The sequence below is a fragment of the Maritimimonas sp. 2205BS37-2 genome, assembly GCF_056591755.1.
This window is the reverse complement of sequence record NZ_JBWQOI010000001.1, coordinates 922742-980412: the sequence shown is the minus strand read 5'-3', so window position 1 is coordinate 980412 and position 57671 is coordinate 922742. Positions and strand designations below refer to the sequence as shown.

Annotated in this window: 52 protein-coding genes (1 of these 52 cut by a window edge); 41 read left to right on the top strand and 11 right to left on the bottom strand. The window is 33.3% G+C overall.

What is annotated here, in order from left to right:
* Nucleotides 1–99 precede the first annotated feature (99 nt).
* From AC1EUU_RS04665 to AC1EUU_RS04560, 22 genes are all read left to right on the top strand, one after another.
* On the top strand, nucleotides 100–846 hold the full coding sequence (locus AC1EUU_RS04665; RefSeq protein WP_480200216.1) for a glutamine amidotransferase: 747 nt from the start codon (nucleotides 100–102) through the stop codon (nucleotides 844–846).
* A 55-nt stretch (nucleotides 847–901) separates the two neighbouring features.
* Nucleotides 902–1828, top strand: a complete 927-nt coding sequence (gene rbsK / locus AC1EUU_RS04660) for a ribokinase (protein ID WP_480200215.1) — start codon at nucleotides 902–904, stop codon at nucleotides 1826–1828.
* Between the two features lie 41 nt (nucleotides 1829–1869).
* A complete protein-coding gene (locus AC1EUU_RS04655) occupies nucleotides 1870–2925 on the top strand; it encodes an esterase-like activity of phytase family protein (RefSeq protein WP_480200214.1) in 1056 nt (351 codons plus the stop codon).
* A 3-nt stretch (nucleotides 2926–2928) separates the two neighbouring features.
* Nucleotides 2929–4293, top strand: a complete 1365-nt coding sequence (locus AC1EUU_RS04650) for an amidohydrolase family protein (RefSeq protein WP_480200213.1) — start codon at nucleotides 2929–2931, stop codon at nucleotides 4291–4293.
* On the top strand, nucleotides 4290–5243 hold the full coding sequence (locus AC1EUU_RS04645; RefSeq protein ID WP_480200212.1) for a nucleoside hydrolase: 954 nt from the start codon (nucleotides 4290–4292) through the stop codon (nucleotides 5241–5243). Before AC1EUU_RS04650 ends, AC1EUU_RS04645 begins: the two co-directional genes overlap by 4 nt.
* Nucleotides 5244–5252: 9 nt before the next feature.
* Nucleotides 5253–6491, top strand: a complete 1239-nt coding sequence (locus AC1EUU_RS04640) for a nucleoside permease (protein ID WP_480200211.1) — start codon at nucleotides 5253–5255, stop codon at nucleotides 6489–6491.
* A gap of 499 nt (nucleotides 6492–6990) precedes the next feature.
* A complete protein-coding gene (locus AC1EUU_RS04635; protein ID WP_480200210.1) occupies nucleotides 6991–7428 on the top strand; it encodes a MarR family winged helix-turn-helix transcriptional regulator in 438 nt (145 codons plus the stop codon).
* On the top strand, nucleotides 7425–8426 hold the full coding sequence (locus AC1EUU_RS04630) for a serine hydrolase domain-containing protein (RefSeq protein ID WP_480200209.1): 1002 nt from the start codon (nucleotides 7425–7427) through the stop codon (nucleotides 8424–8426). The genes AC1EUU_RS04635 and AC1EUU_RS04630 overlap by 4 nt, the downstream gene beginning before the upstream one ends.
* Before the next feature lie 132 nt (nucleotides 8427–8558).
* Nucleotides 8559–9284 (top strand): hypothetical protein, encoded by a 726-nt coding sequence (locus AC1EUU_RS04625; protein ID WP_480200208.1) that lies wholly within the window; start codon nucleotides 8559–8561, stop codon nucleotides 9282–9284.
* 63 nt (nucleotides 9285–9347) lie between these two features.
* Nucleotides 9348–9941, top strand: a complete 594-nt coding sequence (locus AC1EUU_RS04620; protein ID WP_480200207.1) for a hypothetical protein — start codon at nucleotides 9348–9350, stop codon at nucleotides 9939–9941.
* Nucleotides 9925–10425, top strand: coding sequence for a hypothetical protein (locus AC1EUU_RS04615; protein ID WP_480200206.1), 501 nt, complete (start codon nucleotides 9925–9927; stop codon nucleotides 10423–10425). The genes AC1EUU_RS04620 and AC1EUU_RS04615 overlap by 17 nt, the downstream gene beginning before the upstream one ends.
* Before the next feature lie 177 nt (nucleotides 10426–10602).
* A complete protein-coding gene (locus AC1EUU_RS04610; RefSeq protein ID WP_480200205.1) occupies nucleotides 10603–11907 on the top strand; it encodes a WG repeat-containing protein in 1305 nt (434 codons plus the stop codon).
* Nucleotides 11908–11937: 30 nt separating this feature from the next.
* Nucleotides 11938–12948 (top strand): hypothetical protein, encoded by a 1011-nt coding sequence (locus tag AC1EUU_RS04605; protein ID WP_480200204.1) that lies wholly within the window; start codon nucleotides 11938–11940, stop codon nucleotides 12946–12948.
* Between the two features lie 75 nt (nucleotides 12949–13023).
* Complete coding sequence (locus tag AC1EUU_RS04600) at nucleotides 13024–14067, top strand: hypothetical protein (RefSeq protein ID WP_480200203.1); 1044 nt, start codon at nucleotides 13024–13026, stop codon at nucleotides 14065–14067.
* A 533-nt stretch (nucleotides 14068–14600) separates the two neighbouring features.
* Nucleotides 14601–15173: a TMEM175 family protein gene (locus AC1EUU_RS04595; RefSeq protein WP_480200202.1), complete on the top strand. Its 573-nt coding sequence runs from the start codon at nucleotides 14601–14603 to the stop codon at nucleotides 15171–15173.
* The gene (locus AC1EUU_RS04590; RefSeq protein WP_480200201.1) at nucleotides 15174–16052 is read left to right on the top strand and encodes a helix-turn-helix domain-containing protein; all 879 of its coding nucleotides are present in this window, start codon (nucleotides 15174–15176) and stop codon (nucleotides 16050–16052) included. It abuts the gene before it with no gap.
* 102 nt (nucleotides 16053–16154) lie between these two features.
* Nucleotides 16155–17024 (top strand): SPL family radical SAM protein, encoded by an 870-nt coding sequence (locus tag AC1EUU_RS04585; protein WP_480200200.1) that lies wholly within the window; start codon nucleotides 16155–16157, stop codon nucleotides 17022–17024.
* Entirely contained in the window at nucleotides 17021–17485 is a 465-nt protein-coding gene (locus AC1EUU_RS04580; RefSeq protein ID WP_480200199.1) for a hypothetical protein, read from the top strand. The genes AC1EUU_RS04585 and AC1EUU_RS04580 overlap by 4 nt, the downstream gene beginning before the upstream one ends.
* An 8-nt stretch (nucleotides 17486–17493) precedes the next feature.
* Nucleotides 17494–17841 carry a DUF1622 domain-containing protein gene (locus AC1EUU_RS04575; RefSeq protein WP_480200198.1) on the top strand — a complete coding sequence of 116 codons (348 nt, stop codon included), beginning with the start codon at nucleotides 17494–17496 and terminating at the stop codon, nucleotides 17839–17841.
* A gap of 24 nt (nucleotides 17842–17865) precedes the next feature.
* A complete protein-coding gene (locus AC1EUU_RS04570; RefSeq protein ID WP_480200197.1) occupies nucleotides 17866–18633 on the top strand; it encodes a nuclear transport factor 2 family protein in 768 nt (255 codons plus the stop codon).
* Between the two features lie 11 nt (nucleotides 18634–18644).
* Nucleotides 18645–19427, top strand: a complete 783-nt coding sequence (locus AC1EUU_RS04565) for a nuclear transport factor 2 family protein (RefSeq protein WP_480200196.1) — start codon at nucleotides 18645–18647, stop codon at nucleotides 19425–19427.
* An 83-nt stretch (nucleotides 19428–19510) separates the two neighbouring features.
* On the top strand, nucleotides 19511–19669 hold the full coding sequence (locus tag AC1EUU_RS04560; RefSeq protein ID WP_480200195.1) for a hypothetical protein: 159 nt from the start codon (nucleotides 19511–19513) through the stop codon (nucleotides 19667–19669).
* 344 nt (nucleotides 19670–20013) lie between these two features.
* On the opposite strand, the gene AC1EUU_RS04555 is transcribed toward AC1EUU_RS04560, so the two are convergent.
* Nucleotides 20014–22404: a TonB-dependent receptor domain-containing protein gene (locus tag AC1EUU_RS04555; RefSeq protein WP_480200194.1), complete on the bottom strand. Its 2391-nt coding sequence runs from the start codon at nucleotides 22402–22404 to the stop codon at nucleotides 20014–20016.
* Nucleotides 22405–22593: 189 nt separating this feature from the next.
* Between AC1EUU_RS04555 and AC1EUU_RS04550 the strand changes: the two genes are divergently transcribed.
* The 15 genes from AC1EUU_RS04550 (at nucleotide 22594) to AC1EUU_RS04480 (ending at nucleotide 42019) form a co-directional block, all read left to right on the top strand.
* Complete coding sequence (locus tag AC1EUU_RS04550) at nucleotides 22594–23604, top strand: sensor histidine kinase (protein WP_480200193.1); 1011 nt, start codon at nucleotides 22594–22596, stop codon at nucleotides 23602–23604.
* On the top strand, nucleotides 23601–24305 hold the full coding sequence (locus tag AC1EUU_RS04545; RefSeq protein WP_480200192.1) for a LytR/AlgR family response regulator transcription factor: 705 nt from the start codon (nucleotides 23601–23603) through the stop codon (nucleotides 24303–24305). The genes AC1EUU_RS04550 and AC1EUU_RS04545 overlap by 4 nt, the downstream gene beginning before the upstream one ends.
* Before the next feature lie 4 nt (nucleotides 24306–24309).
* On the top strand, nucleotides 24310–25191 hold the full coding sequence (locus tag AC1EUU_RS04540; RefSeq protein ID WP_480200191.1) for a dienelactone hydrolase family protein: 882 nt from the start codon (nucleotides 24310–24312) through the stop codon (nucleotides 25189–25191).
* A gap of 610 nt (nucleotides 25192–25801) precedes the next feature.
* Nucleotides 25802–27850 (top strand): polysaccharide lyase family 7 protein, encoded by a 2049-nt coding sequence (locus tag AC1EUU_RS04535; RefSeq protein ID WP_480200190.1) that lies wholly within the window; start codon nucleotides 25802–25804, stop codon nucleotides 27848–27850.
* A gap of 48 nt (nucleotides 27851–27898) precedes the next feature.
* Nucleotides 27899–28249: a cupin domain-containing protein gene (locus tag AC1EUU_RS04530; RefSeq protein ID WP_480200189.1), complete on the top strand. Its 351-nt coding sequence runs from the start codon at nucleotides 27899–27901 to the stop codon at nucleotides 28247–28249.
* Nucleotides 28250–28583: 334 nt separating this feature from the next.
* Complete coding sequence (locus AC1EUU_RS04525) at nucleotides 28584–31742, top strand: SusC/RagA family TonB-linked outer membrane protein (protein WP_480200188.1); 3159 nt, start codon at nucleotides 28584–28586, stop codon at nucleotides 31740–31742.
* Nucleotides 31743–31752: 10 nt separating this feature from the next.
* Entirely contained in the window at nucleotides 31753–33054 is a 1302-nt protein-coding gene (locus AC1EUU_RS04520) for a RagB/SusD family nutrient uptake outer membrane protein (protein ID WP_480200187.1), read from the top strand.
* A gap of 232 nt (nucleotides 33055–33286) precedes the next feature.
* Nucleotides 33287–33991, top strand: coding sequence for a FadR/GntR family transcriptional regulator (locus AC1EUU_RS04515; RefSeq protein ID WP_480200186.1), 705 nt, complete (start codon nucleotides 33287–33289; stop codon nucleotides 33989–33991).
* A gap of 179 nt (nucleotides 33992–34170) precedes the next feature.
* Nucleotides 34171–35445, top strand: coding sequence for an MFS transporter (locus tag AC1EUU_RS04510; protein WP_480200185.1), 1275 nt, complete (start codon nucleotides 34171–34173; stop codon nucleotides 35443–35445).
* 9 nt (nucleotides 35446–35454) lie between these two features.
* Nucleotides 35455–36219, top strand: a complete 765-nt coding sequence (locus tag AC1EUU_RS04505) for an SDR family NAD(P)-dependent oxidoreductase (protein WP_480200184.1) — start codon at nucleotides 35455–35457, stop codon at nucleotides 36217–36219.
* Nucleotides 36220–36262: 43 nt separating this feature from the next.
* Nucleotides 36263–37018, top strand: a complete 756-nt coding sequence (locus AC1EUU_RS04500; RefSeq protein WP_480200183.1) for an SDR family NAD(P)-dependent oxidoreductase — start codon at nucleotides 36263–36265, stop codon at nucleotides 37016–37018.
* An 18-nt stretch (nucleotides 37019–37036) separates the two neighbouring features.
* Nucleotides 37037–38059: a PfkB family carbohydrate kinase gene (locus AC1EUU_RS04495; protein ID WP_480200182.1), complete on the top strand. Its 1023-nt coding sequence runs from the start codon at nucleotides 37037–37039 to the stop codon at nucleotides 38057–38059.
* 12 nt (nucleotides 38060–38071) lie between these two features.
* Entirely contained in the window at nucleotides 38072–38737 is a 666-nt protein-coding gene (locus AC1EUU_RS04490) for a bifunctional 4-hydroxy-2-oxoglutarate aldolase/2-dehydro-3-deoxy-phosphogluconate aldolase (protein ID WP_480200181.1), read from the top strand.
* Nucleotides 38738–38824: 87 nt separating this feature from the next.
* Complete coding sequence (gene gndA, locus AC1EUU_RS04485; protein WP_480200180.1) at nucleotides 38825–40735, top strand: NADP-dependent phosphogluconate dehydrogenase; 1911 nt, start codon at nucleotides 38825–38827, stop codon at nucleotides 40733–40735.
* A 15-nt stretch (nucleotides 40736–40750) separates the two neighbouring features.
* Nucleotides 40751–42019 carry an Nramp family divalent metal transporter gene (locus tag AC1EUU_RS04480; RefSeq protein WP_480200179.1) on the top strand — a complete coding sequence of 423 codons (1269 nt, stop codon included), beginning with the start codon at nucleotides 40751–40753 and terminating at the stop codon, nucleotides 42017–42019.
* Between the two features lie 282 nt (nucleotides 42020–42301).
* Here AC1EUU_RS04480 and AC1EUU_RS04475 read toward each other — a convergent pair whose 3' ends face one another.
* The 10 genes from AC1EUU_RS04475 to AC1EUU_RS04430 all read right to left on the bottom strand — a co-directional run bounded on the left by AC1EUU_RS04475 (nucleotide 42302) and on the right by AC1EUU_RS04430 (nucleotide 50583).
* Nucleotides 42302–42928, bottom strand: coding sequence for a succinate dehydrogenase/fumarate reductase transmembrane subunit (locus tag AC1EUU_RS04475; protein WP_480200178.1), 627 nt, complete (start codon nucleotides 42926–42928; stop codon nucleotides 42302–42304).
* An 11-nt stretch (nucleotides 42929–42939) separates the two neighbouring features.
* Entirely contained in the window at nucleotides 42940–44094 is a 1155-nt protein-coding gene (locus AC1EUU_RS04470; RefSeq protein WP_480200177.1) for an FAD-dependent monooxygenase, read from the bottom strand.
* A gap of 4 nt (nucleotides 44095–44098) precedes the next feature.
* The gene (locus tag AC1EUU_RS04465; protein ID WP_480200176.1) at nucleotides 44099–44824 is read right to left on the bottom strand and encodes a DJ-1/PfpI family protein; all 726 of its coding nucleotides are present in this window, start codon (nucleotides 44822–44824) and stop codon (nucleotides 44099–44101) included.
* 47 nt (nucleotides 44825–44871) lie between these two features.
* Complete coding sequence (locus AC1EUU_RS04460) at nucleotides 44872–45267, bottom strand: hypothetical protein (RefSeq protein ID WP_480200175.1); 396 nt, start codon at nucleotides 45265–45267, stop codon at nucleotides 44872–44874.
* A 33-nt stretch (nucleotides 45268–45300) separates the two neighbouring features.
* Nucleotides 45301–45468 carry a hypothetical protein gene (locus AC1EUU_RS04455; protein WP_480200174.1) on the bottom strand — a complete coding sequence of 56 codons (168 nt, stop codon included), beginning with the start codon at nucleotides 45466–45468 and terminating at the stop codon, nucleotides 45301–45303.
* Nucleotides 45469–45558: 90 nt separating this feature from the next.
* The gene (locus tag AC1EUU_RS04450; RefSeq protein WP_480200173.1) at nucleotides 45559–46473 is read right to left on the bottom strand and encodes a Kelch repeat-containing protein; all 915 of its coding nucleotides are present in this window, start codon (nucleotides 46471–46473) and stop codon (nucleotides 45559–45561) included.
* Nucleotides 46474–46518: 45 nt separating this feature from the next.
* Nucleotides 46519–47430: a DUF5050 domain-containing protein gene (locus tag AC1EUU_RS04445; RefSeq protein WP_480200172.1), complete on the bottom strand. Its 912-nt coding sequence runs from the start codon at nucleotides 47428–47430 to the stop codon at nucleotides 46519–46521.
* Between the two features lie 31 nt (nucleotides 47431–47461).
* Nucleotides 47462–47947, bottom strand: coding sequence for a hypothetical protein (locus AC1EUU_RS04440; protein WP_480200171.1), 486 nt, complete (start codon nucleotides 47945–47947; stop codon nucleotides 47462–47464).
* Nucleotides 47948–48389: 442 nt separating this feature from the next.
* Nucleotides 48390–48938, bottom strand: coding sequence for a TetR/AcrR family transcriptional regulator (locus AC1EUU_RS04435; protein WP_480200170.1), 549 nt, complete (start codon nucleotides 48936–48938; stop codon nucleotides 48390–48392).
* A 403-nt stretch (nucleotides 48939–49341) separates the two neighbouring features.
* On the bottom strand, nucleotides 49342–50583 hold the full coding sequence (locus tag AC1EUU_RS04430; protein ID WP_480200169.1) for a helix-turn-helix transcriptional regulator: 1242 nt from the start codon (nucleotides 50581–50583) through the stop codon (nucleotides 49342–49344).
* A 239-nt stretch (nucleotides 50584–50822) separates the two neighbouring features.
* Between AC1EUU_RS04430 and AC1EUU_RS04425 the strand changes: the two genes are divergently transcribed.
* From AC1EUU_RS04425 to AC1EUU_RS04410, 4 genes are all read left to right on the top strand, one after another.
* Nucleotides 50823–53903, top strand: coding sequence for a SusC/RagA family TonB-linked outer membrane protein (locus AC1EUU_RS04425; RefSeq protein WP_480200168.1), 3081 nt, complete (start codon nucleotides 50823–50825; stop codon nucleotides 53901–53903).
* A gap of 13 nt (nucleotides 53904–53916) precedes the next feature.
* Nucleotides 53917–55488, top strand: coding sequence for a SusD/RagB family nutrient-binding outer membrane lipoprotein (locus AC1EUU_RS04420; protein WP_480200167.1), 1572 nt, complete (start codon nucleotides 53917–53919; stop codon nucleotides 55486–55488).
* An 18-nt stretch (nucleotides 55489–55506) separates the two neighbouring features.
* Nucleotides 55507–56667, top strand: a complete 1161-nt coding sequence (locus tag AC1EUU_RS04415; protein WP_480200166.1) for a hypothetical protein — start codon at nucleotides 55507–55509, stop codon at nucleotides 56665–56667.
* A 76-nt stretch (nucleotides 56668–56743) separates the two neighbouring features.
* Nucleotides 56744–57671, top strand: the 5' portion of a protein-coding gene (locus AC1EUU_RS04410) for an IPT/TIG domain-containing protein (RefSeq protein WP_480200165.1). The gene runs 287 nt beyond the window's last position; the window shows 928 of its 1215 coding nt (coding positions 1–928); the start codon lies at nucleotides 56744–56746; the stop codon falls past the right edge of the window.

The following is a 57671-nucleotide window of genomic DNA, read 5'->3' as shown; positions in this document are numbered from 1 at the left end:
CAGATCGCTTTAGCGATCTGTCACAAATTAACTATAAGAATTCAATCGAGTGTGTTTCTTGAAAGAGATAAATACATTAAAAATCTGTTACAAATTCTTATGAAGAAAATATTATTTATTGGTGAATCATGGTTCACTTACTCTGTACATCAAAAAGGTTTTGATGTATTCCACACAGCTGAATATGTTGAAGGTGGAACAAATTTTATAAATCGTCTTAAAAAACAAGGTGCCGAAGTAGATTATGTACCGGCTCATAAAATAGAAAGCGATGTTCCAGACAATGTTAAAGATTATAAGCAATACGATGTTGTAATTATAAGTGATGTAGGAGCAAATAGTTTTTTATTGGGAAGAAAAACATTTAATCAATCTAAAATAGTACCTAATAAATTAGAGTCAATTACAACTTATGTGAATGAAGGCGGAAGTTTATTGATGGTTGGAGGTTACATGTCCTTTACAGGAATTGATGCAAAAGCGAGATATGGGAAATCACCATTGAAAGACTGTCTGCCTGTAATTATGCCAGATTATGATGATAGGGTAGAACTCCCTGAAGGAATTACTCCGCTCAAAACACAAGAACATACAATTACAAATAATTTACCTAAAGAATGGCCACAATTATTGGGGTATAACCAGTTTTCGGCAAAAGAAAATACAGAAACGTTGGCAATTGTTGGTAATGATCCGTTGTTGGTGATTGGATATTATGGTAAAGGACGTACTGCTGCTTTTGCCTCTGATTTAGCTCCACATTGGGCTCCACCTGAGTTTGTAGACTGGAAAGAATATCCTAGATTATGGAAACAATTGATTGATTGGCTAATTGATGATAATTAATAGGTTTCTTTAAAGTAGCATATAGTATGCGTTGAATTAATTAAATTACAGACAAATGTCAAAAATTGTAGTTATTGGTAGTTCAAATACTGATATGGTGATAAAAACAAATCATATACCAGTTCCTGGAGAGACTGTTTTAGGAGGTAAATTTTTTATGAATTCTGGTGGAAAAGGAGCCAACCAAGCCGTTGCCGTTGCAAGACTGGGTGGTGATGTTATTTTTATTACAAAAATTGGTCGCGATGTATTTGGTGTTGAATCTTTAAAGAAATTTGAAGAGGAAGGCATAAATACCGATTATGCTGTGGTTCATAAATCAAAACCTTCGGGTGTTGCGCTCATTACTTTAGGAGATAATGCTGAAAATTCTATAGTAGTAGCACCAGGAGCTAATAATACTTTAAAGAAGAAAAATATTAATAAAGCATTACACGAAATTGAAAATGCCAGTATTATCTTAATTCAGCTTGAAATTCCAATGAAGATTGTTAAGCATGTCATTGAGATTGGTCGAAAGCTTAATAAAAGAGTAATATTAAACCCTGCTCCTGCAAGAGAGCTAAATAATAATATTTTAAAAGACCTATTCGCTATTACACCTAATGAAACTGAAGCTGAAGTAATTACTGGTGTAAAGGTATATGATACCGAAACTGCAAAAAAAGCCTCAATGATATTAAGAGAAAAAGGAGTAAAGAATATAATTATTACAATGGGAGTAAAGGGCGCATATTTACATACTGAAAATTTTTCAGGAATTATTCCAGGATATCAGGTTGAAGCAAAAGATACTACGGCTGCAGGAGATACATTCAATGGCGCACTAGCTTTAAGTATTAGCCAAGGGAAAAGCATACATGAAGCTGTAAAATTTGCAAATAAAGTAGCGTCCTTAACAGTAACGAAATTAGGAGCTCAATCATCAATACCTTATTTAGAGGATATTGAAATGTCTAAAATTGAACATTCAAAAACCTAAATGAAAAAATATTGCTTTTCAAGATATTAAAATATAATTGTTTGTGGAAGGTTATGCTCATTGGGCTATCTTTAAACAGTTTAAGCTGTGCACCTTCCAACAGAATAGTTATTTCTTATTTAGATAGTCATGAGATTCCAGAAAATTTAATTGTTAGAAACAGCCTTTTCGGAGGAATATCTGGGATAGATTATAATAGTAGAGATAATAGTTATTATTTTATTAGTGACGATAGATCAGAGCATAGTTCCGCAAGATTTTACAGAGCAAAAATTGAGATAAATAAAAAAAAGATTGATACAATTCTTTTTGAGAATTTAGTAACTATATTAAAAAAAGATAAGACACCATACAAAGAAGAAACAATTGATCTAGAAAGTATAAGGTATAACAATAATGAGAATTTATTAATTGTTGGTAGTGAAGGAGGCGAAAACGGAAATCCTCAAATAATGGTCTTAGATGTTGAAGGAAATCATATTAGGAATGTCAAACTTGATTCCAGCTATATTTCACATTTAAGGAAAAATAAATCCTTTGAGAGTATTAGCTTTTCTAGAGACCGTGCTTCATTATTTTATGCTACAGAAGCACCTACTATAAATGATGGCAATATTTCAACTGATATTTCAAAAGGATTAATTCGAATTTTTGAAAGTAATCTTAAAAATGATGAGGTAATAGGAGAGTACTTATACTGGTTAGAAAAAGTACCACAAAGAGCAAAAATCTTACCGCCTTGGGGTGGCACTGGAAATGATAACGGATTAGCAGAGATTCTTCAAATTAAAAAAAATGAATTCTTGACATTAGAAAGATCTGGCGCCTACATGGGTGATGATTCATTTAAATATATCTGTAAATTATTTCATGTTAATGCTAGTAAGAGAAAAAAGGATAGCAACAAAATCACATATAAAACAAAAAAGCAAGAGATTTTTGATTTTTCAAAATTAGGTGATGGTGGGCATAATGTAGAAGGAATGACTTTAGGACCAAAAATAAATGGAGAACAGTTAATTGTGTTTGTTTCAGATAACAACTTTAAAGATTCATTACCAACAATGGTTTATTTATTAAGAATTACCAATGAATAAATTATGAGCAAGATCCAAGTAGATATTATTATTAAGAATGGTCAAATACTTACCATAGATGATAAGATGCAAGTTATTGATGATGGTGTAGTTGTTATAAGTGGTAAAAAAATATTAGATGTTGGTAATCAAGATTTAATAGAGAAATACCAAGCAAATAAAGTAATTGACGCAAAAAAAGGTATAGTAATACCGGGTATGATAAACACTCATTGTCATTTACCCATGATAGCTTTTAGAGGTTTGGGGGAAGAAGGAATAGAGGACAGATTAATGGGGTATTTCTTCCCATTGGAAAAAGAAATGCTTAGTCGAAAACTTATCTATGATGCAACTATTCATGGCGCTATAGATATGGCTATGTCAGGAGTCACTACTTATGCAGATATGTACTACCATGTAGATGAAATGGCTAAGGCTACCAAAAAAATAGGATTAAGAGCGGTTTTAGGGCAGACAATTGTTGGTTTTCCTGTAGTCGACGCTGCAGAACCTTACGGCGGATTAGAATATGCAAAGCAACATATAGACGTTTTTAAAAAAGATGAGTTAGTGTCTCTTGCTTTAGCTCCGCATGCACCTTATACTGTTTCCAAAGATAAGCTACTGGAAGTAAAAGAAGTAGGGGATGAACATGGACTTTTAATTCATATTCATGTGGCTGAATTTGAAGACGAAAAGAATCAAATAAAAGAAAATCTAGAAGGTGTTTCAGTAGTTAAATATTTAGATAAGATAGGGTTTTTAGATAGCAATGTACTATTGGCTCATTGCAACTATGTAGATGATGAAGATTTTAAGCTTATAGAGGCCAGAGGAGCGAGGATAGTTCATAATCCAATGGCTAATGCTAAAGGAGCAACTGGTACTGCAAGAATTGTTGAGGCGATGAAATATAATATACCTATTGGAATTGGTACAGATGGACCTATGGGCTCAAACGTTGTTGACCTTTTTAAAGTAATGACGTATACATCTACGATACAGCGAATTAGAAAAATGAATCGAACACTTATGACCCCGGATGTAGTAGTAAAGATGGCAACACTAGGTGGGGCTGAAGCCTTGGGGATTGAAAATAGTGTTGGCTCTTTGGAAAAAGGGAAATTAGCTGATATTATAATAATAGAAACACAATCAATGAATATGATACCCAATTATGATCCATACGCTACTCTGGTTTTTCAAGCGAACCCCCATAATGTTGAAACTACAATTGTCAATGGAAAAATAATTGTTGAAGAAAGACAATTATGTACTTACGATGTAAATGAAAATGCTATCCAAATAAAAAAATGGATTAATGAAATAAAACCCTTCGCTAAAAAGCTAGCAGAAGAAGCAAAAAATAGTAACAAGAATACATGAGGAAAACGCTTTTGATAGATACCGATACAGCTTCTGATGATGCTGTTGCTCTTATTATGGCTGTCAACAATCCTAAAATTGATGTTGAAGCGATAACTGTTGTGGCTGGAAATGTATCTCTTGAGCAAGGAGTACAAAATGCGATGTATACGTTAGCACTTTGTGGTAAAACCTTACCTGTTTATCCAGGAATGAATCGGCCTTTGGTTCGAGAGCCAAAAACGGCTGATCATGTTCATGGAAAAGATGGAATGAGTGATATCGGTTTAAAACTTAATGGATTTACTCCGGAAAAAGAACATGCTGTAAATATTATTATTAAAAAAATCAATCAAAATCCTGGCCAAATTACATTGGTCTGTCTGGCTCCTTTAACTAATATAGCAACTGCGATTTTAATGGATAGTTCTATTGTTAATAAGGTTAAAGAATGTGTAATTATGGGTGGAGTTGGAGTTGGAAGAGGTAATGTTACACCAATTTCCGAATATAATTTTTGGGCTGATCCAGAAGCCGCCAAAATTGTTTTTGAATCAGAAATGCCTATAAAAATGGTAGGTTGGGATATTTCTAGAGAATATGCAGTATTCGATGAAGAGGAAGTTAGAAGACTGAAAGAGATAGGAACACCGCTAGCGAATTTTTCTGTAGACATTCAAAAAACTTTGGTTGAGTATGCACGGAATTCGTCACACCTAAAGGGGTATGATCTCCCAGACCCAATAGCCATGGCTATAGCCATCGATGGAACTGTAGCTACGAAAAGTCAAAAAGCGTTCGTTTCCATTTTGATTAATAATGATTATTCAAGAGGGCAAACAGCTATTGACTTCATTGGCTCAACAAACATTGAGCCCAATGCAGAAGTAGTATTAAAAGCTGATAATAAGAAATTCATAGATATGTTACATCAATCTTTATCATATCAAACAACGGAAATAACTAATTAAGGAAATGGAATGAGTATCAAAAATCGCCTCATAATTTTAAACTTTCTTGAATTCTTTATCTGGGGAACTTGGTTAATATCGGCCGGAGCATATATGACGGCCACTTTAAATTTTAGTGGAGTTCAAGTAGGGTCTGTGTATGCTACCATGGGGTTTATTTCATTAGTAATTCCTACAGTCGTTGGCATTTTAGCAGATCGTTGGATAAATGCTGAGAAGCTTTTAGGAGTGAGTCAGTTTATTTTAGTTGGTCTTTTTATTCTATTGACGCAGGTAACAGAATTTACCTCTTTTTATGCGATTATGTTTTTGGTTTCTTTGTTCTATATGCCAACCTTGGCATTGAATAATTCAGTTTCTTTTCATCTTCTTGATAAGGGTAATTATGATATTGTTAAAACATTTCCTTCAATTCGTGTTTGGGGAACGATTGGTTTTATTCTGGCAGCTTGGAGTGTAGATTTTTTACAATGGAAAGTAAGTGAAAAGCAATTTTATTTAAGCGCCTTAGCTGCTTTAATATTAGGGATATACTCATTCTTTTTACCTAAAGTGCTCCCGTTGAAATTATCGAATCAGACTTTATTGCAGCGTTTCGGGTTAGATGCTTTTGTCCTTTTTAAAAAAAGAAAAATTATCATCTTTTTCTTTTTTTCAATCCTACTAGGTGCAACTTTGCAAATAACAAACATTTGGGGTGTACCATTCTTAAGTGATTTTGAATTAAACTATAAAAATTCTTTTGCAGTTAAACACTCTGTTTTTTTAATGAGCTTATCTCAAATTTCTGAAGTTTGCTTTATTTTAGCTATACCATTTTTCCTAAAAAAGTTTGGTATTAAAAAGGTTGTTTTGATAAGCATGATAGCATGGATGTTGAGGTTTGGTTTATTTGGTATTGGGAATCCAGAAGGTGTTGGCTTATTATTCTTAATCCTTTCAATGATTGTATATGGATTAGCTTTCGATTTCTTTTTTATTTCAGGATCATTATTCATTGATGAAGTTGCTGATAACAAAATAAGGTCAAGTGCTCAAGGCTTATTTATGATGATGACAGGAGGCTTTGGACCTATCTTAGGTGGATATGGAAGCGGAATGATCGTTGACCACTTTACCGAAAATCATATAAGGGACTGGCCGAGCATCTGGTTTTCATTTGCATTATATGCTCTAATTATTGCTGTTTTGTTCGCTATATTATTTAAACATCAACATGTTCCTAACGAGAAAGATTTAGTAGATTAAACTCATGTAATATTGAGCAAAACCAATTTTACATACTAAATATTTTTTAGTTGAAAGTTGACATTAACAAACATGAGCCGAAATCGAGTAATCCCGATGCCTACCCGCCGCCTGGCCTATTCACTAAAAAGGTACACTGTACCTTTTTTTAACGCTCTGCCCCCTCTTTCTCCGCTAAAACGGCACAAATGCCCACAAATTAAATATTTGTAGGCTTTTTCATTTTATTTAGTTTCGTTTAAAATCAAATATTATTGAAAAAAGATGGTCAATACAAGTTATAAGCCTTATTGTCAATATGTTGATTTAGTATCTATTAGACTTCAAATCAAAAGATCAACGTTTATCTATTGGTAACGAAGATATTGATCATTTTAATTGTTAAAAATTGAATATAAAGGCTTTACAATTTATTTTCTGTAGGTAAAAGTAAAAAAAGTCGAATAGATAGTATTTTAATTGATATATCAATTATATTTGTATCAATAAAATAAAATTAATGAAACTTAAAAACCCTTCTGAAACCATTTTCTATCAAATAGAAAAGGCTATAAAAACGTACCGTGGAATGGCACAAGAAAATTTAAATGAACTTGGGCATAATATAACTATAAACCAGATTCTCTTAATGATTGAGATCGACCAAAGTCAAGATATAAGCCAAGTAGCACTTGCCGAGCTTTTGTTTAAGGATGTCGCTTCCATAACAAGAATGATAGAACTTTTAGTTAAAGAAGATTTAATCATAAGAGAAGAGAATAACGAAGATCGCAGAAAAAAGGTTTTAAAAATCACGAAGAAAGGAAAGGAAGTGTTGGATTCAGCAATTCCTGTTATAGCAAAAAACAGAGAAATTGCCCAAAAAAACATAAGTAGAGAAGAAAGAGATACACTTTTTAAAATATTGAATAAATTAATTTTAAATACATCAAAATGAAACAACTTGCAGTTTTAATAGTAGCTTTATTGGTGTTCAGTTGCAACAACCAAAAAAGTAAGCCAAAAAATCAAAAAGAATATAAGAGCCAAATAAATATTACGGAAATAAAGAATTTCTTAGAAAATCAATCTATGAAAGATAGCTTACATGGTGCTATTCTCATTGCAGATGGAGATCATATTTTACTGAAAAAATCCTATGGATTTAAAGATCTTAATCATTCCGAAAGGCATGCCGTCGAAGGTCAAATTGGATTAGCGTCTATGCCAAAAATGTTCACAGCACTTTCTATTATGATGCTTGAATCTCAAGGCAAGTTAGACATTGATACTCCTGTTGGAAATTACCTGTTAAATATTGAGAATGGTTTTTTGAAAGATAGTGTTACCATTAGACAACTATTAAGTCACACGGGTGGATTAGGAAGTTATTGGGACTATACTTCTGAAGCAGAACAAGATAATCTGGACTCACTATATCAACTTATAATAAAAAACGATTCTTTAAAAAGCTATGGTAATTTTCGATATAGTAATTCGGGTTTTATTGTATTAGGCAAGGTTATTGAATCTGTTAGTGGAATGGCATATGAAAAATTCGTTAAGAGTAATATTTTAAATCCTTTAGAAATGAGCAATACAGAATCTGTTTTACCAGATGGCGGAACAGATTCTACGCTCGATGACCTATTGAAGTTTTCAGATGCCTTGAGAAATAATAAGCTCATTAATCAAAAGGTCATAACTGAAATGAGAACTAAACAATCGGAAGTTGACTACGGGCTTGGATTTCAACTTAATTTTATAGAAGACAGTAAGATCTATGGGCATCCTGGTGGTTATTTTGAAGAGAACTCAACTCTTGGCGTTGCCTCTGCTCTAGATATTATCGATGATAAATATACAGTCATCGTTTTAACAAATAGAAATCCAATGATGGGTGGTGTTAAAGCACGTAATTTTATTCTGAAATTTTTGGCAAGTAAAAAGAAATAATAAACTAGTTTTAGTAACACATTTATGACCTATTAGTATAATAGCATAATGATTCATAAGAAATATTATGCATGTAATATTGCATAAAACCCATAACGAAACTTAGAATATTAAATTAACATAAACATCTAGATGAAATATTTTTTAGTACTTGTTCTACTTTTAAGTCAAAATTTGATTTTCTCCCAAACTGATGTTCAGTTTTTTTTAGAAAATGTAGAACTCAATAAAGAAAAGAAATCGATTCGTTTTGAATTATATGCGCTCAATAGTTCTGACAGTGTTTACTCAGTAATCAAACCTCTTAATTTTATGTTTAGAGAGAGTACGTTGAACCGAAGGAATAACTATTTAGGTTTTGACGATCTACCTTATAAAATTGAAATTGGAAAAACAGATGCGAAACCACAAATATTTGAAGCCGTTGATAGAGGTAATAGCGGTAAAAGGCTACTTCCGTCATTAACTACCATTGAGCGTCAATATTTGATCAAATTAACTCCTGGTCGAAAGATTAAATTGGGAGATGTTGGTTTTTATTTATATGACTCAGATATTTTGCTCGGATATAAATCTTCTGATGCTATTGAGTTGAAAGTAATATATAATCCGAAATTTAAATATGACTGCATTGACGCTAAAGTTGTTTCCAAAATTGAAAAGAGATTAATAAAGTACAAAAGGGCAGAGGCCGATTTGAATACTGTAATAAAAGAAACGGAGTTGCCAGAGTTCAAGGTCGATTATACATCAAGGTTTGAAAAAAGGTTGAACTTCTATAAGAAGTACCCTGAACTACTGAAATCAATACCAACTAAAAAAATTGAATCTAATCTAGAAAGAGTAAATTTTCAATGATTACATTAAAATTAAACTTTTCCTAGAATGTGTAACGAGTTGATTATAAAGAAATCTAGATAAATGATAAAAACTTTTTTAGCAACACTCTTTATTATTACCCTAATTGGGTGCGCATCATTTTCTAAAAAAGAATTTAGAAAAGAGTATACTAAGCTCAAAGATGGAAATTTATCAAGATTGAATGGAATTTATAGTTTTTACCCATCAAAGAGGTTTGGAAAAGATTATGTTAATATCCCTTCTGACTCCTTAAGATATCCCAACTTATATCAAAATATTGTTAATGAACATTGGAAACGAAAAATGAAGTTTGATTCTTTGCGTTCAAATAGTAATGATTATAGTGTTAGACTAAATCTGAACAAGCGCAAAGAATTGATAATAAAAGTTTATGAAAATTCTAAAATCATTAGGGATACACTTATCACGGGCAAAGTCAAGAATGGCATGTTCTATTTGGATAATAAAAATTTAGAAATTGAAGGAATTCCTTTTCTTTTTGGAAACTATCGGAGTGACAAAAGACGTTTAGGAATTTCTGGTAAGAACAATTTAATAGTGAACAATGTACTTGCTGACGAGGGTGCTATATTAGTTGTCTTTGGAACCGGTTTTAAATATAATTCATCTTACGAGTATGAAAGGATTGAATAAAATTCCGATGGCTAATAAACTCAAAATGCTTGTCATAATTTCAAGTTGTTTTGTATTAATGGGATGTCCACCTGGTCATTTTCATAAGTATAAATTTATAGGGGAAGAGCTGCCACTTGATGGGCTTTCTTATACTCGAATTAGATTCAATGAGAAAACAGATTTATATATTAAAGCAGGTTATTACTACGAATTCATTAATAAAAAAGAAAATGGATTGGCCGTTGCTATTCAGGCGAATCCAGAGTTTGATCTAGATAAAAACAAAATAGTCAAAAGCATCAAGTCATCTATTTTTGGAGAACTAAATAAAAGTAATAGCTTACCCTCTACCGCTCGTGTTTTTAATACTGAAAATACAGTTTTATATAATTTACCTTTTAAAAAACGTAATGAAAGAAAGGCTCTTGAAAAAATAGAAAAAGATACAATAACAATCGAGTTAATGAACGGAAATGAGCTACTTTTTATTAGAAATAAATAAAAGAGTAATAATAGATGTATAAAATTAATTAAAACCTTACATCAATACTAAATAAACCATTTTATGAGGATGAATATGTTTAAATCAATAATATCAATTACACCCTTTTTAAAATACAATAACCTAGAACCACGGCTAAAAATATTTATTGTTTTTTTAATTTGTGTTTCAACTAATATGTATTCACAAGACTTTTACAGTTTTACTAAAGATTCCAAAAAAGGCTTAGTTGATAACAATATGAATGTTATAATTAAACCTAAATATGAACAAATCAGTACTGTTGACATGGTTAGCAAGAGATTTGAAAATAAAGGCCATTTAATTTTTAAATTGAATAATAAATATGGAATAATGAATCTGAGAGAGAAAGTAATTCTCTCGCCAATATATGACAGACTGTATCCTACAGATCTCAAAAATACATTTTCATTTAAACTCGGAGACATAGGTGGTTTAGTCAATTTAAATGGGAAAAAGTTATTCGCTGAAAGCTATTCTAGTTTTAGTGTAGCCAACAATAATAAATCTATTATCAAAAGCCAAAAACTGCAAGGCCATAGACAATGGAGTATTTTGAATAGGGATGGAAGTCTTATAAGAAAATTTGGCAAAGACACTTTAATCTTTCGTAGTAATTATTATGATTTTTCAGCAAATATTTTCATCTATAGAGCAGGACAAAAGTATGGTTATGTTGATTCCGAAGGTATTATAAAAACAAAAGCAATATTTGATAACGCTTCTCAGTTCTATAAAAAATATGCGATTGTTCAATATAAGGAAAAAGATTCTGACTTTTTTTTGACATCTAGAATAATTAATAAAAAAGGAGAATTTGTTAATGGCTTAAAATACCAATCAGTTAAGTTTAAAAGCAGTATTACCGCCTATGGTGGTCAGGAGGCAGATGAGAGTTTTTTTTATTTTAGGATTGATGACAAAGTTGGTTTGCTAGATGAAGATTTAAATGTAATAGTGGAACCTAAATATTCTCAAATAGGTAAATTTAGTGAAGGGCGTGCTTTTGTAGCCAATGAAAACGGTAAGTATGGTTTCATAAATAGTAAGGGCAAAGAAATAATTCCATTAATATACGATAATGCTGATTTTTTTTCTGAGAATCTCGCTCCTGTTGTGAAAAATGGTAAATGGGGATTTATAGATAAAGATAATAATGTTGTAATTGACTTCAAATATACCGGAAACATGAAACCCTTTTCAAATGGAGTAGCCCTATTCAGAAAAAATGAAAAAACATCTAAGACAAATTCCAATATGGATAAATGCGGTTTTATCAATAAAAAAGGTGAATTTATAATAGAACCTATCTTTTATAATGCTGAAGACTTTAAAAATGGAGTAGCCCTCGTTGCACATAACGGATTTTATTATTTAATCGATAAAAAAGGGAACCGCTTTAAATTATATCAAGATGAATTCTATCATAAAGAAGAACCAACTGTAGAAAAAGAAAACTAACGCTAGTAAGATAATTGAGTATTATTAGAAATGGGAGAATGGAATACATTACATATTTACAATGAAATAGATAAGGGTAAGCCTATAGATACAATAAAAAATACAGAAGAAGTAAAATTTTATCTAGGCAAATACACCGAAAGGTATTTAAAGGATAAATGTTTTTTTGACGAAAATATTGTAATAAAAACTCTCAAGAAAGATTTACACCATTACGAGAATTTATTTGAATTGGGCATTCTATTGGATGACTATAAAATTTCAAGGGATTTGTCCAGTTGTCAAGAACACCATTATAAATCATTTGTTGAATATTTCATTTTTCAAAAAAATTCGAATTACTACCCTTATTTTAAATTAGGGAAAAGAAGTTTTTCGCAAGCTGTCAATTATGTAAATAAAAACACAATTGCTGAAGAAATTATTAATAGTTTATTATTCTCTTGGAGTTCTTTTACTATTGATGGTGGTGGAATAAGAAAGGTTCTTTCACCTAAGGATTTGATTCTTTTAGAATCAGATTTAGAAGAAATAGGGGCAAATGGTTTTAGTCATGAGCAAATAATTAATGATTTCAAACACTTTATAAAGTATCTAAAAGAAAATAATTTAGGACTTATTTCTGGTGTTAATTTAGAAGCACGAAGGCTGGAAAGCCAAAATCTTAAATCAATCAAGATAAATCTAGAAAATTTAGTGTATAAAACCGAGCGCAAAGAGATTAAACATTTGGTTAATAAATCAAATTCTGAGCCCATAAATGCCCAAATAGATAGTCCAAATTTTAAAAATAAAATATCACATGAAATTAATGGAACTATTGATGAGAAATATTTATCAGACCTAATGTATTTCTATCAAATTGCATCTGGTCAAACATTTTTTAAAAATAGATTGTTGACTCTTATTACTTATTTAGAGCAAAAGTCAATAACAATAATTCAGAGCGACTTTGAAGGAATTATAACTTCAAAGGAGGGACTAGAGGAAATTCTGAGAAAAATGGATAACACCTTTAAAATGGAGGACCATATAAATTAATCGATGTAGACAAACCGTTGGTATTCATTTGATCTATGTGACAAAGCATTTTATAACTTAATTATATAAAAATACATGTTAGTTTTAACAGAAGAAATTCCTAACACAAAAACAGATGAACGTTGTGAAGTATTATTACAAGATAATATATTGGTTTATCGCACCAACCAAAAAGAAATTTCATTAAATACAAATATTAATCGAGCATTCAATTTAAGAAACGATACTTTCTTGGTATTAGATGGATTAAATAAGCCCACCATAGTTAAAGGAGAACATGTTAGTACGAACTACAAAGATACTTTTCGTGTAAGTGAAGTTTTCGAAACCCTTTTTATTTATTATAAAAAAACAAACCCAAGAGTTAATGGTATTTTCGATTTTAACTCAGAAAAAGCATTACTTGAAACAGAGCATTGGATAGGTCGCAATATTTTTGACAACCTTATTATCGGTGAGTTAAATAAAGTCATAACTGCTAGAAAAATTGATAACCCAGAGCCCTTGTGGAAGTACGATTTGTCAATTTTTGGCACAACTAAGAAACTTTTTGGAAAGGAAGAATCAGTTAACTTAAATAATTTTGTTGGAGTATGGAATAATCAACTCATTGCTTTGTTGAATAACGGTGAATTTATTGGTTTAAATATTGACAATGGTAAATTATTATGGCAAAAGAAAGAAGTTGATGAAAATAAGACTCAGTTAAAAAACACTTATGATTTTGGATTACCATATAATCCTATTCTTAATAAAGAACTTGGGTTAATTTATATATTACAAGGTAGGGACTTCATAGAATATAATTTAAAGACACAACAAGCTTCTTATTTATGGGATAGTCAAGAGAAGGGAACAGAAAAATCCATTTTTATTAAACAAACAAAATTACTCAAAGAAAATATTTACTTCACCGCGTCAGTATTTCCAGATTTAGGAACTACTAATACTGTTGGTATTTTCAATATTGAAAAAAGAGAAATAATTTGGCAGTATTCTTTTAATTTTAAAAGAGGAGTGTTTATTCCAAATATTAAGAATTGTATTCAGGTTAGTAAAAATAGTATGTGCATATTAGATTCAACCGAAACACTTCACATTTTTGATAGGATCGAATAAAATAAATCATAAACAAACGTATTGTTAAATTAATACAACCTATGTCAAATAAAAGGTGCGTAATTCGGTGAGTAGGAGAGAAGTGTGTTTTTAACTATTTAAATATCAGCGCCATACAAGCAAGGTTCTGTTCCCTCTTTCTCCGCTGAAAATGCTAACAAATAGCAACAAAACCCATCAAATAAAATGAATTGATGGGTTTTTCATTTTATTTGGTTTCATTTAAAACCAAATATTATTGCAAAAAGGTGACCTATTCGGGTACCTTTTTTATTTTTTAACAAGGTCCCCTAATTTCAATTAATGTTTAAGAAATCCAAAAGATAAAATAAGTTTTATATAGAAGGGAAGCATGTTGTCTAGGATTTACCATTATTCACCTATTTTTTAAGGAAATTCACCTTTCATTGCAAATAAATTAATCCAAGTTTTGTACGAGATAAAATGTACCTACAGTTAAAAAAATCAAAGTAGTATCTTAGATTAAGTTTAAGTGATTTAATTAAAATTGTCAATTAATTGAAATAAAAAATATGAAAACCAATCGACTAGAAGCATTTAGTGATGGAGTTCTAGCCATTATTATTACGATTATGGTGTTAGAACTTGAAGCTCCAGAAGGCACATCTATTGAAGCATTAATTCCTAAAGTACCAATATTTATTAGTTATGTTTTGAGTTTTATTTATGTCGGCATTTATTGGAACAATCACCATCATTTATTTCAAATAACCGAAAAGGTGAATGGCAAGGTGCTTTGGGCCAATTTACACTTATTGTTTTGGTTATCGGTTATACCTTTTACTACCTCATGGTTAGGAGAAAATCATTTGGATTCAGGCCCGTTAGCACTTTATGGTTTTTCATTATTAATGGCAGGAATAGCATATAATATTCTACAAAGAGTTATTATTAAAGAGCACGATGACAACTTTCCGCTTAAAAAAATTCTTGGAAAGAGAACTAAAGAAAAAATATCATTGATAATCTATATTATCGGAATTGTATCTTCGTATTTAGTACCATGGTTGGCCGTATCTTGTTATATTATTGTAGCTTTAATATGGCTTATTCCAAATAAAAAAATAGAAAATATTTTAGGTTAAATGGCTAATAAAGAACTTCCTCAATTACTTTTTAAGGAAGACCTAGAATTGATAGGATTTGAAATTCTAACAATGAAGGGTTTTTATGAGAAGTATGATGCTTCATTATTAGCACCTCCTAAAATTTTAAAGTTTTATGAAATTCTTTTTATAGAAGATGGAGAAGGAGAACATTATGTTGACTTTGAAACCTATAATTTCAAAAAAGGGAGCATTTTATTTTTAGGTAAAAACCAAGTACATTCTTGGCAAAAACACAGAAGTATTGATGGTTATATAATTTTGTTTACTGAAAATTTCTTGTATAAAAATCAACTACAATTTAATGAATTATCATATAGTTATCCTTATAATACTGCATTATATAGTCCGATAACAAATATTAATAACAAGAGTCATTTTAATACTTTTTTAGCTTTAATTGAACTCATTCATAAGGAATATGAAAGTGTTGAATATCAATTAAGACAAGAAGTACTACAAACATTACTGCGTACTTTAATTTTAAAAGTGAAATCTCAACTGCTTCCTGTAGATTCTTCAGACGACGAAAAAAAGACTTTATTTATTGAATTTCAAAAGGCATTAGATCAACATATATTTCACACAAGAAATGCTGTTGATTATATAAATATGTTGGGTTGCTCTAGTCACCAACTTAATAAGGCAGTTAGGACATTTACCAATAAATCAGTGAAAGCTTTTATTGACTCAATGCTCATACTACACGCAAAACGACTTCTTGCTCAGATTCATAACAATGTTAGTGAAGTGTCTTACCTTCTCGGTTTTGATGAAACTACAAACTTCGCTAAGTATTTTAAAAAACATACTAATAAAACGCCAAGTCAATTTAAAACAATGATTACTAAGCAATAAATTGTTTTGAGATTTACCATTATTTGAGATTTTTCGAAATAATTAACCTTTCACACTAGTTAGATCAACTTTAATTTTGTGGTATAAATTAATATAAAGTTTATGCCATTTAAAATCAATGAAATAGAGGCGAAATCAATTATAGGAACAACTCAAGTTCCTAGTGCAGATTATGTAATTAATCCATATGCAGGCTGTCAATTTGCATGTATGTATTGTTTTGCAAGTTTTATGGGACGTTTTGTTGGAGAGACTAATAATAATTGGGGAAATTATGTGTATGTAAAAACAAATGCAATAGAATTAATGGAAAAGGATATTCAACGATTAATGAAGAAAAATCCACATCCAAAAATCGCAATGAGCACTGTTACTGACCCTTATCAAGGGGTTGAAAAAAAGTATCGATTAACCAGAGGCATTTTAGAAGTATTTGCAAAAAATAATTACCAAGGTAGAGTTGGTATTTTAACTAAATCGCCAATGATATTAGATGATTTAGAATTGCTAAAGAAAATTCCAAACCTAGAAGTTGGAATGTCCATTACAACTACAGATGATAAATTAAGTCGGTTTTTAGAAGTAAAAGCACCATTAGCAAGTGCGAGATTAAGAACATTAAAAAAGTTAAATGATGCCGGAATTAAAACCTATGTTTTTATTGGACCTTTTTTACCTCATATGAAATTAAAACCAGAATTGATTGATAAGTTATTTTCTGAAATAAAAGCAGCTGGAACAAATGATGTAAAAATTGAATATCTAAATCTTCCGAAGTATGTTCGTCCAAAGATGAATAAACTTTTAAAAGAAGAAACTCAAGAAATTCAAGACGTATATACAACATCTCAACTTAAAAAATACAGAGAACAAATAGAACCAATTTTAAGAGAAAATCTTTTAAAACATGATTTAAAATTAAAGTTTGATGAAATTATTCATCATGTAACCGATCAAAATTTAGTAGAATGAAACATTTAAAAACAATTGCAGTATTCATTGTAACAATAGCTAGCATAAACCTTACTACGGCACAAGATAAACCAACAGAATCTTCTTTGGAACAAGTAAAAAGAGAAGCTGAAGCAAAAAAACCTGAACAATTATTGAATGGAACATCCATGAACTATTATTATCAAAATGGAGGAGGAATACATATTGAATTTTATGATGGGATGCTTAAATACAAATGGATTGTAGGTCCAAGAAAAGGGAATGGTAATAAAGATTTGTCATATAGCTCTCGTAAGATTGGAAACAAAATGTATATCGTAAGTTGGTTAGAAGCCTCACATCCAGACTACACGACTTTAATTTTCAATTTCAATAATAATGTGATGTATTCTTCTGGCATATTTCGCTTCGGAACAAAAGACCAATTTACACGATTTGATGGGGGAATAATTGAAGATTTATTGTTAGTGGAAAAATAATTTTAAGCATGGAAGATATAAGAATGTACATACACTATGTTACCAAAGCTATTGAGTTAATAGGAGTCTTGGTTATTTTCTTAGGAATAGTGTATTCAATAGCTAAATTTTTAATTTCTCTAAAAAGGAAAAATACAACAGCATATGTAAACCTACGACAGTCATTAGGGAAATCAATTCTTTTAGGCTTAGAGATTTTAATTGCTGCCGATATTATGGAAACAGTTACTACAGAACCAACGCTTAGGTCAGCTGCTGTTTTGGGACTAATTGTACTCATTAGAACTTTTATGAGTATGTCTTTAGAAGTGGAGTTGGAAGGTAGGTTTCCTTGGCAAAAAATAAGTAATAAATAATATTTAATCTATAAAACAAATAAAATGAGTTTATCAAACAAAGAAAAAGCAGTAGCCCTATTAAACAGTATTCAAACAGGAGCAGCAGAACCTGCAAGCTATGTAAACCCTAAAAAGTATATTCAACATAACTTGTCTGTTGCTGATGGATTAGCAGGATTTGGAGCCGTATTACAAAATGCCCCTGAAGGAGGTTTTAAAGTAAAAGTTGTAAGAGCATTTGAGGATGGAGATTATGTAGTTTGCCATAGTAAATATGACTTTTTCGGACCAAAAGTTGGGATTGATGTATTTAGGTTTGAAGATGGGCTAATTGTAGAACATTGGGATAATTTAGACCAACTTGCTACAAGTACAAATCCAAGTGGACGTACACAACTCGATGGAGAAACAGAAATAAGGGATTTAGATAAAACCGAAGCAAACAAGGCATTTGCAAAAGATTTTATTTCAACTATTCTTGTTGGAGGTGGATTTGATAAAATCCAAAATTACTTCGATGGTAATAATTATATTCAGCATAATCCTGTTATAGCAGACGGAATTGATGGTTTACAAGCGGCATTAAAGCATATGGCAGAAAATAATATTCATATGGTTTACGAAAAGGTACATTATGTGCATGGCGAAGGCAATTATGCGCTTGTAATGTCCGAAGGAAATCTTTCTGGTACACCTTATGCATATTTTGATTTATTAAGAATCGAAAATCTTAAAGTAGCAGAACATTGGGGTGTAATGGCACCAATTCCACCAAAACCTGAATGGAAAAATGATAATGGTAAATTCTAAAAACAATAACAATGAGTAAAAAATTAGAAAATGCGAAGAGTCTTTATTTAGAAGGGATTCGTGATGGTCATATGGAAGAAGCACTTGATAAATATACAGGCGCCAGATATACACAACATTCTGCAGGAGTAGGAGATAATAAAGATGGGTTTATGAAATTTTTCGGCCCATTTCTTAAAAGAAATCCTGTACGAGATATTCAAATAATCCGTGCTTTTGAAGATGGCCAATATGTTTTTGCTCACGTATATCAAAGTTTAAATAATGGTGAAGCAAAATGGGTTACAGCAGATTTCTTTGATACTGACGATAACGATCGTATGATTGAACATTGGGATGCTATTCAAGTGTATGAAGAAACTTCAGTTTCAGGTCGTACTATGGTAGATGGTCCTACAGAAATTGAAGATTTAGACAAAACGGAAGCAAATAAAGAGCATGTAAGGAAGTTCGTTAATGATATTTTAATCGGCAGAAATTTAGACAACATTACAAAATATGTGTCTACAGAACAGTATGACCAGCACAATCCTACAATTGGTGATGGTATAGATGGATTGATGGCGCATATTCAAAAAAATATTGCAAATAATATTAAAGCAGGTTATGAAAAATTACACTTGTTACTTGGTCAAGGAAATTTTGTTTCAATTTTGAGTCATGCCATAGTTAATGACGAAGATTATGCGTTTATTGACATATTCCGATTAAAAGATGGTTTAATTGTAGAACATTGGGATGTTCAAGAGAAAATACTGCCTAAAGACCAATGGGGAAACTCCGGTAAATTTTAAATTATCTATTAATAGTTGTAATTGGAGTATTTTTTGTAATTGAATATAAGCTAAACACGGATTTATTTAAAGGAGTTGTAGATATGGATGATGTTGGTTATTTAATTACTAAAGAAAAGTCTTCAAATACTAATTTACCTGGTGTATTTGCTTTTCGTGATGTTCAAAATAAAGAATATAGAGAAGCTATTACTAGAGCTGGAACGGGTTGGACGGCAGAATTAGATGCTAGATGTAAATAGTAGCAAATAGTGGTAAATAAAAAGTGAGTAATTAGGTGAGTAGGAGAGAGGTATGTTTGTAATAATTTATTAATCAACTAGTTACAAGTAAGGTTTTGATCCCTCTTTCTCCGCTAAAACGGCACAAAACCCATCAAATAAAATGAATTGATGGGTTTTTCATTTTATTTAGTTTCATTTAGGTGCAATTAGCACCAAATAAAAGGCGACCTATTTTGATTTTTTTATGGTCGCCGAATTAGTTATAAAACTCAGAATAATGATAACTAAAATCTCTGTTAATATCCTGACCACATTTTTGCAGTATTTCTTAATCGGAGTTTGGCTAAAAATAATGAACTCTATTAAAAACGTCTACGCTGCCCGGAATACTGCATGGCCTCGCCCTTGCCAAAACCGTAACTCAATCCGAAAGCCACAAATCGTCCTCGTTGTCGACTGCTAAATGTATTGAAATCATTTTGAGCTATTTGGTTTTCAAATATCCTAGAAGCGAAAACATCTCGTACACTCAAGCTTAGTACTGCTTTTCCTTTCATAAGGTCTTTACGAAGTCCCAAGTTCATAAAAAGCTGATCATTAATGCTTCCCTGAACAGTTTTATAGCTGGATCGGTAATTGCCGGTGAGTTCAAGATCAAACTTTGCAGGCAACTTTACTTTGGACATCAATTTTGATGACCACTGATCACCACTAAAATCAAACACTGTTTCTTCAAACGAACCATTTCTTTGGAACCTACTGTAGTTCAAGTCCCCATTCAGTGTTAACCATTTAAACGGACTGAACTTTGTGTTAAATTCCAAACCGGTCGTTATGTTAGTACCAATATTTTCAGGCCTGAAAGTCGTGACATTACTTTCAAAGGTGGAAACGCGCTCGATAACGTCAATTGTATAGCGATGATATATACCAAAATTTAAAGATACTTTGCCCAACATATAAATGCTTGTTATTTCATAGGAATCGGTGAATTCAGGTAATAAATCAGGATTTCCCTGCCGTATGTTGAAGTTATTTCTAATATTAAAAAAGGGGTTCAAATCCCACAATCTCGGTCGGTAAATTCGCTTAGAATACCCGGCCTGGAATGATAGCTTATCCGTAAATTTATATGAGGTATGTATACTTGGAAACAGATTTGTGTAGTTCTGGTCGTTTGCTTCACCAGTATTGGCCAGTATGGTGTTTAAGTCGGTAGCTTCCATACGCAAACCGGCTTTTATACCCCATTTTTTACCTTCATAGGCGCCAGTTCCATAAAGACCCAATACTTTTTGGTCATACTCAAATATATTAGTCAGTCCCGGGTCATTGACAAATATGCCATCAATTAAATTATTGACCTCATAATCATTACTTACATCGTTTAAAACATATTGTGCTCCGGTTTCCAGGGTCCATTTCTCATTGAGGGGATTTGTATAGTCTAATTTAAAAGTGAATACAGATTCCTTAAAGTCGGTACGTGTCTGCTGCGTACTATTATTGTCTTCGCCCGATAGAGTTGTATCCACAAATTCCGAGGACTGGTCTTTTCCGAAGAAATTACCCAAGGCACTGAACAATAAGGCATGATCTTTATGGCTTTTGAAATCTTTTTTGTACTGCAGTTCATATTGAAACTTTGGATTTCTCGCATCAGTGACTTCCACACGTTGCCACTCCGATAAAATGGTGCCGGAAGTTAGATCTTCAGAAGCAAAATTTGTTTCTGAAGGTTGGTCTTCAATTTCCAGGGCAAAATTGCCTGATAGGGTAACGACATTCCGTTCATTGATATGATAATCTGTTCCAAGAACAAAATTATAATAAGTTTCATTTCTGAATTCTGTTCCTGTTGTATAAATAGCGGTGTTAGTATTTAAGTCGATATTGGAATTCTCAATGTCATTAGGTAGCTCGCGCAATCCAATACCCATTTGACTGAATAAATTAAATTTTTCCGTGCGACGATTGAGGCTAACTCCAGCACTATGACTGTCTGGAGCCCCGGTATTCAATGAGACGGACCCATTTAGCCCCTCTCTTTCTTCTTTTTTAATAATAATATTGATAATCCCTGAGGTGCCTTCTGCATCGTATTTTGCAGAAGGATTCGTGATGACTTCTACTTGCTGAATCATATCGGCCGTAATGGTGCCTAACGCATTATTTTCATCACTTGCTAAAATAGATGGCTTGCCATTAATAAGAATCTGTACACCTGTACTTCCACGCAGACTGATTTGCCCTTCAATATTCACATTTACTGACGGTACATTATTCAATACTTCTAAGGCACTTGCTCCCGTTGAGCTTAAATCCTTTCCGACATTAAATACTCGTTTATCCAATTTAAAAACCGTTTTGGAGACTTCCCCTCGTACCACAATTTCCTCTAATTGTTTTGTGTCTTCCAAAAGCTCTATGGTGCCTAAATCAATAGTTCTGCCTTCTGAATCCGGCAACTGTACAATCATTTTCTGAAAACCAATAAAACTTACTTCCACATGATAATCGCCTTTTTGAACCTTTAAAGAAAAGTGACCATCCTCTGATGTTGTGGTGCCTGTAATGCCTTTAGTGGTGTTTTTATCAATTATCAAAACTGTGGCATAAGCAATCGGTTGCCTTGATTTTTTATCGGTTACTTTACCCTGATACATTACTAATTCTTGCTGCGCGTTCACCTTGAACAAGCAAAACATGGCTGCGATTACTAGAAGTATACTAGACTTAAGTTTGTTGTTCATCATCCAAAATTTTATTCAAATGTCTGAAAACCCTACTTTAACTGAAATTATATTCCGTGAACGACGTACCTTTTATGGTAAACGGCACTTGAATAAGAACTTGTTGTTCAGGGAGGTCATTCTGCCGTTCACGGGATATTTTTCTTTTATTAACTTGCATAGGATAGTTTTGAAACAAGTTTATAAACTATGGTGATATCAAAAAAAGAATTGATCTTCCAACTGATACTTTTTGTATTGGTCTTTTTATTCTATTCGTTTGATAGGGACAACCCCGGATTTAAAATACATCAGGTTGTTTTTTTTCTGACCTATGTAATTGCCGCTGTGATCATAGGCTATTACTTAATGCCAAGATTTCTATACCGTAAAAAGTATTGGTATTTTTTGGGCTATGTAGTCGTGGTCATTGCAGCACTCATAGTATTAGAGGAACTGGTATTAGAGCAATTATTTTTTCCAGGTACGCGAAGGGCAAGAACATTCCCCGGTGTTTTCTTTACACTTCTGGGCGTACTCCCTGTAATTACGATACTATCAGGGTTTAAGTTTGGATGGGATGCCTTGCAGAAACAAGAACAAATTGAAGAATTGCAAACCTCCGTAGAGGAAAGCGAACTCCAATTTTTGAGATCGCAAATTAATCCACATTTTTTATTTAATAATTTGAACAACCTCTATGCTCATGCCTTAGAGGGCTCTCAAAAGACACCAGAAATTATTCTTGAACTCAGCGGGCTGTTACGCTATATGCTTTATGAGTGTAAAGAGAAGTTTGTACCGCTTCAAAAAGAGATTGAACAATTACATAATTTTATAAAACTCAATAAATTGCAAATCGGAGATCGTGGAACGGTAGATTTTACTACTCGTGGAATATTGCCAATTTATGCTATTGCTCCACTTATACTGATCGTCTTTATAGAAAACGCCTTTAAGCATAGTCAGTCGGGGCAATCGAAAGACATTCAGATTTCTATCGATATGTATATGGAAAATGACATGTTGTATTTCAGGTGTATAAATAACTTTGTAGCTTTTAGGAATTTGGAGACCATCGATGCCGGAATAGGTTTGGAGAATGTGAAGAAGAGATTGGATATGTTGTATCCAGATGCTCATGATTTGACAATTACATCTGATAATGCTAATTATGAAGTTAAATTGTCTATGCGTTTACAAAAAATTACAGATGCATGAAATGTATCATCATTGAAGACCAGCCACCAGCACAACGAGTCCTTAAAAAATACATTGAGGACATTGGATCGTTGGAATTGAAGGGAATATTTTCAGATGCTGTCCAGGCATTAGAATTTTTACGTTCTAATATGGTTGATTTAGTATTTCTGGATATCCATTTGCCGAAATTATCAGGTATTGATTTCTTAAAAACAGTACCGTATACTCCGCACATAATTCTAACAACCGCGTTTTCCGAGTATGCCCTTGAAAGTTATGAATTCAACGTGGTTGACTATTTGTTGAAACCCTTTTCTTTTCAACGCTTTGTTAAAGCTGTATCAAAAATAAAGAAGCAAAGGCCCCATGATAATTTTGCTAAGAGTGATATTGAGACATCAACAGCTTTTAAAAAAGAAATTTATATTAAATCCGGCCATGAATACATCAAAATAGCGATTAATGATGTAATTCATATCTCTTCCGATGTGGACTATACAGAACTAATCACAAAAGGTAAAAAACATCTTTCCACCGAATCATTAAACTATTGGGTGGAGATTTTATCTAATGACTTTTGCCGCATTCATAAATCACATATTGTCAATATGACAAAAATTGAAAAGGTAGTTGGGAATCAAATTTATTTGATTCAGGGAATAAAACTACCTATTGGTAGAGCGTATAAAGAAAATTTTATGAATACCATAATACGATGAAATTATGAAAGAATTACGAAAAGAGGATATCAAACAAGAAGTTTTTGATCTTTATGATGCCTATGCGCATAATAAGATCGGACGTAGAGATTTTATTGAAAAATTAGGAATATATGCTGTTGGAGGAATTACTATAACATCATTAATGAGTTTTTTGATGCCAGATTATAAGAATACATTGCTGGTAGATAGTAATAATCAAGAATTAGATTCAGAATATATTACTTACACATCACCTGGTGGTGGAGGAGATATTAAAGGTTTATTATCTAAGTCTAAGAAATTTAAAGGTAAACTTGGAGGTATCATTGTAGTTCATGAGAATAGAGGTTTGAACCCATATATTGAAGATACAGCGAAACGCGCAGCGCTCGCCGGATTTATTACTTTGGCTCCTGACGCCCTCTCTCCACTTGGTGGCTATCCTGGTAATGATGATGAAGGCAGAACATTGCAGCGACAACGAGATAGAAATGAAATGCTAGCAGATTTTATCGCGGCATTCGAATATTTAAAAAATCATAAAGAGTGTAATGGCAAAGTAGGTGTTGTAGGATTTTGCTTTGGAGGATGGGTTTCAAATATGATGGCTGTTAAGGTCCCTGAGCTCGCTGCTGCCGTTCCGTTTTACGGGGGTCAACCAAAAAAAGAAATAGATAAAATAAAAGCACCTTTGATGCTTCATTTTGCCGCGTTAGATAAAAGGGTAAATGCTGGGTGGCCGGAATATGAGAAAGCTTTAAAGAAATTAGACAAAGAATATGTGGCTTATGAATACTCCGATGTAAATCATGGGTTTCATAATACAAGTACACCTCGCTATGATAAAGAAGCTGCAGAATTGGCTTGGAAGAGGACGATCGAGTTCTTCAAGGAAAAGTTATAATTCCAGTCGATAGCGTCGGAATTATTGTTTTATTAAAATTTCTTAATGCTAAATGACAATAAATAGTCATAAATAAAAAGTGAGCAATTCGGTAAGTAGGAGAGAAGTATTATTTCAAATATTTGTATATCAATTAATTAAAACAAAAGTTCTGTTCCCTCTCTCTCCGCTGAAATTTGGTTCCATTTAAACTCATTTGCCTGTAAATAAAATGTTTACAGGCTTTTTTCATTTTATTTAGTTCGATTTACCTCTATTTGATACGGTAAAAATTGATCAAAAAAGTGAGTAATTCGGTTACCTATTTTGATATTTTCGTTTACTCACCGAATTAGCTATTAATAGTCGTAAATTTTTACTATTAGGACGATCACATTTATAAATATTACCTAATTCATCACTTCAATTAATGAACAAATTATTTTCTTTATAATTCCTCTGTTTTAAATCAAATAATAAAATAATATCGAAAATAATTTGTCGGTTAAATTTATATTTCTATTTTTGGTAAACCAATCTGGTTAACCAATTTAAATAACGAGCTTTTATAACCTTAAAGGTTTTGTTGAAAACAGTTATTACTTTTAAACATATCAACATTTCATATAAAATGAACTTCAAAACAACTTCATCAAAGATTACTCTTAAAATATTATTGGTAAGTACTATCACACTATTGTTTAGTTGTGCTGATATAAATAAAAAGCAAAGGGATCTAAAAAATCATGAGAAATTAGGTAATGCCAACGATATAATACCATTTTTCCAACATTGGAATTTAATCTTAGGTGATGGATCTAATGTAGGCCAAGCAACTAATTTCGAGAATAAGAATTTCTTTTTTACAACTAACGATGGAAAAGATGATTGGGTAGTATTTAAAACCCCTAATGCAGGTAATACCCATGGCACTTCAAACAATACAAGGACTGAACTAGCTCAATTAAAAAAGTGGTCACCAATGACAGATGCTAAAATGAACGCTACTCTTAAAGTAATGAATGTGGCTACTACAGGTGATGCGCGCGTTGCTTCAACTTATTCTGTAGTTGTTGGTCAGATTCATAGTGCAGATGGGCATGAAAACGAACCACTTAAAATATTTTATAAAAAATTTCCTGGCCATACCAAAGGCTCTGTATTTTGGAATTATGAAATCAACACTTCTGGTGATGATAATTCAAGAAGATGGGATTATTCTTATCCTATTTGGGGTTATGATTTTTCTGTTGTTGGTACCGGTGAAAACAATTATCCAATAGAACCAAAAGACGGCATCGCTTTAGGAGAAGAGTTTAGTTATGAAGTGAAAATCAAGGATGGAATCATGCATCTTAAATTTATGAGTGAAGGTCACGAAACCAAAACATTTACCAAAAATTTGATCGCATCTGAGTATGTAAAGCGCTCAGACTTGCCAGATCAAGTCGAGAATTTATTTGTGCCCATAGGTCAAGATGGAGTAGAGCGTGAAAATGCTTATTCTGACGAAGGACTCTTTTTTAAGTTAGGCTGTTATAACCAAACGAACGGTAAAGACCCTAAAGTAAATAAGGTATGGTGTTCAGGAGCTGAAACACATGGTGGCGATATCCAAAAACAATATGAGAACGGAAATTTTGCCGAAGTTTGGTTTAAATCGGCAAGTATCGAAATTAGTGATGATGCGATTTCAAACGAAGGATATTTTGAAGCAAATGACGACTTAAGTAAAAAAACAGTGTATCCGCATGAGGTCATTCCTTTTATGGATAAATTTAAAATTTTAACTGGAGATGGAACTAGTGTGCAAGACCTTACTGAATTTGAAGACAAAAACTTTTTCTATACTGTAATTGATGGTACTAGACGATGGGTTGTTTATAAAACTCCAAATTCCGGAGTTACTTCAAAAAATTCTAGCAATACAAGAACTGAATTGCAAGAAAAAAGAGAATGGACTCCCGAAGAAGGTGGCAAACTTACAGGCACCTGCAAAGTAATGCAAGTATCCGTTTCTGGTGATGCCAGAGTTGCGGCTTCCTACTCAACTGTGGTTGGACAAATACATAGTGGAGAAGGGCATGAAAATGAACCGCTAAAAATATTTTATAAGAAGTTTCCAGGTCATAAGAAAGGATCTGTCTTTTGGAATTATGAAATCAATACCGCAGGTAATGACAATTCTGGGAGATGGGATTTTTCTACTCCAGTTTGGGGATATGATATGTCGGTTATTGGAAAAAGTAAAACAGACTACCCTTCTGAACCTGCTGAAGGTATTGAATTGGGGGAAGAATTTAGTTATGAAGTAAATGTTTACAAGGGTGTTATGTATCTCACATTTAAGTCTGAAGGTCATGAAACGAAAACATTTACTAAAAACCTTATCGAATCTGAATATGTGAATAAGTCAGACCTACCCACTCAAGTGAAAAGATTGTTCGTTCCCATAGGACAAGATGGAACCGAACGCAACATTGCCTATAGTGGAGAATTGAATTATTTTAAGCAAGGAGCCTATAATCAAACAAATGGAAAAAGCCCGGAAACAAATTTAGTTTGGTGTGCAGGGGCTGAAACCTACGGAGGTGATATTGCTAAGCAATACGAAAATGGATGCTATACAGAAGTATGGTTTAGGGAAGCAACAGTAGGCCCTGGAACACCGCCAGAATGAATTGAGTTAAATTGTAAAATAGATTTAATAAAGTTAATAGAATATTATATGAAAACATACGGAGCAAGTAAAGAGTTTGTATTAGATAGTGATTTAGAATGGGAAAAGGTAGGAGAAGGTGTAAAGCGAAAAATTATGACTTTTGATGATAAAATTATGCTTGTCAAAGTTGAGTTTGATGAAGGAGGAATCGGTTATAGACATGAGCATTACCATTCGCAAGTAACCTATGTAGAAAGTGGTGAATTTGAATTTTCTATTGGTGATGAAACTAAACTGGTAAAAGGTGGTGATTCAGTCTATATTCCTCCACATATGTTACACGGTGCTGTTTGCACTAAAAGGGGCGTTTTGATTGATGTGTTTAGCCCAATTCGAGAGGATTTTATGGAAGGTTAGCGATTTTAGTCTATAATTTCCTCTGGGTCTTTAGAGTAATTAATAGGTTGAAAATCAAAAAAATAGTTATTCCATTTTTTTTATTAAAAAAAAATTATATATTTGGAAAACCAATCTGGTAAACCAATTTGGTAAACCAAAAAAAATAACAAATAAAAAAGGACAGGTGCACGCCTATCCTTTAATCTTACTTCTTTGGAGGGAAGTAATAAGCATGTAGTTTACCAAACATGCCTGATACAAAAATAGTAAACAAATTTATATTTTTTGTATTCATTAGTATGTTTTTAAGGAACTACGTAAATACTAATTCAGTTTAACTAAACAATGTATTATGAACTTAAAAACTAAGTTAATTCTTCTAATTATGCTTTTTTCAAGTGCTGCCCTTTTAGCACAACAAAGCTTTTTAGTGAAAGGACAAGTAACTTCAGCATCAGATAACTCTCCAATACCTGGAGCAAATGTTATTATTGCTGGAACTAGTACAGGAACATCAACGGATTTTGATGGTAATTATGAAATTGAAGTAGAAAGTGGTGATATTCTACAATTTTCTTCGGTTGGATATGTAACTCAAAATGTTACTATAACCGACCAAACAACACTCAATATATCTATGATAGAGGATGCAAATCAATTAGATGAGGTTGTTGTTGTTGGTTATGGTACTCGCAAAAAATCACATCTTACGGGAGCAATTGCTAAAGTTGAAGGCAGTAGTGTTGCAGCAATTCAAGCAACTCGTGTGGATGAAGCCTTGGCAGGTAAGTTATCAGGAGTTCTAGTTCAAAATCAAAGTGGCGAACCAGGAGCAGCCCCGAAAATACAAGTTAGGGCGGCTTCTTCAATTTCAGGTGATTCAGGACCGCTCATTGTTGTAGATGGATATCCAATTTCAGGTAGCATAGCGACAGTTAATCCAAATGACATTGAAAGCCTAGAAGTATTAAAAGATGCGGCTTCAGCTGCCATTTATGGCTCGAGAGGGGCAAATGGTGTTATTTTAATCACAACAAAGAAAGGTAGATCTGGCGAACCTCAATTTAGCTATAATGCTTTCGTCAGTTTCTCAAATAAATATCGAGATAATATCTTAAAATCAGGACCTGAATGGGCTGCTATCTCTAGACAAGAGATTGCTGCAGGTAATTGGGACCTTTCCCAAATAGATCCTGATTTCGTAGAATATAGATTAAGAGCTTATGAGAATTCACCTGGTGCTATAAGCCCCGAAGATTGGCTTTTTAGAACAGGTGTTCAGAATAGTCATGATCTTAGCGTTAGAGGAGGCTCAAAGAGTGTTAATTACTTTGCGTCAGTCGGTTATCAAAATACTGAAGGTGTAGCAATTACACAGGGCTTTGAAAGGATCAATGCACGTTTAAATCTTGATGTTACGCTTGGTGAGAAAATAAAGGCTGGTTTAAGCTTTAATGGATTTACATCTGATAGAGATATCCTGGCCCATGACATGCGAGATCTTTTAAGAGCATATGGCGTTCACCCTGTTTATCATACGGCAGAGTCGATTGCATTTGTTCAAGCACTAAATAGTGAAGCCATAAGTTTAGGTCTATCACCTTTTGATAATGGTTATAGAGGGGGTATTGGCCCAACTAGTATCTTCGATTTGATGCCAGGCGATAGGGTAGATGATTGGCATTATGGTAGAGCAAACAATGGTATAGGGGGGTCAGGTGATGCAGGTCCAGCTCAAAAACTTGATAATGCAGATCTATCTCAGAAAACTTACTATGGTAACGTTTCCACATACCTGCAATATGAGATCGTTGATGGTTTAAATATTAAAACTGTCTTCGGTGGAGACCTTAATGATACTCAAGATTTTTACTATCAAGGTTTAGGTGCAGATTCTAGAGCACGTACAACACAAACAGACTTAGATCAGACCGATTTAAAAAGAACTTCAATGTTAGGTGAAACAACTTTGAATTATGCAAAAGTTTTTGGTGATAAGCATGATGTTGCCGCAGTATTGGGTTATGAATTTCAGAACACCTATTTTAAAGGTACAGCATTAAGAGGTACTAATGTTCCCAATAGCGATATCGTTAATTATAATTTATTGGATCCAGAAGATATTGTGGTTTCTGAAAGGGATGAGACAAGAACAAGAAATAGTATATTTGGTAGAGTTCAATATGCCTATGACGACCGTTATTTATTTTCGGCATCATTGAGAAGAGATGGTGATTCTCGTTTTGGAGCTAATGAAAGATACGGAACATTCCCTGCCTTCTCTTTAGGGTGGAATGTGCATAACGAATCTTTTTTCGGGGAAGGTGATACATTTAACTTATTAAAATTAAGATTTAGTACCGGTTCTTTAGGGACTACATCTTTCTTGGGCTCATATGATGCTTTAAGTCTCTTAAATGCAGGGCCAACGGCGGATGGTTTAGGGTTTTTATTACCACTAAACGCTCCAAACCCGAACTTAACTTGGCAAACGAATACCGAGACTAATTATGGTGTTGACCTCGGGTTCCTTAATAACCGTGTCAGATTAAGTGTAGATTACTATACTTCAAACATTGAAGATATGCTACTTAGAAAAACACAATCTATAGTAGCTACTGGTTATAATTCTATTATTGTGAATGGTGGTGATTTGAAGAGTTCTGGTTTAGAACTTGAGTTATCGGCTACTCCGATCCAGACAGAAGATTTTAATTGGAGTTTTAACTTCAATTTGGCAACTGTTGATACAGAAATTACAGATTTAGTTGATGTAGACGAATTACCTCAAATACAATATGGGCAAAGTGGTAGAGGCCCTGTATTTAGAAATTATGTTGGGGGAGAAATTGGTGAAATGTGGGGATTACAAACCATTGGTGAGGTAGAGATGAGATTTTTAGAAGACCCAACAAGACATCCCAACAATACATCTGGTGAATCCTATGTAGTAGATCAGAATGGAGATGGTGTAATTAATAGTGATGACTATGTTAAAATAGGACAAGCAACTCCAGATTTTTATTGGGGGCTAAGTAGTAACCTGAGTTATAAAGATTTTGACTTGTCGATGCAATGGCAAGGATCTCATGGAGCAGAAGTCTATAATATTGATCCACTTTACTATGAATCACAATGGTCTGGAAGACTGGTAGATAGTTTTGATGTTAATGATGATGGTATTGCTGATCACAATGGTGAGCATTATATTGGGAATAGACGACAAACTGATCATGGCATCCAAGATGCATCTTACGTAGCGTTACGTAATTTGACCTTAGGATATACTCTTAAACCAGAATGGATAAGCAAAATTGGAATAAAATCTGCTAGGGTCTATGGAGCTGCAACTAATTTATTGTATTTATATGGCGATGATTATACTTCTTATAACCCAGAAGGTATTGAAACTACTAATACCGGTTATGCAGGACCAACAACTTACGGAGTGCAAGTAGGTGCAAGCCCGATAGTAAGAAGTTTTACGTTTGGTATAAATGTTAATTTTTAAAAGAAGAAAAATGAAAAAAATATTTTTATTTATAGCGGCATTGTTATTCACCACTGCTTGTAACAACGATTTAGATCAATTTCCACCTAATATTGCTACATCAGATTCTTTGACAGATTTTGAAGGTGTTTTAAATGCTGCATACTTTTACCAGTTAGGTACAGTGACACCATTAGCGGTGATGGGAGACTTTAGAGCAGATAATGCTTTAATGTTTGAAGAACCGTATCCTTCATTTGATAGATACAATAGTGATTTATTAGATATGATAGATCAATTTTTTGAACCCTTTTACATAGCGAATTATAGATCAATTTTAAGTGCGAATAATGTTATAGTAAATTCATCAATTGCATCTCAAGTTGGTGAGGCAAAGTTTTTAAGAGCCTTATCTTATTTTAAGTTAGTAAAAGTTTTTGGAGCGGTACCTATAAATTTAGATCCGCCGGTAGTTAATGAAGATACTTCTCAATTGATAAGACAGCCCGTGATTGACGTATATAATAATGTTATTATACCAGACTTACAGGACGCCATTGCTGCTCTCAACAATTCTGGATCCAAAGGGCGTGCATCTCAAATTGCAGCACAAGCTCTTCTGGGGAAGGTTTATATGCAAATTGGTGATTTTGGTAATGCGGAAACATATTTAGCTGCCGTTGTAAATGGAGCAGCAGCAGCAGGCGTTAGCCTACAATCCAATTTTGCCGACATTTTTGGTAGTGAAAATGATTTAAATTCAGAAATTATTTATGCAACTCAAATGTCTGCTTCCATTACTGATGAATATGGGTTTACTGAATTTACGGGATGGTTTATTGGAAATGATTCTAAGGCCTTTGAACCGTTAGATTCGGATTTAACAGCCGCTTTTGACGCAAGTCCCGGAGACTTAAGAAGAGCATTAACTATTGATGAGGTAAATATGAGAAGTGTAAAATATGGATCAGAAAACCCTGATCAGGACTTTATTGAAATACGTTTAGCTGATATTATTTTACTATATGCGGAAGCATTTAATGAAAATGGTAATACATCTTCGGCATTAGTTGAGTTAAATAAGATTAGAACAAGAGCTGGTTTAGCTGATTATTCAGGAGCTTCAACACAAACTGCCGTTAGGCAAGCTATTCAAGATGAAAGAAGACTAGAATTAGCTTTTGAAGGACAAAGATGGTTTGATTTAGTAAGAACGGGTACGGTAGATTCGGAAATGGGAGAAACAATAAATGCAAATTATCATTTATTTCCTTTACCAATCTCGGAAATTCTTGCAAGTGATGGTGTTATTACACAAAATCCTGGTTATTAGTGTTTTCTGAGTAAGATTGCTATAATGAATATACAATTTAGATTATTAAATAGAATTCGTTTAATCTAAATTAGAGAATATAATATTTGAGTTAGTTAGTTTCTTTATTGGATTTTACTGGCATATAGTGCCAGTAAGATTCGATAAATCTAAACTAGGTTGACATTAGATTTTTTATTAAATTTAACATAGTGTATCTGGTTAACCAGTTCTTTAACAAAATAATTAGCAAATGAAGATTGAAATACTTACGAAAAATGATAACCATTCTATTCAGAATCAGATTATATCTCAAATACGAGAATTAATCAATTATAAGAACCTAGAACCTGGGGATAAACTACCTTCAGAAAGAATGCTATCGGAAAAATTTGGAGTTACTCGAAGTAATGTGAGAGAAGCTATTCAGAAATTAGAATTTTTTGGTTTACTGAAATCTATTCCTCAGAGCGGAACTTTTGTTGCTAATATAGGAGTAATTGCATTAAATGGTATGATTGAGGATATTTTGAGGTTGGAGGATCCTGATTTTAAATCATTAGTTGAAACGAGAATATTACTGGAGTTAAAGACAGTAAGATTAGCAGCTATAAGAAGAACGGAAGAAGATTTAGTTAATATAAAGGAAGCTTTAGACGCTTACAGGGAAAAGGTGCTGCGTGGAGATGATGCTGTGCAAGAAGATTTGTTGTTTCATTTAGCCATAGCTAAGGCCAGTCATAATGTAACCATGAATACATTTATGTTAACAATAACACCTGAAATTATCACAAATTTTGAGAAGTATCATGTTTGTGATAAGAATCAAGCGGTTTTGGGTATTCAGGAACATACGGATATTTATGAAGCTATAAAAAATCAAAATCCGTCTTTGGCAAAGGAAAAAATGAAGATTCATTTTAAAATATTATACCAATATTGTTATAGTAGCCAATGAGTATGAGACAATTAAATTGCACGATTTAATGTCCAAAAGAAATATTAAATTAACTATAGGAGGGAAGTAGTAATACACTGACACATTATTTTATACATTATTCCTTTTGTTAGTGCTGCTTTGTGTAGACGCTTACTTCTTTGTGCAGTTTAGCATGACTCCTGAATACTTTGAAATCTATGAAAATTAAAGGATTACGTTGGTACATAATTGGCTTAGTTTGTCTTGCTACCATAATTAATTATATTGACAGATCGGCATTAGGAATTATGTGGCCAGCTATGAGCGCTGATCTTGGTTTGACTGAGCAGGATTATGCTTGGGTTATTAATATTTTTACTATAACCTATGCCGCAGGTAAATTTATTTCAGGTAAAGTATATGATAAAGTTGGAACTAAAATAGGTTTTGTATTATCAATCTTCTTTTGGTCTCTTGCCTCGGTATTACATTTCTTTGCTAAAGGAGCAACATCACTAGGAATTTTCAGAGGACTTTTAGGTGTTGCCGAAGCAGGAAACTGGCCAGGTGCAGTAAAAAATAATGCTGAATGGTTCCCAATTAAAGAAAGAGCTGTAGCTCAAGGTATATTTAATGCAGGTGCCGCAATAGGATCAATTGTGGCGGCACCTACAGTTGCAGAATTATTTGGTGTCTATGGATGGAGGGTGACTTTCATTATTATTGGTGTTATTGGTTTTATATGGATTATTCCTTGGTTAATTATTAATAAGAAAAAACCAAAACTACACCCTTGGATAACAGCAGAAGAAAAAGAGCATATAATATCAGGTAGATTAGAAGGTAGAGAAGATTCTGAAACTGATGAAAGTTTGAGTGTTATGCAAATTCTTTCGATGAAGGAATCTTGGGGAGTAATTGCTGCACGCTTCTTTATAGAACCAATATGGTGGTTATTCGTATTCTGGATGCCTATTTATTTATTCAAAGAATTTGGGTTTAATGTAAAAGAGATTGGCTATTATGCCTGGTTTCCTTATGTAGGAGCAGCAATAGGTAGTATTGCAGGAGGGTGGTACGCAAAAAAATTAATGAATAAGTACAGTCTTGACAAATCACGTAAAAAAGTAATATTAATAGGGACTATAATTATAGTTATTTCAATAATTGGAGCAATATTATTTGCTGATACACCAGAGAAATTTGTGGGATTTGTCTTTGTAGTATTATTTGGCTTTCAGTTTTCGATTAGTAATATTCAAACAATTCCAAGTGATTTACTAAGTGGTAAATCTGTAGGGACATTGGCTGGATTAGGAGGAAGCATTGGTGCTGTTTCCGTAATAATCATGAACTGGTTAATTCCCATAATAACTACAAAATCATATACACCAGCATTTATTATACTGGCAATTTTGGCACCACTTGCTATTTTGTCAATTTATGCTTTAATAAAAGAAATAAAACCTATAGAAAATAAAATTATCAATTAGAAAAATATTATGCAAAAATCAAATGGAAAAATAGCTGTAGTTACAGGTGCGACTGGGGGAATAGGTTTTCAAGTAGCAAAAAGATTAGGTAAAGATGGTTATACTGTAGTCTTAAACGGTATAGAAGATGAAGCTGGAGCTAAGAGGCTTGAAGAGTTAACTAAAGGAGGAATTACTGCTGAATACTATGGGTTTGATGTTACAGACGAAAGAGCTGTCACGTCAAATATTAACAACATTGGTCAAAAGTATGGTAAAATTGATGTCCTTGTAAATAATGCCGGTGGCTTAGGTGGGAGATCTAGATTTGAAGATATGACTACTGATTTTTATAGAAAAGTGATGGCATTGAATTTAGATTCTACGTTTTTTGCTTCTAGGGCAGCCATCCCATATTTAAAAAAAGGGAATAATGCCTCAATTATTAACTATACCTCAAATGCGGGATGGAATGCTGGAGGTCCCGGAGCAGGTATTTATGGAACTTCAAAAGCAGGAGTTCATGCTATAACAAGAGCATTAGCAAAAGATCTTGCTGAATACGGAATAAGAGTAAATGCTGTATCGCCGGGTACAATTGATACACCATTCCATGCTCAGATTAAATCAACCAAGCCAGAAGTGTTTGCCTCTTGGAAAAATAATATTATGCTAGGAAGACTTGGTCAACCTCAAGAAGTAGCATCTGTTGTTTCATTCTTAGCCAGTGACGATGCAGCTTTTATTACAGCTGAAACTATACAAGTAGGAGGAGGACAAGCTCTAGGAATATAACCCTCAAGATAAATTAAGCTATCGTAGAACTAAAATTTTTAAAATGAGTAATTTAAAAGGAAAAATAGCAGTAGTAACTGGAGGTTCAAGAGATATTGGAAGAGCGATATCTATTAAACTTGCTAAACAAGGTGCAAAGGTAGTCGTTAACTATTATAATTCTGAATCTGGAGCTAAAGATACTGTTGAAGAAATAAAATCATTGGGTGGTGTAGCTATAGCGGTTAAAGCTGATGTGTCAAAAATAGATGAGATTAAGCATCTAAAGACTAAGACGATTGAGGAATTTGGAAGTAGAGTTAATATTTTAGTTAATAACGCAGGTGGTCTTTTCGCACGAAAAACGCTGCAAGAATTTGATGAAGCCTTTTATAATTTGGTTATGGAAGTCAACTTTAAATCCACTGTTTTTGTATCTCAAATTTTTGAACCATTAATGGTTAAGGGTTCTACAATAATTAATATATCGTCTCAAGCTGCAAGAGATGGTGGTGGTGGTGGTTCTGCTTTGTACGCTTCTTCCAAAGGAGCTGTAACAACATTTTCAAGAGCAATGTCAAAAGAACTTGGACCTAAAGGTATTCGAGTAAATGCAATATGCCCCGGCCTCATTGCAACAAAATTCCATGATGATTTTACCAAAGATGAAATAAGAACTAAAGTTGCTTCAATAACACCCTTGAGAAGAGAGGGATTGGCAGAAGAAGTGGCCGATTTAGTAGTATATTTGGCTTCTGATGAGTCTTCATTTATCAATGGTAATAACATTGATATTAACGGAGGTTTAGCATTTAGTTAATCCAAACTTAATTCAGGGATGAAAAAAGTAGTAACATTTGGAGAAATTATGTTACGCCTTTCTACTGAAAGGCATTTACGTTTTATACAGGCAAAGGCTTTCGCAGCTTCATATGGTGGTGGGGAATTCAATGTAGCAGTATCTTTAGCGAATTACGGAATTTCATCAGAGTTCGTAACACGAATACCAGATAACGAAATAGGCGCTTGTACATTGAAAGAAATGAGGAAACTAAACGTAGCCTCGGAGAATGTTGTTTTGGGAGGTGATCGGTTAGGAATCTATTTTTTAGAAACTGGAGCAGGAACTCGAGGAAGCAATGTTGTTTATGACAGGGCACATAGTGCTATTTCTACAGCGAGCAAAGATGATTTTAATTGGGAATCAATTTTCAGAGAAGCCAGTTGGTTTCACTGGAGTGGAATTACCCCTGCAATATCAGAAAGTGCTGCCGAAGTTTGCCTAGAAGCGGTGAAAACAGCACATAAAATGGGCCTTACAATTTCCTGTGACCTAAATTATCGAGAAAAATTATGGCAATATGGTAAACAACCTAAAGATGTTATGCCTGAACTGTTGCGATATAGTAATATTATTTTAGGAGATATCGATACCGCATATTTTATGTTTGGTGAAAATAAAGTAAGCCCTAACTACCAAGACAAGGTTTCACTTCCAGTACTGTATGATCATATATTTAATAAATGCTCTAATTTAAAAACCATAGCGACCACATTGCGTTATTCAATAAGTGCATCGCATCAACGTATTGGAGGGATTTTGTTTGATGGACGAACAGTTTATGATGCTGCAATAAAAGAAGTAACACCGGTAGTTGATCGCGTTGGTAGCGGTGATGCCTTTATGGGTGGGCTTATCTATGGACTTATGGAGTATCAAGAAGACAAACAAAAAGCTTTAGATTTTGCTGTTGCTGCCTGCTGTTTAAAGCATACAATTTCGGGAGATTATAATTTAGTATCAATTGAAGAGGTAGAAAATATGTTAAGTGGAAATACAACAGGGAAGGTATCACGATAATTAACTAAGAGTATGGCACAATATACAAGAATAGAGGTAGTACGCACAATGATAGAGACTGGGTTAGTACCATTATTTTATCATCAAGATATTGCTATTTGCCGAAAAGTTATAAAGGCCTGCTATGATGGAGGCGCCAGACTGCTCGAATTTACCGCAAGAGGCGATTTTTCCTTTGAAGTATTCTCGGAACTAAATAAATATGCACTCAATGAGTTGCCGGGAATGATGCTTGGAATAGGATCGATTACAGATGCTTCGGCCGCTTCGTTATATCTTCAAATGGGAGCCAATTTTGTGGTCACACCTTCATTGAGAGAAGACATAGCTCTGGTATGCAATCGTAGAAAAGTAATTTATGCGCCCGGTTGTGGTTCGCTATCTGAAATTAATAGGGCAGAAGAACTTGGCTGTGAAATTATTAAACTTTTCCCTGGATCAACCTATGGGCCAGAATTTGTAAAGGCAATAAAAGGTCCTCAACCTTGGACAAGCATTATGCCTACAGGAGGAGTTAGTACTGAAGAATGCAATTTAAGAGCTTGGTTTGACGCTGGTGTTACATGTGTTGGCATGGGTTCCAAATTAATAAGTAAAGAGATACTTGTTAGTGAAGATTTTGATGGCCTGGAGAAAAAAGTTGAAAAGACTCTCAAGCTCATAAAAGAGATTCGCTAGTTAATTTTTACATACAATGTTAAAGTTGTTTAGCTTTTGCTCAATTTTTTCAGATATTATTTGAAATGAATTTTTCAAAATCTTCCAATGAGTTTAAATGAAAAAAAAGTAATCTATATAGTTGGAGTCTCGGGCTCGGGTAAAAGTACTATTGGAAAATTATTATCAAAAGCACTGAATTTTCCCTTTTTTGATGGGGATGATTATCATCCGGAGGCAAATATCAAAAAGATGAAAAGTGGGAATCCACTAAATGATGATGATAGATATAATTGGTTACTACAGTTAAATAAGCTCGCTAAAAAGCAATTAAAAAAAACGAGTTGTATCATTGCTTGTTCAGCTTTAAAAGAACATTACAGAAAGCTTTTAATTAATGGTATTGAATCACAAACCAAGTGGGTATTTCTTTCGGGTTCTAAAAGTCTAATTATGGAAAGACTTGAGGATCGAAAAGATCATTTTATGCCTACCAATCTTCTGCAATCCCAGTTTGATATATTAGAAATTCCAGAAAATTCTACCAATATAGATGTTGAACTCCTGCCAGAAGATATAGTCAATAAAATAATGAAAGAGTTAGAACACAAATCTGAATTCGGGTTGTTAGGTCTTGGTGTAATGGGAAAAAGTTTGAGTAGAAATTTAGCCGATAAAGGGTTTAAACTGTCAATTTTCAATAGACATTTAGAGGGTTTAGAAGAAAATGTTGCAGCTGATTTTATTACTCAACACGAAGAGTTGTCAACTGTATTACCATTCGACGACTTAGGCAAGTTTATAAATTCTCTTCAAAAGCCTAGAAAAATCTTAATAATGATAACTTCAGGCAGTATCCTAGATACTATAATTACAGATATTTTGCCTTATTTATCGCCAGGAGATATTTTAATTGATGGTGGGAATTCAAACTATTTAAATACAATAAAACGTTGTCAAAAACTAAAATTACATAATATTCATTTAATAGGAGCAGGCGTTTCGGGAGGTGAAAAAGGAGCATTAAATGGACCATCAATAATGCCTGGAGGCAGCCCAACTGCATATCGAATCGTTGAGCCATATTTGACTGCTATTGCTGCCAAAGACAGCAGTAAGTTACCATGTTGTTCTTATCTTGGAAGGGATGGAAGTGGTCATTTTATTAAGATGGTTCACAATGGTATCGAGTACGTGGAGATGCAATTATTAGCAGAGGTTTTTAGTATACTATCTGCAAGTGGTAAAAATCCAAGTCAGGCTGCAGATATTTTTGAGTCATGGCAAAATGAAGCTAATAGTTATTTATTAGGAATTACCATAAATATTTTGAGAAAGAAAGATGATGGTGACTGGGTTATCAATAAAATTTTAGATAAATCTGGTAATAAAGGCACAGGAAATTGGGCAACCAAGGCTAGTTTACAATTAGGAACACCAAGTACACTTATCGCTTCAGCATTATATGCGCGTTATACTTCTAATATTAAAGAAGGGAGAATAGAATTAAATAGAATTTTTAGAAATGAAAGTAAAAATGAATTACTTAAAGATGTTCAGATAGACGACCTTCTAAAAGCCTATCAATTTGCTAGAATCATTAATCATTTTCAAGGATTTTATTTAATTGAGGAAGGTTCTAAGTATTACGATTGGAATCTGAACTTAAGTGAAATAGCCAGAATATGGACAGCAGGATGTATTATCAAATCTGACCTTATGGTAAACATAACTAACGTCTTAAAATCACATACTAATATCCTGAAAGATGAAATATTAAATCAACAGTTAAAGAGTTACAAGCCATCAGCTAACAAAATTATTTCACTATGTATTCTTAATGAACTATCAATTTCTTGTTTAAGTGAATCAGTTAATTTTTTTAATGCCTTAACATCGGAATATTCACCTGCAAACATAGTTCAAGCTCAGCGAGATTATTTTGGTTCTCATAGATATCAAAGAGTAAATGATCCTAGTGGAAAATTTTATCACACCGAGTGGGAACCATCAACTTAGTAAACTACTAAATAAATGTCAGAAGAAAAGAAGTCGTTCATAAAAAAGATTATTGCTCTAGTATTAAGTTTTGGGCCAGGAATTTTTGCCATTGGGTATACTATCGGCACTGGTAGTGTAACTTCAATGATCGTAGCTGGTAGTACTTATGGGATGCAACTCTTGTGGGTGTTATTACTTAGTTGTTTTTTCTCTGGAATTCTTATATATGTCTACGGTAATTATACATTGATTACTGGTGAAACAGCTTTATATGCCTTTAAAAAGAACCTGAAATGGGGTAAAGTCATGGCTATATTGATTATAATAGGAATTGCTTTTGGCCAATGGAATTCACTAATGGGTATAATGGGCATCTCAGCCAATATTATTTATGAAATATTTGCAATTTATTTTCCAAATATTACTCAGTTTAAATACGAAGCTGTGATAATTATTGCAGTGATGGTAACTGCTATATTTTATGGTTTACTTCTAATTGGCAAATACACTTTTTTTGAAAAGATACTGGTTGTTTTTGTTACCATGATGGGGCTTTCTTTCCTAATATCACTTTTTTTGGTATATCCTTTGCCGTCAGATGTAGTAAAAGGGCTTTTACCAACTATTCCTAAAGTTCAGGGAGGAAAAATGCTTGTTGCGGCATTTGTAGGCACAACCATGGCTGCTGCAACTTTTTTATCACGTCCACTTTTTGTTAAAGGTAAAGGTTGGACAATTAAAAATTTGAAGACACAGAAAAAAGATGCCATAGTAGCTGCAATTTTGGTTTTTGTCATAAGTAGTGGAATAATGGCTGTGGCGACTGGCGCACTTTTTTATGACGGTAAACCGGTAACACAAGTTTTGGATATGGTAAATACCTTGGAACCAGTAGCTGGTAAATTTGCACTGACTCTTTTCTTTTTTGGAACATTGAGCGCAGGACTATCTTCAATTTTCCCTATTTTATTAATAGTGCCAATATTAATTGCAGATTATCAATCTGGAAAATTAGACACCAGTTCTAAACAGTTTAAGATAATTACTGCTTTTGCCTGTTTATTTGCTTTGATCGTTCCAGTATTTGGATCAAATCCTGTTGAGATGCAAATTTTATCACAAGTTTTCAATGTTTTTATTTTGCCTCTAGTGATTATTGGAGTAATGCTATTAATCAACAATAAAAATTTGATGCAAGGATATAAAACAAGTTTGTGGATTAATCTAGGTCTCACAGCTGCATTGTTCTTTTCTCTCATAATTTCCTATAATGGAATAATCGCCTTGATGTCTTACTTCTAAATAGAAAGAAATAGGGTTAAATAAAAAGTGAATAGTTCGGTGAGTAGGAGAGAAGTGATTTTGTAATATGTTGATATATAATTATTTATAAGTTCTGTTCCCTCTTTTTCCGCTGAAATTTGGCTCCATTTGAACTCATTTGCCTGTAAATAAAATGTTTACAGGCTTTTTTCATTTTATTTGGTTCTACTTATACACGAGATATTCTTGGTAACTTGATTGAATTATCTCATTATATGAATTGTTAATACATTAGACTAAGACATTTTTTCTTAATCAATCTTATTTCTCGCTACTAATTATAAGATAACCATTTGGAATTTCAACACCTTTGAATCCATTTGTCAGTCCATAAAAAATCAAAATAGAAATGATTAATCCAACGTATAGAATCATTTTTGATTGGACATTAGGTGAAAATCCAAAAACTGGTCTTTTCATGTTCTGATTATGAATAGAGGCTATATGCCCAAAAAAAGAAAATAGGGCCAATCCATAATATGGGATAAAAAATAGGTTTAACGGAAATGTATTTAGTCCAGCAACTCCAAAATAGAAATTCGTATCAAGTTGCAGAACAATTCTCCCAATCATAACCGCCGCAATATGGAATACCAGGAAAAATGCTAAATATAAACCTGACCAGATTTGTAATTTTTCAAAGAATTTATTTACAGTTTTTCGTTTTCTTAAAAACAGTTTAAGTCCCGTGCTGATTTGCAGAGCTACCACGATTAAAAGAAACACTTCAACAATTAGATTTCTATAAACTACACGCAATGAATTCATCAATTCAATATGATAGGTGGCACCAAAAACACTCAAGAGGTGATTAAGTAAATGTAATCCAATAAAAATGGTTAAGATTATACCTGATATATAATGTATTCTTTTAGTTCTAACGTACATCAACCTATGCTTTACTGTTTTTTTAAACTATAGATATTCAACATTTGTTTTTGCGTGTACTTTTTCGGCATATTTTTTAGCATAAAATTTCTCAAACCACTTCCGTATTTTAGAATAGCTATTTTTGATGTTTTTCTTGATAGATTAACTAATTTTTGAACTTTAAATTTTCGAGCATTATAAAAGTCTGCAAAGGCTACTGTTTCCTTTTCTGAATTGCAAATTGCGTGTGCTAGATAAAAGGCGTCCTCAATAGCTTGTGCACCTCCTTGCCCCAGGTCAGGTGTCATACTATGAGCTGCGTCTCCGATAAGGCAGATATTACTTTTGTGCCATTTCTCTAACAATTCTAAGTCATTTAGGTCTGTTCTAATGATTTTATCTGCTTTAGTATCGCTTATTACTTTAGAAACTATAGGATGGAAGCCGTTAAACATTTCAATTAACTCCTGTTTTAAATCTTCGGAATCATCTTTAAGGTTTGGTTCACTTAACTTAACTGCAAACCAATACAATTGATCTTTTGAAATTTTGGAAACGCCGAATTGAAGCATTTTACCCCAAAGTGTGAATCCTGTATGTGCTAATGTAGAACCAATATCATAATTTGAAACCCCTCTCCAACAGGTTTGACCTGAATATCTGATTTTGCTTTCCGGAAATACTTGTTTCCGAACTTTTGAGTTAATGCCATCTGCTCCAATGATATATTTGGTAGAAAATTTAGAACCATCAGTAAATGCTATGTCGAATAATTCATCCATAGAGGTTGTATACTTCTGAAACTCTTTACCTAGTTCTATATTCTCCTTATTTACAAATTCATACAATATTTGCTGGAGCTCTCCTCTGTGTATGGCAACCGTGCTATACCCAAAGTGGTTTTTTACAAAGGATTGGTCTGAATCTGAAATAGGTTTTAGTTTGTGATCAGCAACCAAAATTCTATCCAATTCATTGCCTGCATGCTGAATTTTTGTCAATAATTTGGGAGATATCCATTCAAATACTTGAAGCGCATTTGGAGATAACCAAATACCCGCTCCCACAGCGTCAATACCTTCAGCCTTTTCAAATAGCTTGTAAGAGATCCCTAATTTTTTAAAAGCTAAAGCAGTTGTTAATCCACCAATTCCTCCTCCTATTATTGATATTCTATTCGCCACCATGTTATTTTAATCTATCAAATAATATTGAAGTTTCAACAAATTTTCTATGCTCTCTACTGGTTAGTTTTTCCAACAAATCAAATGACGCTAAATAACTTACCAAACTACCATTTGAAGAAATAAATTTTCCGTCGTGAACCACCGAGATTTTACTATCATCAGCTACCAATAAGTTAGGATAACTTGATTGCAAGGATTCTCCACCACCACAATAGGTAACAATCTCTTTTCCATTTGCAATTCCAGATTCACCTATTAAGAATGCTCCTGCGCAATGGCTTGCTATATGTTCAGTTGTTTTGTTTTGTTCTTTCACAAAATCAACTAATTTTTTGTCAGATGTTTGGTCCATTGGATTGTAGGAACTCGGCACTACCAAGACTTTTAAATTTGGAATGCTATCCGTTAAGTAGTCTGGTATTATTTTCAACCCATGTGCACTTTTATATGTTTTGTTTTCTGTTGCTATTGTTATAACATTGAAAAGGTGTTTTCCTCCAATATCTTGATTTGAAAATACATCCAAGGGAGCTACAACTTCGTTAATTATTACGCCTTCAAATATTAATATTCCAATCGTTGGCAAGTTGTGATCTATAGTTTTCTTTATCATTTTTCCTTGTTTTAAAGGGGTGGTAACACTTGTTTTTTCAGAACTATTTTTTGGATGTTTAGAGCATCCAATAATCAAGAGTGCTATTACTGATAATAAGATTGCTTTTTTCATTTTAAATGATGTATATTTTTAGTTATATAATGTATTGATTATGTTTTTTACCAACTTCCAACAATCAGCAATAGCCCTATTATTGACAGCACTATCCAACCTGGGTGCTTTCCTTTGGTACCAACCAAAACCAGCAAAGATGATGTGAACATAGTATAGGTCGTAGTGTTAATAATAAAGTCAATGAACTTAGAGTCTAGAATTTGGTGGTCAAGCGCTATTTTAATCAGTAAAACTCCTAAACACCAACCGAAAACCGAAGCCAAGTGCCAAGTGGACCAAAGTATGCGCACATGTCGTTCTTTGAGGTCATGACTGCCTTTTGAGGGGACTAAAACTCCTTTCTTTCTTTTATTTTTAAAAATTAAATATTCACCAAGGATTGAATGCGCAATTCCCAATAGAAAACATAAAATTCCTGTACTTAAAAAATAGATGTTCATTAGTTAATTGTTATTAATTAGCACAATACATTATTAGTTGCTGTTTGTATTTTCCAAAAGTTCTTTCTTTAACTGAATGAAATCTGCCCAGAATATATCAACATTTTCAAGCCCTGTTGCTCTATTAAAGAAAAGGTATTTTCCGCTCGGTGTAACATATACACCTCTTTCTCGGACATTGGTATTTATTTTATCTCCCATTGATAACTGCTATATTTCACATTTATTTATTTAATTGATTATCAAAATTTTATCTGTTTTTTAACAAAATTTTTTGTCAGTTTCTGGTACTTAATCAATTAATGCTCCTTCATATACAGTATCATATTTGTTAAAATCAGTATCATTACCTCCAATCATATAAACCTTACCATTAAGTGTAGCAATACCTCCTATCTGTATTGGTTTGGGTAAATTGGTTGATTTAATCCATGTATCGTTTGTTGTATCATAGATATATACACTTGAAACGGCTTTTCTGTCTTTGTTTTGCCCACCAGGAAAAATAATTTTATCATTTATAACCGCACTACCAAGCAAAATAGAAATCCAAACAGGACAATTCCTTTTTGTTTCCCATGTATCAGAAAGTGTATCATACTTCCATAAAATATCACCGCAAAGCACATAAATATTGTCCCTAACAGCAGAAATTATTGAACTTTCACAAGGCATAGGTAGAGGGGATAAGGTTTGCCATGAATTTGATTTTGGATTATAAACTTCATTTTTATCAGTTTTTACCACTTTATTTGTCCTTCTAGACATAGTTATTCCACCCATAACATAAATTTTATCGTTAGCTACGCATGAAGTGTTGTGTTGTCTTCCAGTTGGCATTGGTGCCAATACATTCCATGTGTTGGTTAAAGGATTATAAGCTTCTAGTCTGTCTAGTGGTCCTCTTGCTCCTCCTGATCCTCCAATAGCATAAATTAATCCATCTATTTCTACTAAATTTGCATTCCATCCCCGAGTAATCATATTTGTTGTTTTCTTCCATGTATTCTCAACGACATTATATTCATATACTCCTGAAACTTTAGAATGTGCCTCCATAAAATAGATATTATTATTGCAGCTAACTGCTGCTCCTCTCATAGGTTGTGGAAGCTTTGCCTTTTCCTTCCATTCTATTTTTTGAGCATATACCCCTGAAAAAATAAATACTATTAGTAGAAATAAAATAATCTTTCTTTTTCTCATGTTCTATTTGTTGAATTCAAAATAATTGAACCTTGTATACCATTGTTATTTTCGTGTTTTTAACCAAACCGCATCAAAAGCGTTATTTATAAATTTTTCTACTGAGGAACCATCTTTGTTCATTATTTTAATATGTTTTGCTCCATTCTGGTCTTCGGATTGGAAAATTATTTTAGAACCATCTGGTGACCATGAAGGATTCCAATCATCGACATCATTATTTGTTAATCGTTTTTGATTAGAGCCATCTATATTCATTACATAAATCTCAAAATTCCCATCTCTATTAGACATAAAAACTATTTGTTTACCGTCGGCAGAAACTTCAGGATGCAAATCTTTAGTATTATTATTGGTTAATTTAGTAATGTTACTGCCATCAATATTGGCTATACAAATTTCTTCACTATTGGAATGAAAGATGGAATGAAAGACTAGTTTTCCTTCTTGAGTAAAGTATGGTCCTCCACCATTTAGTGATTTTATTTGAGTCTGTTCACTGCCATCTGAATTCATAATCCAAACTTCTGCTATCCAATCTTCTCCTGAACCTTGATAGCCTCGAGCATAAGCAATTTTCTTTCCATCAGGAGACCATGTGGGTGAGCTGTCCCATTTGTTATTAGCATATGTTAATCGTTTCATGTTCGTACCATCATTATTCATGGTATGAATAGACCATGTGTTTCCTCCATCGTAATAGCCATAAGAAGCAATGCGTTTTCCATCAGGAGACCAAGCTATATAACCATCTCTCCCAGGGCGATTAGTGATTCTGATTTTTGATTCAGCTTTACTATCGGTCAGGTAAATTTCTACATCACCTGTTTCTTTTGATGAATAAGCAATTGAATCAGAAGTTGTTTTAGATTCTTTGCCACATGATAAAAGAACGATTAACGAAATCGTGTATGTGAATATTTTTAAGCTCACACCCTTTTTTTGTAGTATTCTCATTCTATTTAATTGTTGTTTCATATGATTTGTATTAAATATTTTTTGTCATTTTACCAAGGTTAATTTTTTCTGCTTTTTTGAAATAAATTTCCCTAACAAATTCCATGCTTCCCCATAAATATGCGTTCCCTTTCAGCCTTTTGGTTATTTGCATTCTTCTATTTAATCTTTCTATTTCTTTTTTTGTAGCCTTTCTTTTCTCTCCTAATTCACCGTAAAGTTTTATTGCAGGCGGAGCAGGAAACTTCTCTTTGAACAAAGATTTAATCCAAAACAAACGATTACTATTAACACCTAATGCACAAATGTTTTTATTTACATTTGCACATAATGGCAACTTCGATGGAAACTTTTCAAAGTAAAATCCAGTTTGGTCATCACTTAAAAAAAGCGAGCCAATGGGAGTCACGGTTGGATGATTATTATTATCAACGGACGCAATTGATACGTGAAAATTAGACCTAAAACTTTTATTAAAATGTTGTCTGATGATATTCCAATCATTGATAATGTCCATTTTCAATTTTTATTCTCGATTTATTTACGTTTAATGTAGAGTATGGTTATAAGAGTTGGTAATAGTAATCCCTTCAATGGCTTTAAACCAGAAAACATAGAATAAACCAACTCGTTTGTAGATTCGTTTACCAACCAAAACTGTGATAACACAAGTAACCCTATACCTAACCACATTCCTATGACTCCAATCTTTTTGTTTTTAACAATTAAAATCAGATTCATAAGTATTATGACTCTGAATACACTTTGAGTGATTACTATTATTCTTGCTTTTGATACAGTAGAAAAAGACTTTAAGAAGTTTTCAGAATTCATAAAGTCTTCTCCTAGATGTATACTGTAAAGCTTAAAAGAATGGTATAAAAAGAGAAAAGCTACCAAAAGATATATTGTAACTGATAGAACAGGGTATTTTTTTGTATGCATGTAATCTTTTGTATTTAAAATTCAATGAAGGTTTTAATAAGTTTAATCGCGGCCATAATATCTTCATCGTTATTTGATGCTTTGTTTATTTCGTACCAACCAAGATAAAAGAGGTACAAAATTTCTGCTTTTTGTTTTGCTTCATATTCTGAATAACCCAATTTTTGAATGAGCCTTGTGCCATATTCAAGCCTTGTTTTCTTAAGTTCATTTAAAAGTTGTTGTAGCTTGAGATTTGACTCAGCCTCTTTTCTTAAATAGAACATTAAATCTTTTCTAGTTTTATCACTAAATCCCAAAACTAAAAAGCGCTCAAACTGCAACTTCGGCTCCTTAATTCCATCGACTTCTGATATAATTGGCTCCATACTTTTATTATACCAATACTGAATTATCTCATTAAGGAAGTTTTCTTTTGTTCTAAAATGATGGTAAAAACTGGATTTATTACAGTCTAGTTTTTGTGCCATTCGCTCTACATTTATTCCTTGTTTTCCTAGTGTAGAGAAGTGCGCTATCCCCAGTTCTAACCATTCTTTTTGATCAACTTTTAATGCAGGCATTGTATTAGACGTTATCGTTTAATGCAAATATATAAAAAATATTAAACGATAGCGTTTAATGATGTCATTTCTTTATGAGAAACAAAAATCTTGTTAGAAATGAAGGAAGAAATGACAAATTATTACAAATAACATTAAATAAAAGGTGAGTAATTCGGTGAGTAGGAGTGAAGTGTACTTGTAATTATTTAATTATCAGAATTATATAACTAAAGTTCTGTTCCCTCTTTCTCCGCTAAAACGAAGCAAAACCCATCAAATATTATGAATTGATGGGTTTTTCATTTTATTTAGTTTCATTTAAACACAATTAACATTAAATAAAAGGTGACCTATTGGAGACCTTCTTCTTTTTCTAGAGGTTATATTTTAAAGAATGAGAAAAATAAAATTCAGTTATAATTTAAATATTTAACAAATATTTTTTCAAATCAGTGTTTTCATCTAAACTCATTTTCTTTTTGAGTCTATATCTTGAAGCTTGTACTGATCTTGGATCTATATGTAAGATGTTGGCAATTTCCTTAGTTTGCATATGAAGTTTAATAAAAATGCAGTGTCTAAGCTCAATTTCAGTTAACGAAGGATGTAAATCACTTAATCTGTCAACATAGCCAGTATGGACTGCATCAAAATGCTTTTTTAAATTTTCCCAATCATCATTAAAATCCAGGTTATAATCTATATTTTTAGCAATTTGCTTGAGGCCTTTGAGAAGTTTAGTACCTCTGTCTGAGTTTTTTATATTCTCTTCAAGATCTTTTCTTAATGTTTTTAGAAATTGCCTATCATTTAAAAGACTCAACGAAATATTCATCATCTCTCTGTCCTTACTCTGGTTCTTATCCTTCAACTCGACAATATTCTTAATATGTAATTTTTCTTTGTTTGTAAAATCTCTCCATAAATGCAGAATGTATAGCACCATAAATACGAGCAAGACAATGACGCTAATTAGAATAATTTTCATTGAACTTTTGGACTGTTTAATCATCTCCAATTGTAAACTTTTCTTTTCCAATTCCTGCCTATGATTGAGCTCCATTAATTTTAAATCCAAGTTTAAATTTTTAATGGTTTGTTCCTTTAATAATATAGGTATCATTTCAGAATCGTCTGAACCTATAAGCTCCAAATTAAAAAGGCAATCCGAAGAAGTTTTTCTTGCCTGATGAACAGATGCACTAATTGTATTCATTCCGGCTAATAGATCATCAGCAGATAAGAATTGTGTATGAATGATACTTTCATTTGCAGTCGTAAAAATTAAACTGCTCGCTTTGGTGCTATCAGTAACGACACCAAAAGGCACATTATTACGGACAATTTCATTTCCGTTTAGATAGACAACAATACCATCGTCCCGTTGTATATTTAATTTATAAATCAAATGCTTATATGGGTCTTTGACTAAAAAAGTTTTAGTAAAGTACTTAGTGGTGTGCTTGTTTTCCGGATCATTGCCAAAACTAATTGTTGTCGCAATTATACTATCCCCATACCCTAAGGGAGATATTCCTTTTTTCCAGTTCTTACCTATTTTTTTACTTTTAAACCAATCATTTGGCAGTGGAGCTCCATCGTCATAATACATCCATTCATCACCTGTGGCAATCACTTTAGTCTGACTATTTATAACTGTCATGTTTGAAATAAAAAGAAACGTTATAAATAGAACTTTTAAATAAATGTTCGTTTTCATAGGGGTCATCATAATCTTCGCCTAAAGTAGTATTCTCCTTTATTAAAGATATAAAATATTTCAATAATAGTAGCTTAATCCATATAATTCATGCCGCTGTAGTAGCTTAATAGTATCTGCGTGTACACACTGCAAACATTGAATATTAAACCTTTGTTGTGACTAACATTAAATACTTATCAATGAAAAAACTAATGCTACTAATTGTGCTAATAACTTTTGGTTTCATCCAATGTAGTTTTGCGCAAAAAACCACCATTAAAGGTGTGGTTTCAGATGGCTCAGGCCCCTTACCTGGAGCAAATGTAGTCGTCAAAGGAACAACTACCGGAACAACTACAGATTTCGATGGTAATTATACAATTCAAGCAAATGTAGGCGATACATTAATTTTCAGTTTTGTTGGGATGACTACTAAAGAGGTTATTGTGTCAACTCAAGTGACGATAAATGTAACCTTAGAAGGGGGTAATACATTGGAGGAAGTCGTTGTAACCGCTCAAGGTATTAAGAAAGAGAAGAAAGCATTGGGGTATGCTATTACTCAAGTCGACGGAGATGAATTAAAAGAGAAAGCCGAAGCAGATGTCGCCAGGACCTTACAGGGGAAAGTGGCAGGTGTACAAATTAACGCTTCAAGTGGAAGCACAGGTAACTCCCCGGCGATTACTATAAGATCATCATTATCATTAAATCAAAGTAATGACCCATTGATTATCGTTAATAATGTTCCATTCTCGGGAAGTTTAATCGATATAGATGCCAATGACATTAAAACATTAAATGTATTAAAAGGCTTAAATGCATCTATATTGTATGGTAGTGAAGGTAGAAATGGTGTTATTTTGATTCAAACCAAAAGTGGCAGCGCTTCTAGTGGTGGAAGGAAAGTTAGTGTAAACCTTTCTCAAACAGTTTATACTAATACAATTGCAAATTTACCTGAATATCAAAATAAATATGGACAAGGAAGTAATACGCGGTTTGTAGGAGGCAATGTAGGTTCATGGGGGCCGGCTTATTCTGAATTAGATGTTGTTCCTCATCCATTATCAGGAAGTTCAAGTTTTCCAGAATTTGCAAATGTTACTGTCCCGTATAGACCATATAACAATGTAGGAGACTTTTTTAGAACAGGAATAGGTAAAATATCATCTGTAAATATAAGCTCAAGCCAAGAAACCTCAGCTTTTAATATTTCTGCAGGTTACACGGAGGAAGAAGGGATTATGATTAACAATGATATTAAAAGATTTAATTTGGGAATCGGGGGGTCAGCCGAATTATCAGATAAATTAAATGTTTCAGCTACCTTGAATTATTCTACTCGGAAACGAAACTCTGCACAAGGAGCGTCGCGTATCTTTGAAAGATTACTATATCTCCCGAGAAGTGTGGATGTTGCTAATTTGCCATTCCAAGATCCGGTAACCGGAGCGAACGTCTATTATAGGTCTGACCAAAACCCATTGTGGACTTTAAATAATGCAGGTAGAAATGATGATGTTGTTAGAATTTTTGGAACTTTTAATGCGAATTATAAGATCAACGATAACTTAAACTTAAGCTATCGCGTAGGTTATGATTCCGACACAGAAGATGAATTTGATTTTTCAAATAAAGGAGGGCTTGACGATGAATTTGTCAATGGTTTTTTAGAATTGGATTACAATAAGGAAGTTGTAGTAGATCAGTTCTTTATTTTGCAAGCAAATTATCAACTGATTGATAAAATTGGTTTGGATGCTCAAATAGGAATTAATTCTAAATATTCTAAATTCAAATCAAATTGGACACGTTATGAAAATCAAAATGTTTATGGCTTTTTAAGACCTCAAAATTATGAGCTAATTTTTGCAGAACCAACAGATGATGATGATCCTACCGAAAATGTTAGAGAAAGTGAGAATATTGCTGGTGTTTTTGGACAGTTTGAGTTTAGCTATGACCAATTTTTATATTTGACTCTTTCAGGAAGAAACGATTGGGGTTCAACGGTTGAACCTGAGAACAGACAGTTGTTTTATCCGGGAGTATCCGTCTCTTTTCTTCCTAAGTCTGCTTTTAATTTTGATTCAGACGTCATAAATTTTCTGAAAATAAGAGGTGCCTATGCCACATCTTCTGGCTTCCCTTCACGTTATAGAACGCGCACCACATTGTCTGCCACTGCTCAGCGTTTCGTTACAAACGATGGTACTTCAATAATCAGCAATGGAGTACCTCGAAGGTTGGGAAACCCAAATTTAAAACCTGAATTGCATAGAGAATATGAGGTTGGGATCGAAAGTAAATTATTTAAAAATAGAGTAAGCCTAGAAGCTTCAGCGTTTAAACGAATATCTGAAAATCAAATTGTAACTCGTCCTTTAGATGGTTCAACGGGTTTTGGGTTTACAGATACTAATATTGGTGAAATTGAAACCGAAGGTATAGAAATTGACCTTGGTATAGATATTATTAAAAGTAAAGACCTTAATTTGAATGTTAGAGGTATTTTCACTGCCTTTGAAACCCTTGTAACCGACTTAGATACGGACCGTCTTGACCTAGGTGGTAGAAATTTTGCCATACAAGGACAACCCTTAAATATATTGGTGGGTACCTTTGCCTTGAGAGATAGTGAAGGCAACTTTTTAATAAATCCTGATTCGGGAGAGTTATTAATAAGTGATGATGTAGGCTTACAAGATCGTATTATCGGGAATCCAAACCCAGATTGGTCATTAACATCTATTAGCAGTTTAAATTATAAAGGTTTTACACTTTCTGCTCAATTAGAATATGTTCATGGAGGTGAAAATTTCTCCGATCTAGTCGAGGATTTGATTGAAAGAGGAGTTACAAGAGATACAGAAAATCGTGAGGGTTCTTTCATACTCCCGGGTGTTTATGGAGACCCAGCCACTGGCCTTCCATTTCTAGATGCTAACGGGCAGACTATACCTAATACAATTCAATTAGATGCAGATGAGACGGCTTTTAGTAATTATTACAATGCTGATGACAATAGTACTTTCGACACATCTGTTTTCAGAATTCGTGAAATTGCATTAGCATACAGCCTTAATAGATCAAAATTTCAAAGACTGCCTTTTGAAAGTTTAACACTCACTTTTAGTGGGAGAAACTTATTCTATAACGCTCCTGGTTTCCCTAAATATACCAATGCCGATCCGGAATTAAGTACGAGTGGAGGTAGTAGCAGTACAACCGTACCTACTACTAAAAGATTTGCATTCGGTGTTTCAATTTCCTTTTAAAAAATACGTAGTGATGAAAAAAATAATAATAGTAATAACAGTAGTAACTGGATTAGTCTTTAATTCTTGTGAGGTAACCGATTTTGATCTTCAAGAAAATCCTAATGAGCTAACTCCAACTGCGGTAAGTCCTGATTTTTTGCTGAATGAGGTTCAGGTTGCTTTTGGACAAGTAATGAATGCCCTGAGTTTAAATACAGATGATGTTATGAGGTATGAAGCAATGTCAGACACCTATGCAGATATCGCTGAACCTTCCGCTTTGGATGGGGAATGGAATGACATGTATCGTATGAGAGAAAACGCTCAAATATTGATCAATTTAGCCTCAAATAATGAAGCCATTTCATTTCATCGTGGTGTTGCAAAAATATTACATGCATATGGTATGGCGACTTTAATTGATTATTTAGGAGATGTTCCTTTTACAGAAGCAAATATAGGCGGAGAGTTTAATCCTTCTCCAGGTGATGATGCAGATATATATACTGCTCTTTTAGCAGATATTGATCTAGCTATAGAAGATTTAAACAATGCTACATTTAAACCGGCATTGGATATTTACTTTGATGGAGATGCTTCAAAATGGATAAAATTAGCAAATAGCTTAAAGCTAAAATTATATCTAAACATGGGCGAATCGAGTGAAATCAATGCGCTGTTGTCAAATGACAATTTTATTTCCACTGCTGACGATTTTCAGTTTCAATATTCTACAATTAGTGGCCCCGAAAGTAGACATCCTTATTTTGTACGTGCTTACCTTCCTGGTGGACTTAGCCAATACATGGGTAATTATTTTATGTGGTTGTTAAAAGATTCTAAAACCGTAAGAGATCCGCGCTTAAGGTATTATGTTTACAGACAAACCAATGTGAACCCTCAAGATGTGACCACAGGTAATTTTTTAAGATGCGAGCAAGGCGATATTTATGATTTTTGCTATGTTGGTGATTTTTACTGGGGTAGAGATCATGGTGATAATTCCACAAGGCCCGCAGATAGAGAATTAAAAGCAATCTATGGTCTATATCCGACTGGGGGCGCCTTTGATGCCGATAATGCGGTGCCTGGTTCTACAATCGCAAATTTAGGCGGCGCTGGTATCTTTCCCATATTATTATCATCATATATAGATTTTTTAAAAGCTGAAGCTGTATTGTCTTTAGGGGCTAACGGTGATGCTACTGCTTCCTTAGAGTCGGGTATTAGAAAATCAATGGATAAGGTGCTAAATTTTAGTACAGTAGACCCTTCTTTTGCAGCAACGCAAACAGATATTGATGATTATGTTGCGTCTGTAATGGGCGAATATACCCTAGCAGCGTCAAATCAGGAAAAACTAGATATAGTTATTAGAGAATACTATTTGGCCGCTTATGGAAATTCTATAGAGGCGTATAATGCCTATAGGAGAACTGGGTATCCGTCGAATATTCAAATACCAATTTTTGCTGAAAACATTCCTTTTCCAAGAACATTTTCTTTACCAGGGGATGCTGTATCCAGAAATTCGTCATTGAACCAAAGACCAATAACAAATCAAGTGTTTTGGGATACCAACCCTGCAGGGTTTATTAAATAAAACTTAAAGCTCCAAATAATGAAAAACATATTTAAATGGGCATTTCTGATACTTTGTATAGCATGCTCTCAAGAAGATAACAATATATTCGAAGATATAACGGTAAACGGTGGCTATATAGAGTTTACCAATGGTATTCCGGAAACACGTTTTAGCCTGTTAGACCTTCCAGAAGACCTAATTAATGCGGAAATAAGGGATTTTAATAATAATGCAACTAGTTATAAACTAACCTTGGTTCATAACGATGTTCAGATTGAAAATTTCTTGGAAATAAGCACATTTCCATCTAATCTAGTGGTTACGCTCCAGTCTGTCCTGGATGCATTAAATCTAACAACTGCGGATTTAACTTCCGATACCGAGTTTCAATTTGTGGCAGATGTTACTACCCCATCGGGAATATTCAATGGTTTGAATCCAAGTTTTAATACGGATACCAATACGCTGGAAGGAGGGTCGGTCGGTCCGGGTAGTTTGGAAACCAATGGAGACAGTGCTATGAATACGGTAGTTACTTTTTTCTTGCCACCACCTAGAAAAATAAGGGGAACCTCTTTTGAAGAACCTTTTGCCTCTGCAGATACTAGTGCCGACTACGTTCGGGCTGCGGGAGAAGGAGACGATGATGAAGGGGAATTATTCAATCATGATGGAGAACGCCATGTGATGCATACAGCCGTGGGAAATGGTGTGGACAACGAAATTGGGTTCAGATCATTTTTCTTTAGTAATGGAGACGGTGGTTTCAGCAATGAAGAAATTGGTGTTACTCGAAAAACGGAGGATGTAGGAGCTTATATTGATGGTATACAAGGATTCCAATTAGAAGATGTTGATGGCTTATATAAATTAATGTTTGATAAAGTTGATGTTAATGTGACTGAAGAACCGCAAACTGGAGTACGTATTCAGGTGTTTTTTAGATCAACAAGTTGGGAAGATGATGATACCATACGAGTTTATGTTGAGATCGAAAAAAATGGCGCAATGGAAACCATTGAACTTTTAAATATCAGTGGAGATGAAATTAATGCCATTGAAGGCAAATGGAATATCATTGATTCAGGGTTTTTAGATAACGTTAGCTCTTATCAATTGATAATAGATTCAGAAATCGATAGTTCAAGTGAAGAAATCTATTTTGATGAGATGCTTGTATATGGCCCAAGTAATTAGGGTTAGTAATGATAAAGCAATGAGTCACTCTAAATCATTGCTTTATCTAATTTTTAAAAAGTAAAAAATGAAAATAATGGTAAAAAAAATAAAAAGTATACATATTCTCTTTACTGGATTAGTAATACTGATAGGGTTAATTGCAGTGTCATGTGATGATGTAGATTATACGTATGTGCCAGATCCTATAGTACCACACATAATAACAGGGATCAATCCGACTATTGGTGATATTGGACATGAAGTAACTATAACTGGTGAAAATTTTAGTAGAACACCTTCAAATAATAAAGTGAGCTTTAATGGTGTTATGGCTGTCGTTAAACAAGGAACAGAGAATTCGTTAGTAGTTGATGTACCGGAAGGGGCAACCACAGGAGATGTAACAATATCCCACGCAGATTTAAACATTAAGGCCGGTGTTTTTACGGTTGCCCCTTTTCCTGTGATAGATTCGTTCAGTCCAGAAGTTGGAGAAGTAGGTGACGAAGTAACCATTACTGGTGATAAGTTTAGTCCTGTACTAACTGAAAATTTGGTTTGGTTTAACGGAGTTGCTGCCACGGTAAATGCAGCGACAGAAACTTCCATTACTACTACAGTACCTGACGGTGCTGCCAGCGGTCCAATAACTGTTGAAGTAAATGGTCAGTCAGATACTAGTGAAGAAGATTTTACAGTTGCAATAACATTAAAAATAGCACTTACCTCTGATGATGATGATGTAGAAGAAGTAGCCGAAGTAGATACAACAGATCCTGATCCAGGAGTTGTTGTGGGTACTATGGATTTAACAAGTAGTGACTTAGAACTTGGCGAAATTAGTAATGATCAGGGATTAATGAATATTGGTTTACGTTATAATAATGTATCGATACCTCAGGGAGCATCCATAACCGAAGCTAATATCCAGTTTAATGCTGACAATACAGGCTCTAATGCAGTTGAACTTACTATTTACGGGGAAAATGTGGCTGATGCGGCACCTTATACTGAAACTGTTG

Excerpts from the sequence above, each read along its gene's own strand:
- AC1EUU_RS04650 (WP_480200213.1), top strand. The coding sequence starts at position 2,929 with ATGAGCAAGATCCAAGTAGATATTATTATTAAGAATGGTCAAATACTT.
- AC1EUU_RS04435 (WP_480200170.1), bottom strand. The coding sequence starts at position 48,938 with ATGCCTGCATTAAAAGTTGATCAAAAAGAATGGTTAGAACTGGGGATA.
- AC1EUU_RS04565 (WP_480200196.1), top strand. The coding sequence starts at position 18,645 with ATGAGTAAAAAATTAGAAAATGCGAAGAGTCTTTATTTAGAAGGGATT.
- AC1EUU_RS04590 (WP_480200201.1), top strand. The coding sequence starts at position 15,174 with ATGGCTAATAAAGAACTTCCTCAATTACTTTTTAAGGAAGACCTAGAA.
- AC1EUU_RS04465 (WP_480200176.1), bottom strand. The coding sequence starts at position 44,824 with ATGAAAAAAGCAATCTTATTATCAGTAATAGCACTCTTGATTATTGGA.
- AC1EUU_RS04550 (WP_480200193.1), top strand. The coding sequence starts at position 22,594 with ATGGTGATATCAAAAAAAGAATTGATCTTCCAACTGATACTTTTTGTA.
- AC1EUU_RS04510 (WP_480200185.1), top strand. The coding sequence starts at position 34,171 with ATGAAAATTAAAGGATTACGTTGGTACATAATTGGCTTAGTTTGTCTT.
- AC1EUU_RS04530 (WP_480200189.1), top strand. The coding sequence starts at position 27,899 with ATGAAAACATACGGAGCAAGTAAAGAGTTTGTATTAGATAGTGATTTA.
- AC1EUU_RS04450 (WP_480200173.1), bottom strand. The coding sequence starts at position 46,473 with ATGAGAAAAAGAAAGATTATTTTATTTCTACTAATAGTATTTATTTTT.
- AC1EUU_RS04600 (WP_480200203.1), top strand. The coding sequence starts at position 13,024 with ATGTTAGTTTTAACAGAAGAAATTCCTAACACAAAAACAGATGAACGT.
- AC1EUU_RS04540 (WP_480200191.1), top strand. The coding sequence starts at position 24,310 with ATGAAAGAATTACGAAAAGAGGATATCAAACAAGAAGTTTTTGATCTT.
- AC1EUU_RS04415 (WP_480200166.1), top strand. The coding sequence starts at position 55,507 with ATGAAAAACATATTTAAATGGGCATTTCTGATACTTTGTATAGCATGC.
- AC1EUU_RS04555 (WP_480200194.1), bottom strand. The coding sequence starts at position 22,404 with ATGAACAACAAACTTAAGTCTAGTATACTTCTAGTAATCGCAGCCATG.
- AC1EUU_RS04480 (WP_480200179.1), top strand. The coding sequence starts at position 40,751 with ATGTCAGAAGAAAAGAAGTCGTTCATAAAAAAGATTATTGCTCTAGTA.
- AC1EUU_RS04500 (WP_480200183.1), top strand. The coding sequence starts at position 36,263 with ATGAGTAATTTAAAAGGAAAAATAGCAGTAGTAACTGGAGGTTCAAGA.
- AC1EUU_RS04495 (WP_480200182.1), top strand. The coding sequence starts at position 37,037 with ATGAAAAAAGTAGTAACATTTGGAGAAATTATGTTACGCCTTTCTACT.
- AC1EUU_RS04570 (WP_480200197.1), top strand. The coding sequence starts at position 17,866 with ATGAGTTTATCAAACAAAGAAAAAGCAGTAGCCCTATTAAACAGTATT.
- AC1EUU_RS04475 (WP_480200178.1), bottom strand. The coding sequence starts at position 42,928 with ATGTACGTTAGAACTAAAAGAATACATTATATATCAGGTATAATCTTA.
- AC1EUU_RS04575 (WP_480200198.1), top strand. The coding sequence starts at position 17,494 with ATGGAAGATATAAGAATGTACATACACTATGTTACCAAAGCTATTGAG.
- AC1EUU_RS04595 (WP_480200202.1), top strand. The coding sequence starts at position 14,601 with ATGAAAACCAATCGACTAGAAGCATTTAGTGATGGAGTTCTAGCCATT.
- AC1EUU_RS04645 (WP_480200212.1), top strand. The coding sequence starts at position 4,290 with ATGAGGAAAACGCTTTTGATAGATACCGATACAGCTTCTGATGATGCT.
- AC1EUU_RS04615 (WP_480200206.1), top strand. The coding sequence starts at position 9,925 with ATGAAAGGATTGAATAAAATTCCGATGGCTAATAAACTCAAAATGCTT.
- AC1EUU_RS04610 (WP_480200205.1), top strand. The coding sequence starts at position 10,603 with ATGTATTCACAAGACTTTTACAGTTTTACTAAAGATTCCAAAAAAGGC.
- AC1EUU_RS04520 (WP_480200187.1), top strand. The coding sequence starts at position 31,753 with ATGAAAAAAATATTTTTATTTATAGCGGCATTGTTATTCACCACTGCT.
- AC1EUU_RS04535 (WP_480200190.1), top strand. The coding sequence starts at position 25,802 with ATGAACTTCAAAACAACTTCATCAAAGATTACTCTTAAAATATTATTG.
- rbsK (WP_480200215.1), top strand. The coding sequence starts at position 902 with ATGTCAAAAATTGTAGTTATTGGTAGTTCAAATACTGATATGGTGATA.
- AC1EUU_RS04460 (WP_480200175.1), bottom strand. The coding sequence starts at position 45,267 with ATGAACATCTATTTTTTAAGTACAGGAATTTTATGTTTTCTATTGGGA.
- AC1EUU_RS04640 (WP_480200211.1), top strand. The coding sequence starts at position 5,253 with ATGAGTATCAAAAATCGCCTCATAATTTTAAACTTTCTTGAATTCTTT.
- AC1EUU_RS04585 (WP_480200200.1), top strand. The coding sequence starts at position 16,155 with ATGCCATTTAAAATCAATGAAATAGAGGCGAAATCAATTATAGGAACA.
- AC1EUU_RS04445 (WP_480200172.1), bottom strand. The coding sequence starts at position 47,430 with ATGAGAATACTACAAAAAAAGGGTGTGAGCTTAAAAATATTCACATAC.
- AC1EUU_RS04605 (WP_480200204.1), top strand. The coding sequence starts at position 11,938 with ATGGGAGAATGGAATACATTACATATTTACAATGAAATAGATAAGGGT.
- AC1EUU_RS04525 (WP_480200188.1), top strand. The coding sequence starts at position 28,584 with ATGAACTTAAAAACTAAGTTAATTCTTCTAATTATGCTTTTTTCAAGT.
- AC1EUU_RS04515 (WP_480200186.1), top strand. The coding sequence starts at position 33,287 with ATGAAGATTGAAATACTTACGAAAAATGATAACCATTCTATTCAGAAT.
- AC1EUU_RS04440 (WP_480200171.1), bottom strand. The coding sequence starts at position 47,947 with ATGGACATTATCAATGATTGGAATATCATCAGACAACATTTTAATAAA.
- AC1EUU_RS04625 (WP_480200208.1), top strand. The coding sequence starts at position 8,559 with ATGAAATATTTTTTAGTACTTGTTCTACTTTTAAGTCAAAATTTGATT.
- AC1EUU_RS04620 (WP_480200207.1), top strand. The coding sequence starts at position 9,348 with ATGATAAAAACTTTTTTAGCAACACTCTTTATTATTACCCTAATTGGG.
- gndA (WP_480200180.1), top strand. The coding sequence starts at position 38,825 with ATGAGTTTAAATGAAAAAAAAGTAATCTATATAGTTGGAGTCTCGGGC.
- AC1EUU_RS04630 (WP_480200209.1), top strand. The coding sequence starts at position 7,425 with ATGAAACAACTTGCAGTTTTAATAGTAGCTTTATTGGTGTTCAGTTGC.
- AC1EUU_RS04545 (WP_480200192.1), top strand. The coding sequence starts at position 23,601 with ATGAAATGTATCATCATTGAAGACCAGCCACCAGCACAACGAGTCCTT.
- AC1EUU_RS04665 (WP_480200216.1), top strand. The coding sequence starts at position 100 with ATGAAGAAAATATTATTTATTGGTGAATCATGGTTCACTTACTCTGTA.
- AC1EUU_RS04425 (WP_480200168.1), top strand. The coding sequence starts at position 50,823 with ATGAAAAAACTAATGCTACTAATTGTGCTAATAACTTTTGGTTTCATC.
- AC1EUU_RS04505 (WP_480200184.1), top strand. The coding sequence starts at position 35,455 with ATGCAAAAATCAAATGGAAAAATAGCTGTAGTTACAGGTGCGACTGGG.
- AC1EUU_RS04430 (WP_480200169.1), bottom strand. The coding sequence starts at position 50,583 with ATGACAGTTATAAATAGTCAGACTAAAGTGATTGCCACAGGTGATGAA.
- AC1EUU_RS04560 (WP_480200195.1), top strand. The coding sequence starts at position 19,511 with ATGGATGATGTTGGTTATTTAATTACTAAAGAAAAGTCTTCAAATACT.
- AC1EUU_RS04635 (WP_480200210.1), top strand. The coding sequence starts at position 6,991 with ATGAAACTTAAAAACCCTTCTGAAACCATTTTCTATCAAATAGAAAAG.
- AC1EUU_RS04580 (WP_480200199.1), top strand. The coding sequence starts at position 17,021 with ATGAAACATTTAAAAACAATTGCAGTATTCATTGTAACAATAGCTAGC.
- AC1EUU_RS04490 (WP_480200181.1), top strand. The coding sequence starts at position 38,072 with ATGGCACAATATACAAGAATAGAGGTAGTACGCACAATGATAGAGACT.
- AC1EUU_RS04420 (WP_480200167.1), top strand. The coding sequence starts at position 53,917 with ATGAAAAAAATAATAATAGTAATAACAGTAGTAACTGGATTAGTCTTT.
- AC1EUU_RS04455 (WP_480200174.1), bottom strand. The coding sequence starts at position 45,468 with ATGGGAGATAAAATAAATACCAATGTCCGAGAAAGAGGTGTATATGTT.